This window comes from Streptomyces sp. NPDC057963, from assembly GCF_042887155.1.
In the GTDB taxonomy this organism is placed as follows: Bacteria; Actinomycetota; Actinomycetes; order Streptomycetales; family Streptomycetaceae; genus Streptomyces.
Genome location: NZ_JBHVPX010000005.1, coordinates 110,907 through 167,791 on the forward strand (window position 1 = coordinate 110,907; position 56,885 = coordinate 167,791).

General features: G+C 70.5%; 47 protein-coding genes, 1 tRNA gene and 4 pseudogenes (1 of these 52 only partly in view). 19 read left to right on the top strand and 33 right to left on the bottom strand.

Annotated elements, in window-relative coordinates:
- Positions 1-70: 70 nt before the first annotated feature.
- Positions 71-1,384 (bottom strand): MFS transporter, encoded by a 1,314-nt coding sequence (locus ACFVT1_RS13620; RefSeq protein WP_389794801.1) that lies wholly within the window; start codon positions 1,382-1,384, stop codon positions 71-73.
- 369 nt (positions 1,385-1,753) lie between these two features.
- Between ACFVT1_RS13620 and ACFVT1_RS13625 the strand changes: the two genes are divergently transcribed.
- Positions 1,754-1,894, top strand: coding sequence for a hypothetical protein (locus tag ACFVT1_RS13625; RefSeq protein ID WP_389794803.1), 141 nt, complete (start codon positions 1,754-1,756; stop codon positions 1,892-1,894).
- Between the two features lie 29 nt (positions 1,895-1,923).
- Complete coding sequence (locus tag ACFVT1_RS13630) at positions 1,924-2,721, top strand: SDR family NAD(P)-dependent oxidoreductase (protein ID WP_389794805.1); 798 nt, start codon at positions 1,924-1,926, stop codon at positions 2,719-2,721.
- 90 nt (positions 2,722-2,811) lie between these two features.
- Here the strand turns inward: ACFVT1_RS13630 and ACFVT1_RS13635 are convergent, their stop codons facing one another.
- Together ACFVT1_RS13635 and ACFVT1_RS13640 are read right to left on the bottom strand one after the other, a co-directional pair.
- Entirely contained in the window at positions 2,812-3,348 is a 537-nt protein-coding gene (locus ACFVT1_RS13635; protein ID WP_389794807.1) for a hypothetical protein, read from the bottom strand.
- A gap of 244 nt (positions 3,349-3,592) precedes the next feature.
- Positions 3,593-4,573, bottom strand: a complete 981-nt coding sequence (locus tag ACFVT1_RS13640) for an ArsR/SmtB family transcription factor (RefSeq protein WP_389794808.1) — start codon at positions 4,571-4,573, stop codon at positions 3,593-3,595.
- Between the two features lie 58 nt (positions 4,574-4,631).
- Between ACFVT1_RS13640 and ACFVT1_RS13645 the strand changes: the two genes are divergently transcribed.
- Positions 4,632-5,885: an MFS transporter gene (locus tag ACFVT1_RS13645; protein WP_389794810.1), complete on the top strand. Its 1,254-nt coding sequence runs from the start codon at positions 4,632-4,634 to the stop codon at positions 5,883-5,885.
- Positions 5,886-5,952: 67 nt separating this feature from the next.
- On the opposite strand, the gene ACFVT1_RS13650 is transcribed toward ACFVT1_RS13645, so the two are convergent.
- A complete protein-coding gene (locus ACFVT1_RS13650) occupies positions 5,953-7,047 on the bottom strand; it encodes a CU044_5270 family protein (protein ID WP_389794812.1) in 1,095 nt (364 codons plus the stop codon).
- Complete coding sequence (locus ACFVT1_RS13655; RefSeq protein WP_389794814.1) at positions 7,044-7,715, bottom strand: RNA polymerase sigma factor; 672 nt, start codon at positions 7,713-7,715, stop codon at positions 7,044-7,046. Before ACFVT1_RS13655 ends, ACFVT1_RS13650 begins: the two co-directional genes overlap by 4 nt.
- A gap of 142 nt (positions 7,716-7,857) precedes the next feature.
- Between ACFVT1_RS13655 and ACFVT1_RS13660 the strand changes: the two genes are divergently transcribed.
- The 4 genes from ACFVT1_RS13660 (at position 7,858) to ACFVT1_RS13675 (ending at position 11,913) form a co-directional block, all read left to right on the top strand.
- Positions 7,858-9,423, top strand: a complete 1,566-nt coding sequence (locus ACFVT1_RS13660) for a serine protease (RefSeq protein ID WP_389794816.1) — start codon at positions 7,858-7,860, stop codon at positions 9,421-9,423.
- 293 nt (positions 9,424-9,716) lie between these two features.
- Positions 9,717-10,118, top strand: a complete 402-nt coding sequence (locus ACFVT1_RS13665; protein WP_389794818.1) for a hypothetical protein — start codon at positions 9,717-9,719, stop codon at positions 10,116-10,118.
- Positions 10,119-10,456: 338 nt separating this feature from the next.
- Positions 10,457-10,529, top strand: a tRNA-Ala gene (locus ACFVT1_RS13670).
- 838 nt (positions 10,530-11,367) lie between these two features.
- Entirely contained in the window at positions 11,368-11,913 is a 546-nt protein-coding gene (locus tag ACFVT1_RS13675) for a hypothetical protein (RefSeq protein WP_389794820.1), read from the top strand.
- Positions 11,914-13,409: 1,496 nt separating this feature from the next.
- On the opposite strand, the gene ACFVT1_RS13680 is transcribed toward ACFVT1_RS13675, so the two are convergent.
- The gene (locus ACFVT1_RS13680) at positions 13,410-13,925 is read right to left on the bottom strand and encodes a lytic polysaccharide monooxygenase auxiliary activity family 9 protein (RefSeq protein ID WP_389794822.1); all 516 of its coding nucleotides are present in this window, start codon (positions 13,923-13,925) and stop codon (positions 13,410-13,412) included.
- Between the two features lie 419 nt (positions 13,926-14,344).
- Positions 14,345-14,785: a nuclear transport factor 2 family protein gene (locus ACFVT1_RS13685; protein ID WP_389794824.1), complete on the bottom strand. Its 441-nt coding sequence runs from the start codon at positions 14,783-14,785 to the stop codon at positions 14,345-14,347.
- Between the two features lie 92 nt (positions 14,786-14,877).
- Between ACFVT1_RS13685 and ACFVT1_RS13690 the strand changes: the two genes are divergently transcribed.
- Together ACFVT1_RS13690 and ACFVT1_RS13695 are read left to right on the top strand one after the other, a co-directional pair.
- Positions 14,878-15,459: a PadR family transcriptional regulator gene (locus tag ACFVT1_RS13690; RefSeq protein WP_389794826.1), complete on the top strand. Its 582-nt coding sequence runs from the start codon at positions 14,878-14,880 to the stop codon at positions 15,457-15,459.
- A 141-nt stretch (positions 15,460-15,600) separates the two neighbouring features.
- Complete coding sequence (locus ACFVT1_RS13695; RefSeq protein WP_389794828.1) at positions 15,601-15,981, top strand: hypothetical protein; 381 nt, start codon at positions 15,601-15,603, stop codon at positions 15,979-15,981.
- 481 nt (positions 15,982-16,462) lie between these two features.
- Here ACFVT1_RS13695 and ACFVT1_RS13700 read toward each other — a convergent pair whose 3' ends face one another.
- Entirely contained in the window at positions 16,463-16,978 is a 516-nt protein-coding gene (locus ACFVT1_RS13700) for a DinB family protein (RefSeq protein WP_389794831.1), read from the bottom strand.
- Between the two features lie 359 nt (positions 16,979-17,337).
- Complete coding sequence (locus ACFVT1_RS13705; RefSeq protein ID WP_389794833.1) at positions 17,338-18,117, bottom strand: tyrosine-protein phosphatase; 780 nt, start codon at positions 18,115-18,117, stop codon at positions 17,338-17,340.
- A gap of 158 nt (positions 18,118-18,275) precedes the next feature.
- On the opposite strand from ACFVT1_RS13705, the gene ACFVT1_RS13710 reads away from it, so the two are divergent.
- A complete protein-coding gene (locus tag ACFVT1_RS13710) occupies positions 18,276-18,956 on the top strand; it encodes a YoaK family protein (protein ID WP_389794835.1) in 681 nt (226 codons plus the stop codon).
- A 449-nt stretch (positions 18,957-19,405) separates the two neighbouring features.
- Here the strand turns inward: ACFVT1_RS13710 and rpmG are convergent, their stop codons facing one another.
- Complete coding sequence (rpmG, locus tag ACFVT1_RS13715; RefSeq protein WP_389794836.1) at positions 19,406-19,570, bottom strand: 50S ribosomal protein L33; 165 nt, start codon at positions 19,568-19,570, stop codon at positions 19,406-19,408.
- A gap of 422 nt (positions 19,571-19,992) precedes the next feature.
- Between rpmG and ACFVT1_RS13720 the strand changes: the two genes are divergently transcribed.
- Positions 19,993-21,438 carry a PP2C family protein-serine/threonine phosphatase gene (locus tag ACFVT1_RS13720; RefSeq protein ID WP_389794838.1) on the top strand — a complete coding sequence of 482 codons (1,446 nt, stop codon included), beginning with the start codon at positions 19,993-19,995 and terminating at the stop codon, positions 21,436-21,438.
- Between the two features lie 135 nt (positions 21,439-21,573).
- Here ACFVT1_RS13720 and ACFVT1_RS13725 read toward each other — a convergent pair whose 3' ends face one another.
- Positions 21,574-23,073, bottom strand: coding sequence for a hypothetical protein (locus ACFVT1_RS13725; RefSeq protein ID WP_389794840.1), 1,500 nt, complete (start codon positions 23,071-23,073; stop codon positions 21,574-21,576).
- A 231-nt stretch (positions 23,074-23,304) separates the two neighbouring features.
- Between ACFVT1_RS13725 and ACFVT1_RS13730 the strand changes: the two genes are divergently transcribed.
- The gene (locus ACFVT1_RS13730) at positions 23,305-24,441 is read left to right on the top strand and encodes an aminoglycoside phosphotransferase family protein (protein ID WP_389794842.1); all 1,137 of its coding nucleotides are present in this window, start codon (positions 23,305-23,307) and stop codon (positions 24,439-24,441) included.
- A 69-nt stretch (positions 24,442-24,510) separates the two neighbouring features.
- On the opposite strand, the pseudogene ACFVT1_RS13735 reads toward ACFVT1_RS13730, so the two are convergent.
- The 5 genes and pseudogenes from ACFVT1_RS13735 to ACFVT1_RS13755 all read right to left on the bottom strand — a co-directional run.
- Positions 24,511-26,470 (bottom strand): annotated as a pseudogene (locus tag ACFVT1_RS13735) (carbohydrate-binding protein); the annotation flags it as partial.
- 160 nt (positions 26,471-26,630) lie between these two features.
- Positions 26,631-27,506: a sugar phosphate isomerase/epimerase family protein gene (locus tag ACFVT1_RS13740; RefSeq protein ID WP_389794844.1), complete on the bottom strand. Its 876-nt coding sequence runs from the start codon at positions 27,504-27,506 to the stop codon at positions 26,631-26,633.
- Positions 27,503-28,108: pseudogene (locus ACFVT1_RS13745) on the bottom strand (substrate-binding domain-containing protein); the annotation flags it as partial. The pseudogene ACFVT1_RS13745 and the gene ACFVT1_RS13740, both read right to left, overlap by 4 nt.
- A gap of 276 nt (positions 28,109-28,384) precedes the next feature.
- Positions 28,385-28,777: pseudogene (locus ACFVT1_RS13750) on the bottom strand (ABC transporter permease); the annotation flags it as partial.
- Positions 28,772-29,794, bottom strand: a pseudogene (locus ACFVT1_RS13755) (sugar ABC transporter ATP-binding protein); the annotation flags it as partial. The pseudogenes ACFVT1_RS13750 and ACFVT1_RS13755, both read right to left, overlap by 6 nt.
- Before the next feature lie 166 nt (positions 29,795-29,960).
- On the opposite strand from ACFVT1_RS13755, the gene ACFVT1_RS13760 reads away from it, so the two are divergent.
- Positions 29,961-31,148 (top strand): ROK family protein, encoded by a 1,188-nt coding sequence (locus tag ACFVT1_RS13760; RefSeq protein WP_389794846.1) that lies wholly within the window; start codon positions 29,961-29,963, stop codon positions 31,146-31,148.
- 126 nt (positions 31,149-31,274) lie between these two features.
- On the opposite strand, the gene ACFVT1_RS13765 is transcribed toward ACFVT1_RS13760, so the two are convergent.
- Positions 31,275-32,606: an N-acetylmuramoyl-L-alanine amidase gene (locus tag ACFVT1_RS13765; protein ID WP_389794848.1), complete on the bottom strand. Its 1,332-nt coding sequence runs from the start codon at positions 32,604-32,606 to the stop codon at positions 31,275-31,277.
- 369 nt (positions 32,607-32,975) lie between these two features.
- On the opposite strand from ACFVT1_RS13765, the gene ACFVT1_RS13770 reads away from it, so the two are divergent.
- Complete coding sequence (locus ACFVT1_RS13770) at positions 32,976-35,189, top strand: germacradienol/geosmin synthase (protein WP_389794850.1); 2,214 nt, start codon at positions 32,976-32,978, stop codon at positions 35,187-35,189.
- Here the strand turns inward: ACFVT1_RS13770 and ACFVT1_RS13775 are convergent.
- The 8 genes from ACFVT1_RS13775 to ACFVT1_RS13810 all read right to left on the bottom strand — a co-directional run bounded on the left by ACFVT1_RS13775 (position 35,165) and on the right by ACFVT1_RS13810 (position 43,472).
- Complete coding sequence (locus ACFVT1_RS13775) at positions 35,165-37,567, bottom strand: glycoside hydrolase N-terminal domain-containing protein (protein ID WP_389794852.1); 2,403 nt, start codon at positions 37,565-37,567, stop codon at positions 35,165-35,167. The two genes, ACFVT1_RS13770 and ACFVT1_RS13775, sit on opposite strands and share 25 nt — an antisense overlap.
- Positions 37,568-37,713: 146 nt before the next feature.
- A complete protein-coding gene (locus ACFVT1_RS13780) occupies positions 37,714-38,214 on the bottom strand; it encodes a hypothetical protein (RefSeq protein WP_018550733.1) in 501 nt (166 codons plus the stop codon).
- Between the two features lie 130 nt (positions 38,215-38,344).
- Positions 38,345-38,761: an ACT domain-containing protein gene (locus tag ACFVT1_RS13785; RefSeq protein ID WP_389794854.1), complete on the bottom strand. Its 417-nt coding sequence runs from the start codon at positions 38,759-38,761 to the stop codon at positions 38,345-38,347.
- A gap of 10 nt (positions 38,762-38,771) precedes the next feature.
- Positions 38,772-39,398 (bottom strand): ABATE domain-containing protein, encoded by a 627-nt coding sequence (locus ACFVT1_RS13790; protein ID WP_389794856.1) that lies wholly within the window; start codon positions 39,396-39,398, stop codon positions 38,772-38,774.
- Positions 39,399-39,499: 101 nt separating this feature from the next.
- Entirely contained in the window at positions 39,500-40,666 is a 1,167-nt protein-coding gene (locus ACFVT1_RS13795; RefSeq protein WP_389794857.1) for a thiolase domain-containing protein, read from the bottom strand.
- Complete coding sequence (locus tag ACFVT1_RS13800) at positions 40,659-41,711, bottom strand: thiolase domain-containing protein (RefSeq protein ID WP_389794859.1); 1,053 nt, start codon at positions 41,709-41,711, stop codon at positions 40,659-40,661. The genes ACFVT1_RS13795 and ACFVT1_RS13800 overlap by 8 nt, the downstream gene beginning before the upstream one ends.
- The gene (locus tag ACFVT1_RS13805) at positions 41,712-42,656 is read right to left on the bottom strand and encodes a Zn-ribbon domain-containing OB-fold protein (protein ID WP_389794860.1); all 945 of its coding nucleotides are present in this window, start codon (positions 42,654-42,656) and stop codon (positions 41,712-41,714) included.
- Positions 42,657-42,671: 15 nt separating this feature from the next.
- Positions 42,672-43,472, bottom strand: a complete 801-nt coding sequence (locus ACFVT1_RS13810; protein ID WP_389794862.1) for a crotonase/enoyl-CoA hydratase family protein — start codon at positions 43,470-43,472, stop codon at positions 42,672-42,674.
- A 167-nt stretch (positions 43,473-43,639) separates the two neighbouring features.
- On the opposite strand from ACFVT1_RS13810, the gene ACFVT1_RS13815 reads away from it, so the two are divergent.
- The 3 genes from ACFVT1_RS13815 (at position 43,640) to ACFVT1_RS13825 (ending at position 47,780) form a co-directional block, all read left to right on the top strand.
- On the top strand, positions 43,640-45,268 hold the full coding sequence (locus ACFVT1_RS13815; protein ID WP_389794863.1) for an acyl-CoA synthetase: 1,629 nt from the start codon (positions 43,640-43,642) through the stop codon (positions 45,266-45,268).
- A 323-nt stretch (positions 45,269-45,591) separates the two neighbouring features.
- A complete protein-coding gene (locus ACFVT1_RS13820; RefSeq protein WP_389794865.1) occupies positions 45,592-46,659 on the top strand; it encodes a nitrous oxide reductase family maturation protein NosD in 1,068 nt (355 codons plus the stop codon).
- A gap of 35 nt (positions 46,660-46,694) precedes the next feature.
- Complete coding sequence (locus ACFVT1_RS13825; protein WP_389794867.1) at positions 46,695-47,780, top strand: methyltransferase; 1,086 nt, start codon at positions 46,695-46,697, stop codon at positions 47,778-47,780.
- Positions 47,781-47,856: 76 nt separating this feature from the next.
- Here ACFVT1_RS13825 and ACFVT1_RS13830 read toward each other — a convergent pair whose 3' ends face one another.
- From ACFVT1_RS13830 to ACFVT1_RS13860, 7 genes are all read right to left on the bottom strand, one after another.
- Positions 47,857-48,189 (bottom strand): TcmI family type II polyketide cyclase, encoded by a 333-nt coding sequence (locus tag ACFVT1_RS13830; protein ID WP_389794869.1) that lies wholly within the window; start codon positions 48,187-48,189, stop codon positions 47,857-47,859.
- A gap of 76 nt (positions 48,190-48,265) precedes the next feature.
- Positions 48,266-48,745: an SRPBCC family protein gene (locus tag ACFVT1_RS13835; RefSeq protein WP_389794871.1), complete on the bottom strand. Its 480-nt coding sequence runs from the start codon at positions 48,743-48,745 to the stop codon at positions 48,266-48,268.
- Between the two features lies 1 nt (position 48,746).
- Entirely contained in the window at positions 48,747-49,004 is a 258-nt protein-coding gene (locus tag ACFVT1_RS13840) for an acyl carrier protein (RefSeq protein WP_362198871.1), read from the bottom strand.
- Positions 49,005-49,019: 15 nt separating this feature from the next.
- Entirely contained in the window at positions 49,020-50,270 is a 1,251-nt protein-coding gene (locus ACFVT1_RS13845; protein WP_389794873.1) for a ketosynthase chain-length factor, read from the bottom strand.
- Positions 50,267-51,535 (bottom strand): beta-ketoacyl-[acyl-carrier-protein] synthase family protein, encoded by a 1,269-nt coding sequence (locus ACFVT1_RS13850; protein ID WP_389794874.1) that lies wholly within the window; start codon positions 51,533-51,535, stop codon positions 50,267-50,269. Before ACFVT1_RS13850 ends, ACFVT1_RS13845 begins: the two co-directional genes overlap by 4 nt.
- Positions 51,532-51,984: a cupin domain-containing protein gene (locus ACFVT1_RS13855; RefSeq protein WP_389794876.1), complete on the bottom strand. Its 453-nt coding sequence runs from the start codon at positions 51,982-51,984 to the stop codon at positions 51,532-51,534. Before ACFVT1_RS13855 ends, ACFVT1_RS13850 begins: the two co-directional genes overlap by 4 nt.
- A 76-nt stretch (positions 51,985-52,060) precedes the next feature.
- On the bottom strand, positions 52,061-53,182 hold the full coding sequence (locus ACFVT1_RS13860; RefSeq protein WP_389794878.1) for a SchA/CurD-like domain-containing protein: 1,122 nt from the start codon (positions 53,180-53,182) through the stop codon (positions 52,061-52,063).
- A 266-nt stretch (positions 53,183-53,448) separates the two neighbouring features.
- Here ACFVT1_RS13860 and ACFVT1_RS13865 point away from each other — a divergent pair, with 266 nt between their 5' ends.
- Entirely contained in the window at positions 53,449-55,077 is a 1,629-nt protein-coding gene (locus ACFVT1_RS13865; protein ID WP_389795464.1) for an FAD-dependent oxidoreductase, read from the top strand.
- A 26-nt stretch (positions 55,078-55,103) separates the two neighbouring features.
- Here the strand turns inward: ACFVT1_RS13865 and ACFVT1_RS13870 are convergent, their stop codons facing one another.
- On the bottom strand, positions 55,104-56,636 hold the full coding sequence (locus ACFVT1_RS13870; RefSeq protein WP_389794880.1) for an alpha/beta fold hydrolase: 1,533 nt from the start codon (positions 56,634-56,636) through the stop codon (positions 55,104-55,106).
- Between the two features lie 189 nt (positions 56,637-56,825).
- Between ACFVT1_RS13870 and paaK the strand changes: the two genes are divergently transcribed.
- On the top strand, positions 56,826-56,885 hold the 5' end (the start) of the coding sequence (paaK, locus tag ACFVT1_RS13875) for a phenylacetate--CoA ligase PaaK (protein ID WP_389794881.1). It continues 1,230 nt past the right edge of the window; the window shows 60 of its 1,290 coding nt (coding positions 1-60); the start codon lies at positions 56,826-56,828; its stop codon lies off the right edge, out of view.

Here is a 56,885-nt window from a genome sequence, read left to right on the forward strand (position 1 = left end):
CCCCCGCCGCTCTGCGCCGTCGGCGGCCGGCCGGGCTCCACCGGCCACCGGCGGCCCGCCCGCACCCCGCCTAGGACACACCCATGCGCCCCGCGTCACGCGCCGGGCGGATGCAGCAGAGGGCCACTGTCCCGGAAACGACCATGACGGCCGCCGCCAGGACGAACGACAGGGTGTAGCCCGCACTCTCCGAGGACGCCGTATCCAGCAGACGACCGGTGAGCGAGGGGGCGAGCAGTCCCGGAAGCGTCCCTGTCGCGGCGACGATCCCGAAGAGCGCGCCGCGCTGGGAGGCGGGCACGACCGCCGCGGCCGTCATGTAGTGCAACGGGAATGCGATGGAGTGCACCCCGAAGGCGACCGCGATCAGAGCGAGCCTCACCGGGAGCGAGCCGACGAAGGGAAACACCGCCATGGCCGCCCCCGCGCACATCACCGCCAGGCCCTGCGGCACGCCGCTCGACCAGCGCAGCGACACCCCTCGCCGGGTCAGCCGGTCGACCACCGGCGACAGCGCCAGCAGCAGCACAAAGCTGAAGGCGGACACGGCACTGATGACCGACGCCGCCGCACCCGGGCTCATGTCCAGCTCGGACCTGAGATACGAGGGCAGCCATGCCTGGCTGACCCCCATCGCCCACGACGCTCCGAACGCGCTGGCCACACTCCCCGCCACCGTGCCGCACAACAGGAGCCGGCGGTAGGGGACGCGTGCGGGCCCGCCGGTCTTGGCCACCGCGCGAGCAGGCGGCTGGTCGTGGGGACCGTCGTGTCCGGCGAACCACCACACCCCACTCCACACAAAGCTCGTCACGGCCAGCACGGCAAAGGCCGAACGCCAACCGAACTGCGTGATGAGCCAGGTCACCACGGGCGCCGCGATGAGCGTGCCGAGCGCGGCACCACTGATCTGCAGTGCCGACGGGAGGCCGCGGCGCCCGGCCGGGAACCATTTGTAGAGGGCGTGCATGGACATCGGTGTTGCCGGACCCTCGGCCGCGCCGAGCAGGATCCGGCCGGCGACCAGCGTCGGCACAGCCGCCACGATCAGCACCGGGAGCTGGGCCAAACCCCAGACCAGGCACATCGTGAACAGCAGGACGCGGCTGGAGACGCGCGAGGAGAAGAAACCGACGGCCAGCCCGGAGAGGCTGAAAAGTACCGAGTAGGCACTGGAGATCAGGCCGTAGGTGCTGTGGCTGATGTCCAGTTCATCCATGATCGGGCCGGCTGCCAGTCCGAGCACCGACTTGTCCGCGAAATTGACGACCATGAACGTGACGATCAACGCGGTGACGAGCCAGGCACGGCGCCGGTCGAACACCGGCGCCTCAAGGCCGCCGGACGCGTCGAGGGGCAGCGGCGGAGATGACTGTGAGGGCACGGAGGAACTCCCGCGGTTCGAGAGAAGCAGGGGCGAACTGCTCTGCCGCGGAAGGACGGGCACCGGGCGGCCGCAGGCGACGAACGTCGCTCCCGCCCGGGGGTGACCCTCGGATATGCGACGCCACAGAGCATCTGAACATGGTGTCTGGTAACGAGCTATTAGTTCGGCAACTTAACGTTGCGGGCGCTTCCGGTCAATGGTTCTGGAACAAGCCATGAACCAAGTCGCCGAAGGTGCCGCCGCCGATCCCGCGGCACGGCCGCTCCGGCCGGGACGGCGGCGGTGCCACCACCTTTGCCGTCCGGGTGCGGGCACGCTTCGTAGGCGCACGAGAGCCTCAGGCGGCCCTGCCCGTCTTCATTCCGCATGACCTACGTCGTCGCGATGCTCGCCGCAGCCGTCGGCCTCCTTCTCACCCTCGCCATCCCGCGCATCCGCCACTCCCCCGCGGAGCAGGACGCCGGGACGGTCCCGGCACGCCCCCGGGCCACCGCCGGAAAGCACTGAACCCACAGGTACGACGAAAGGACATGGCCATGGAACGTCTCAAGGACAAGGTCGCGGTCATCACCGGTGCGGGCAGCGGGATCGGAAGGTCCGCCGCCGAACTGATGAGCCGGCAAGGCGCCCGAGTCGTGGTCGCCGACCACCACACCCGAGGTGCCGAGGAGACTGCCGGGATCATCGAGGCCGCAGGCGGCCGGGTGCTGCCCGTCACCGTGGACGTCACCGACGAGGGCTCGGTCGCCGACATGGTCGCCGCGACCATCGACGAGTTCGGCGACCTGCACGTGCTCTGCAACCATGTCGGCGGGACCAACCCCCGCAAGGACCTGGACCTGCTGCGCATGGACATGGACGAATTCGACCGGGCCGTCGCCCTCAACATGCGCAGCACTCTCCTGGGCGCCCGGCACGCGGTGGCCCACATGATCCGCGCCGGCGGCGGATCCATCATCAACACGGCCTCCGTGGCCGCACTCGTCGGCGACGTACTGCAAACCTCCTACGGCGCCGTCAAGGCCGCGGTGGTCAGCATCACGAAGTCGATCGCGGCCCAGTACGGGCCGCAGCAGGTGCGTTGCAATGCCGTTGCCCCGGGCGCGGTCATGGCCCCCGCCCTGGAGAACAACCTGCCCGAAGACGTCGTCGAAGCGCTGAAGAAGGGCAATGCTCTGCCGTACCTGGGCTCTCCCGAGGACATCGGCCACACCATGGTCTTCCTCGCCTCCGACGAGTCCCGCTACCTCACCGGCCAACTCCTCGTCGTCGACGGCGGCATGAGCATGCAGTCCTCCGCGGCCCCCGGGCGGCGTGCCATGCTCCCCGCATAGCCCCGCCCCCGAGGGCGATGCGCTCGTCGGCCGGGGGCACAGGAGACTGCGTGGCGCGGCACCCGTACGTCCATCGCCCCGGGCCGGCCCTCAAGCCCCCACCCGCCGTACATCCGGTACCGCTCCCCTCGGGTGGGCCGGGTCTTCGGTGATCTTCACGTTCTGGGGCACGTTTCGCGGGAAGGTCCATATACGGCCCGCGGTGCTGACAGCGGTCACCGTCGTCTCGTCCAGGATGACCTCGCAGAACGGGTTGGACCAGTTGGAGATCGCGATCCACTCCAGGGTGTCTTCGCCGTCGTCCCGGGTCAGCGCGACCCAGCCGACACTCCCGTGGTCGGCCGACTCTCCTGCCCAGGCACGGCTGCCGCCACAAGTGTGTGTGGAGAGCGCGGAGTCGACTTCCACCCAGTTTCCGGCGCTCCACTCGGTGGCCCGCAGGAGCTCGGTCCAGTGCCACTCCTCCGTCCCTGGGACGCCGTGCTCATCGGGACCGGAGAGACACAGGAGGTTCATCACCGACAGAGAGCCGTCGGCGAACACGACGAAATCTCCGTCGGGTGCCTGTCGGGCCCGCCACCGGTGGTTCACCTGGTGCGCGGTGGTTGTCACGTCGGAAGCATCCATGCCCAGCACGGTGGCATGCGGCGCGCGGGTCGATCACACTCCCATCGATGGCCGGGCAGCCACGGTTGCCCGGCGCAGGGCAGGGGCAGTCGGCTTCTGTCGGCGCCGGAGGGCAGCCCGGCGAACGGAGCTGATCGAGGCGTTCCTGCAGTCGGCCGATCAGGGCGTCGACGTTCTCGGGCAGCGGCACGGACACTGCCGCCGGCCGCCGGCCGTGCAGGACCTCCGCCTTCCCTGCCGTGGGTCAGGTCTCGCTCCGTCCGGCAAGGAGATCGCCGGTATCCGTACGCCGGTAGACGACGCGTCGGCCGACTCGCGTGCCCGCGATCAGCTCGGCATTGCGCAGGACGGCCAGATGACCTCCGACGGTGCCCAGTGACTGACCGAGTTGCGCGGCGAGTTCGCTGCTGGTGGCGGGGCGTTCGAGCTCGTGCAGCAGGGCGGCACGGCCGGCGCCGATCAGCCGCTCCAAGGCGTGGGCCGGTCTGGGCTGCTCGGTCGTCGCGGCCGATCCCCGGGCCGGGTAGACCAGGGCGTACCGTGCGGGCGGCGCCTCGCACAACCAGGTGCCCCTCGTCATGCAGACCGGGACGAACAGCATGCCTTCCTCGCCGACCACATGGTCCGGTCCGGGCTGGTTGCTGAAGCGGATCGCGTCGGTGCCGACCCATGCGCTGCGGCGGTTCATCTGCTCCAGGGCACGCGGCCAGCCGTAGGCGGCCAGCAGACCGGCGCGGTAGGTGACGTCCCGTTCCAGCAGCGCCCGGCGGCGCGGCCAGTCCTGGGAGATGCAGGTGTTCCATGTGTACCGGAACAGGTCGGCTGTTCGGGCTCCCCACCCGCGCCCGGTCAGCCACTTCAGGTCGTGCCGCTTCCAGCTGTGCGCGACCGCTGCTTCGAGGTCGGCGCGTACGTCCTCGTCGCGCGCACCCGAGACAGCCTCCAATTCGTCCGCGAGGGTCGTCCGCATGCCGCCGGACGGCGGGAGCGTGACGAAGCCCGGCAGGTACTTGGTCGAACCGATCAACTCGACCAGCCCCTTGGCGAAGGGGTCGGCGTCAAGGACCGCGCCGAACTCGTCGTGGTGGCGGGTGTACCAGGGGGTGAGCCACGAATCGGAGCAGGGTCGGGTCAACACGATCATCGACCCCAGCGTCTCGGCAATCGGCGACAGCGCGAACCGGGATTGCGACAGGGCCATCGAGTTCAGCCGTAGCAGCACCATCTTTCGCCTCCTGCCGAAACGTTAGCGTGCGCCGTGGCGCCGTCGCAGACTGCGGCCGGTGTATTCTCCTCTCTTCAGGCAGACTGAATTCCGCTCGTTCTTCGCCGGACGTCTGGTGTCGTTGCTCGGCAGTTCGATGGCTCCGGTGGCGCTGGCGTTCGCGGTGCTGGACTCCTCGGGCAGCTCCCACGACCTCGGTATCGTCCTGTCCGCCCATATGCTGCCGCTGCTGGCGCTCCTTCTGGTGGGCGGGGCCACGGCCGACCGGTTCTCACGCCGGACCGTCCTGACGGCGGCCCATCTCGGCTCGGCACTCACGCAGGGCGGCGTCGCGGCGCTCCTGCTGTCCGGCCACTACTCACTGGTCCTGGTGGCCGTACTGGAGTTCCTCAACGGCGCACTCGCCGCGTTCATCACTCCGGCCCTGCGCGGGATCGTGCCCCAACTCGTCGACAAGACCCTTCTCCGGCAGGCGAACTCGGTGCTGGGATCGGCACGCAACGCCTGCAAGATCCTTGGACCGAGCCTGTCGGGCGTGCTCGTCGTGGCAGTCGGCAGCGGTCCCGCCATCGCTTTCGACGCGTTCACCTATCTGCTCGCGGCAGGTCTCCTCGCACGACTCACCCTGGCCACCGGCACGACCGCACCCCGGCGGGCCACCGTCCTGACCGACATCCGCGTCGGGTGGACCGAGTTCCGCCGGATCCCCTGGGTCTGGGCCGGCACGATGTCCTTCTGCCTGATGAACCTGGTCCAGACCGGCACCTGGCAGATCCTGGGCCCCCAGCTCACCCGGCAGATCAGTGGCGAGGCGACCTGGGGATTCGTGCTCAGCGCCCGTGGCGCCGGCCTGTTGGTGTCAAGCCTGCTGATGTACCGGATCGTGATCAGGCACCTACTGCGGCTGGGGCAGTTGACGAGCGCGCTCGCCGCGCTGCCGCTGCTCGTGCTCGGCGCGCACCTGCATGCCCCGTGGCTGGTCGCGGGCGCGTTCATCGCCGGGCTCGGCTCCTCCGTCACCGCCGTCGCCTGGGACACCTCGCTACAGGAACACGTCCCCGCGCAGGTGCTGTCGCGTGTCACGTCCTACGACGATCTGCTGTCGTACATCGCGATCCCCGTCGGGCAGCTGGCGGTCGGACCGCTGGCCCAGACGTTCGGCGGCTTCCGGGTGGCCGCGGCCGCCGGCGTCCTCTCCGCCGCCGCGGCCGTGATCCCGCTGGCTTCCACCGCCGTGCGCCGACTGCCCCATGCCCGAAGCGGCCACGTCGGCCCCGTCCCACCCGTGCCAGGGCCCGCGCGGCCGACGTGAACCCCCGGGGAGCACCGACCGGCCCCGGTGAAACGCCGCGGGGCCGCCGGTGCGTCCGGCCGCCGCGCTACGCCGTCCTGTTCGCCGGGGTCTCGCCGGGGCGGTCGACTGCGGCCCTGGTGAGGATCGCGGAGGTGCCGAGAACGGTCCCGGCCGGGCCGGCGTCGCCCGCTTCGGTGAGGACGGTGCGTTCACCGAGGAACTCGTACGTGGTCCGGTCGAAGACCCACTGCGTCTGCCGTCCATGTGCCGTACGGGCCACAGAGACGCCCTCGCGTCCCGCGGCGTCGGCCGCCCCGCGGACCACCGTGACCCCGGGGATCTCCGCGGCGGCCCGGTAGAGCGCGGCACCGACCCGCGGCGGCGCCCAGGTCTCGGCGAGCAGATCACCGATCGCGGTGAATGCACGCTGGTCCGGGTCCTGGCCCTCGCCGTGGGTCTCGTCCCGGATCAGCTCCAGCAGGGCGTCCGGGTCGGTGGGCAGTGACGCGACATATGCGTGGGTCGGGTTGCCGATCGACGGATCCGACCCGTGCAGGGTGCTCGGCCGGGGCGTCGCCCCCGGGCCGTCCAGGTGGTACACCGGTGCATCGTCGCCGAGCCGGGAGTCGGGCTCGCCGGCCTCGCGCAGCAGGCCAAAGCGGCTGCCGTCGGCAGACAGCCACACCTGCCGCGTGTGCGCGGGAGCCACGGTCACCGGGCCTCCCCCAGCGCTCTGCCCGGCGTAGGCGACCTTGCTCTCGATGTACACGAACTGGTCGGCGCGGACCGCCGGTTGCTTGGCTCCGGCGGCGGCGAGAGCGATGCGGTCGAGGAGTTGTGTCACCGCGGGGCCACTGGTGGCACCGTGCTTCGTGACCGCGGTGGTGGCGCGCCCGGGTGTGTCCGCAAGGTTCACCGCCACGATGCCGCCGACCACCAGGGTGCAGGCCGCAGCCGGTGCCACGACGCGGACCAGACGTCGCCTCGGGTGGGAGGCCCGGACGGTGGGGCGACCGGGCGTTTCGGCGAGCGCGGCCCTGCCCAGGAGTTCTCGCTTCAGCAGCAGTTCGCGGTCGGGGTCCAGACCGGGGACCGGCGGCGGGGGCAGCAGGCCGGTGAGGCCGAGGCGTTCGTTCTCCTCGGAGCGGTGGTGCGTACGGCGCCACGGGGCGGTGTTCATCCGTTGTTCTCCTGGGTCGACAACCGGGCCGCGGGAATGCGGCCCGGTACTGGCGTGCCGGGGATGGCGGAGGGTTTCCTGCTTTCCTCCTCCGAGGGCCGTTCGGCTCCGGCCCGCGTGGGCTCCGCGCGTGCGGCGCGGGCTCCGGCGTCGGTGAGCTCGCGCAGTCGGCCACGGGCGCGGGACAGCCGTGACCGGACGGTGCCGACCGGCACACCGAGCGCCTCGGCGGCAGCCGCGTAGTCCAGACCGGCCCACACCACGAGGGTGAAGACCTCCCGGTCACGGTGGCGCAGACGGGCGAGCGCGGTGTGTGCGGCACGCAGTTGCTCGGCATCCGCGAGGTGGGTGACGAGATCGTCGACGAAGTCCGGGATCGTGCCGCGTTCCGGGACGCGGGCGAGCGCGATCTCGCGGCACCGGCGTGCGCGTGCGTTGCGACGCATGACGTTGGTGGCGATTCCCAGCAGCCACGGGCGCAGGCTGTCGCCGTCGGGACGCAGTTTCTCCCGGCTGCGCCATGCTTCCAGGAAGGTCGCCGATACGACGTCCTCGGCTTCCGCCCAGTCGCCCGTCACCCGCAGGGCGTATCGGTACAGCACCTGGGCGTGCTCGTCGTACAGCTCTCCCAGGGCGTCGCGGTCTCCGCGGCGGAAGCGATTCCTCATGAGTGTTTCCACACTCTGCTCTGCCACGTCCGTTGCACCGGTTCCGGTGACGTGGGCCACACGGACCGCCGTCGGCCGCGGTCCCGTTCCCCGTGTGACACAGCTCACGGGAACGCCGGTGCCCGGCAGCGCAGTGCAGGTCATGAACAGTTCTTCCGTAACCCGCCGGAGCGTCCTGCGGACCCTGACCGTCGCTCTGGCCCTCGTCGGCAGCGCGACGCCCGCATGGGACACCACCGCCGTCGCCGCAGAGCCGGAGACGTACGCCCTCACCATCACTCACCTGGACCGCGCCGGTCGTAAGACAGCGGACTACGTCACCAACGTCACCGGAATCTCCGGCCCGGGTGCCGACGAGGCCGTCCATCCGTACGACGCTTCCGGCACGACGACCGTGCGTCTGCCCAAGGGCCGGTACCTGCTGGACAGTTCTCTGACCGCCGGCGCCGGAGCGAGCGGCACGGACTGGATCGTCCAGCCGCGCCTCGACCTCGATCGCGACACCACCATCACCGTCGACGCACGGACCACCAGCCCCGTCGACGTACGGCCGCCCGACAAGTCCGCGGGTTTCCTGTACAGCGCGATGGTCGTCGAGGTGACGCACGGCGGCACCACACGACTCGCCAACCTGATGAACTCCCAACCGAATCTGCGCGTCGCGCACCTGGGTCCGGACGCCGAAGCCGGATCGGTGAAGCAGTGGTTCGACGCGTACTGGACGACCGAGAACCTCGGCTACGGGCTCGGCTACATCTTCACCGGCAACCGCGCCCTGGCCGGGCTCACCCGACACCCCTCCCGGGAGGATCTGGCCACCCTGCAGGTCCGCGGCGCGGCCCGGCCGGGCGCCGAAGGGACCGCGACCGTCGACCTTCAGCCGAGTGCCGGGCTGACCGTCGGCTTCTCCCAGAAGCTGCCGAAACCCGGCACCGCGACGTACCTCGTGACGCCCGAACGCGGCACCTGGGACGTCACTTACCACACCCCCAGCGCGCCCGGTGCGCCGACCAACCGCTACGCCGCGGACGGCATCGCCGTGCGGGCCGGGCGCACCACGACACACACCTTCGACAACGCCGTCTTCGGTCCCGACCTCACCGGCCGTCCCGGCGTCGTACGTGACGGCGACAGAGTCGGCGTCGATGTCCCACTGCTCGCCGACGGCGATGGTCACGTGCCCTCGTCACCGCCGTACGACGCGGCCTCGACCACTCTCCACCGCAACGGCGTGCTCATCGGAACGCAGTCCGGCACCCCCGGGCGGGCCGAGTTCACCGTGCCGCGGGGGCGCGCGACGTACCGGATCACCAGCACGGCGAAGCGCGGCGGTGCGCCCGGCACCGCTACGCGTGTCACCGCATCGTGGACCTTCACCTCGGACACAACGACCTCTCCGACCCCGGCGCCGGTGAGCGTCGTGCGATTCTCGCCCGCGCTCAGCCCGACCGGTACCGCAGCGGCGGACGCGAGCATCCGCGTTCCCGTCACCGTGCTGGGCGCCGCCGCGGGCGGACGCACCCGCTCGCTGGCGGTCTCGGTGTCCGAGGACGGCGGTGCCTCGTGGACCCAGGTTCCGGTCGAACGCGGCGCCGTCACGATCCGCAACCCGCACGCGGGCGCCGGCGTCTCCCTGCGTGCGGAGCTGACCGACATCGGCGGGAACACCCTCACCCAGACCGTTGTCGACGCCTACCGCACGCAGTGACCCCCACCCCTGCCCGAAGCCGGCGTCGGGTCGCGTTCACCATGGCGTGATGCTGGCGGATCGTCATCCGGCTCCAGTCCGCTGCGGACGAGGGGGCCGGCAGCGAGGTGATTGCGCCCGGTCCGGGCCGTCCCGGAGCGTCCAGGCTCCCGGGCCGTGCCAGGAGTCACCGTCGGCGATGAGGCAACGGTGCTGGTCGCAGCCCCAACAAGGGAACTGTGACCAGCACCCGGCCACCCTCATGCCAGACTGCGGGGACAGCCTTTTCCGCACGGCATTCACTGGGGCCCACCATGGATCGATTCGTCCTCGGCAGCACGGACTTCGCCGTCGACCGATCGGCGTCGTCGGTCCAGGTGGCCCCGGACGGCCTCGTGACGGTCGTCGTGTGCGGAACCGACGAGGCCGTGGACGCGCAGCGGGACACAGACCCGTTCAGTTGGGCGATCCATCCGCCGACGCTCTACGTCACGGCGGTTCCCGCCACCTGGACCGGCGACGTGGCCACCGTGCGGATCGACGACGCCGTGTCCGATCTGTACGATGTCGGCCTCTACCTCCATGAGCACGGCGACGTCGCCGTCGATCTCACACTCGATCGGGCACGGGCCCTGCACATCAGCGGCTCTGCCCAGGTCAGCGGCCACGCGGAACCCATCGATATCAAGGTGGGCCTCCCCCTGCCCCCGTCGTAGGCGAAGGCCGTCCGGCCGCGGGCGCCGTTGTGACTCGACAGGCCCGGACAACCTGGGAGCCGTGGCCCTTGTCTCCGCGCGCGGTGAGCCGAATGCGGCTGGGCTCTTCGCCGCTGAAGTGCGTACGAAGCCGAGCGGGCGGTCGGAGGTCTCACGGGCGGGGCGAAGGTCTCGCGGGCGGGACGGAGTTCAAGGCTCCCGCCCCAGGAGCATTCGAGCGCCGAACTGCGGAGCCCCCTTCTTCGGACCCCGTCCGTCGCGACGTAGCACCGGTCGCATTCGACTGCTCCACGTCGTTTGACGACATCCCGTGGGCAGATATTAGGATCGCGGAGAATGGAGCTGTAGCGCAGAGGTCGTCGCGCCTTCACGGCATGTAGGAGGACGCCGGTTCGAATCCGGTCGGCTCCACCTCATCGACAGACATCTCCGGGACCGCACACGGAGATGTCTGTCCGGACGGACAGCATCAGTCCCGGTGGTTCGGTCGGTTCTGGACTCGATCGGGAGTCCCAGCGGTCGGCACGCATCCGTCGGACCCACCACCGACCACGGCCTCCGTCTCGCCGTTGGTCACCGTGCCGAGTGTGCGTACGGTCCCGTTCGAACGACCGACCGCCGCAGAGCACACGTCGGGATCCTCGTCGGCATGCTCCGCAACGCGCGCGATCGCGCCCTCGCGTGAGAATCGGCATGTCGCCGCGATCGATCTGGCCCGCTCCCAGGTCCGCGTCCAGGGCCGCGCCCACGGGATCTGCCGTCCAGCGGTGGCATCACCGGCTCCGAGGGTTGGGGTTCCACCGCCCATGGGACGTGTCCGCTCACGCAACTCGGTGCACCGTGGACACGGGACCACACGGTGGACCTCGACGGAAGCGGAAACCCGTCCGTGCCTGCACAGCCCGTCTGAGCAGGCAAAAGAGGGCGTGGAGTGATGGTTGACAGGTGCTCAGGGCGGTGGTGCTGGGCGGCTGCTCGGGGCGTGTCAACGAAAGACACGCGGTTGCCGGGGTGAGCGGGTTTCGGGAAGTCGCCTGGACGGGCTAACCCGATTTCAATTCGCCCGATTTTGGAGCCAGTTGACTTTAAGTACGATTATATGGAAATAGCATATGGCGTACCCTATGTACCTCGATCGGCGCTCCGCCACGGGTGCCCAATACGTCCGATATGACAGGTATAGGGACCGTCAGTACGTTCAATCACGGGTCGGCTGCTCAGCCGGCCTCTCTGAGACAGGAGAAGTGACATGACTACCCGTACCACCGTTGTTACGGCCGCTGTCGCGGCCGCCGCGGCCCTGGCCGCCACTGGCATCACCTACGCCTCGGCCGCCACCTACGAGCCGGCCCAGGCTGCCCCCGTCGTCCAGCAGGCTGCCGCCCCCATCTCGGCCCTCAACGGCGGCGACGCCGGCAAGGGTAACGAGGGCAAGGGCAACGAGGGCGGGGGCTACGAGGGCAAGGGCAACGACAGGGGCCGCGAGAGGGAGCGCGGACACCACGAGGAGGGCCGCATCCACATCAACGAGCGGACCTACTCCGACGAGCGCGGCGGCTGCATCACCGTCGTCAGCGGACTGGGCTCCCGGAGCCTCAACATCCGCAACGACAGCCGCCGTACCGTCGAGGTCTTCCGCGGTGCCACCTGCGACAACGGCGCCCCCATCGCCACCGTCGGCCCGCACAGCTCCAGCGACGGCGTCTTCCCCGGCCACGTCCGGGGCGGCGTCCACGTCCGCGACGGAGTCGTGGGCAGCTTCCGCGTGATCGAGCGCCACCACGAAGGCCGGTGACCCGACCTTCACCACCCGCCTGACACGGAACCCCGGCCCGCCGGAATCGGGCCGGGGTTCCACCCCGAACCCCCACACCCCGGGCGAAGCACACCGACCCGCACACACGGTCCCCGGCCCACGGCCCTCATCCCTCGGCGAAAACCCGGCCACCCGGACGGCACAACGTGGCACCGGCGCGGCAGACGCCACCCCACGTCCGGGCCGACGGCGAGCCCGGCTGAGGGCCTCTCGGGCCGGCCCGCGGTACCGCCCAGACGGTTACCGGACAACGACCGGCCCCCGGATTCGAGGGCCGGTTCCGCTTGTCGGCGCCTTGCTTCCTGTGAGGGAAGGCGAGGAATTCCTGCCGGGGTGACGAGGACTTCCCGTTGGGGGTGACGAGGAGGAGAGCGGCCCGGTACCGCCGACATGGTCCTCGAACGGACCGGTACCGACCCGGATTCGGAAGACATCGGCCACTGGACGGCGCCTCACGTCCGGGCCCCGGTCCGGCCCTTCACGCCCTGGAGGCACTCCAGTTGGGCTTTCGACGCCGTTCCCCACTCTCACGTCGCGACGTGGTCGGCGGCGTCCCCGCTCATCCTCCGGGCCGGTCACCAGTCGCCAGTCACCGATCGCCAGTCACCGATCGCCGGTCCGGGCATGGAGCTGCTGAATCCGCCGGACTGCGCATCCTCCGCATCGAGTGGATCCGCCGCCGCACTCCTTGCTCGGCGACCACTCCGGCCCACCCTCGGCACCGGCTGCCGACGCCCGGCACAGTCCGGCGATCACTGTTCGTACGCATCCGAGGTCAACCAGCACCGGCAGGCAACGGGGCGCGGAACCGGTAGGCCGCCCTGCTGAACGGTCACGGTCCCCATCCGACCGCCGTCTGCGGTCCGCGAGAGCTCCGTCAGGTCGCCCGCCCCACCTCTCCGATGCCGTTTCCACCGCGGCGTGCACATCTCCACTCGACGAAGCATCCGGGAGGACCCGTGTCGGCAGGCGTCAGGTTCCCGTCACAGGAGACTGGTTCGGATCGCGCAGTAATGCGCGATTGGGCCCTGCAGGCGGCCGATACCGGTTTCTCCTACATCGTGGTGAACGACCACGTAGTGGGTGTGGACCCGGATTCGCGGCCCGACTACGGCGCCGGATTCCCGGACGGCGCACAAAAAGACATGCCTCATCCGGGCGCAGCCCCATCAGCGCATCGACTTCCCGCTTGCGCGAAACCGTCGCCGCGTTTCCCGAAGAGGTCCGTGACGAGGGCCTGCTCCCCCAGGGCACTCCGAGTTCGAGCACCTTCGCCAGTACTTCGGTGCGGCCCTCGGCCCCGGGGCACACCATGACCGTCGGGAGGCACTGGCCGGTCCCGTGTCGCGGGGCAGCGGGTGTGCTCCGAAGGCCTCACCGGGTGTGGTGAGGCCTTCGGTACATCGCCGGGCGAGCCGTGGCCCCGGGGCGGCCCGGGATGCCCCGGGAGAGCGGTGCCGGCCCGGACTCGCCGATCAGCCGACGTTCACATCGATGCAGGCGTAGAACGCATTGGCGGTGTCCGCGATGTTCCACACCGCGAGGACCTTCTGCTTGCCCGTCAGGCCGCCGAAACTCACCTGGTGGGTGACGGTCGAACCGGGCTGCGCACCGTTGTCGTTGAACTCGGCGATCTTCTGCCCGCCGGCGAAGTACTGCCAGGTACTGGTGGCATGCCGGGCCGTCAGAACCCATTGGAAGGACGTGGTCCGGCTCACCGGGGTGGCCTTCCACCCCTTGGAGTCGTCGTCGAGTTCGGCGAACCGGCTGTTGCCACCGCTACAGCTGGTCAGCCCCTTGGGGCCTTCCACGCTCTGCGGCTCGTACTTGATGTCTCCGCAGCTCACGGTTCCCGCAGCACACTGAGCCTGACGGCTCGGAGGCGACGAGATGTATCCGTGTGCGCTTGCGGAACCGGTCGGAAGGCTCAGGGCCAGTACGGGTGCGAGCAGGGCACCGATGGCTGCGGCCGTCTTCCTTTTCGCGTGCATGCTTCTCCTTCACATGAGGCGTCGCTGCACACGAACGGGCTGTGGGGGCCCGGCGGCGGCAGGCCGGCCTCTCCAGTGTGGGGGTCAAGAGGCGCGAAGGGCACGGCAAGGAACCACCACCGCGTACGCCATGAAGTCGCAGGCGTCCGGACGGCGGCCTTGCACCTGGACTAGACCATAGCCACCGAACCGCCCGCGTCAAGAGCCTCGACCCAGCGGGAGTTGACGACAGGAGCGACTTCCGGACACCTCTCGGCGACCGCCGGCCGGACGGCGACCCGGGACCGAGCGACCTCTCCCTCCGCCGCGCCGATCGGGTGAGGAGGACAAAATGAGTTGCGGAGGCCGCAAGGAGCGACCTCGTCGAGGTGCGCACGCCCACCTCACCCGAGCACCTCTTCCCGCTGGAGCGGCGCGCCTCAGCCGGCGTCCGGAGCCGGGACGAGGCCGTCCGCGACCAGCCCCTCCAGGACCGCGGCACCCAGAGCCTGCACCGCGGACTGCGGACGGACCATCACGGTGAACTCCTTGATCAGACCTGCCTCGTCGAACTGCAGCAGATCGATGCCGTGGATCTGCCTACCGTTCACGTTCGCCCGGAAAAGCAGAATCTCGGACGGAGCCTGCGTCCCGTCCGTGCTCGTTTCGGCCGATCCGTCGAACTGGCCGACGTAGCGGAAGTCTTCGAACGTGCGCAGGAGGACTCCGAACAGTCCCAGCACCATGGGGAGCCCCTCGAACGGGGTGAACTTCACCGGACTGTAGAGACGGATGTCCTCGGTGAACAGGCCGTCCAGAGCGGCGAGATCGCGCTTCTCGACGGCGTCCCGGAATCGGCCGGCGGTCTCGGCAGACATCATTGCCCTCCCCTTCATATTCAAGAATCTGACTAGTCACTTTTATGAGTATCATGAGGGAGCGGACGGCGAAAAGGGAAGAGGGGGGCCGAGCCATGGCCTTGCGGCATGCGGTGCTGGCAGCGCTGCTGGACGGTGAGTACAGCGGGTATCAGCTGGCGAAGGCCTTCGACATCGGCGTGGCGAACTTCTGGCACGCGTTGCCGCAACAGCTGTACGCCGAACTGGCCAAGCTGGAGAAAGACGGCCTGGTCACCGGCCGGCAGGTGATTCAGGAGACCCGACCCAACAAACGGCTGTTCCGTGTCACCGACGCCGGGCTCACCGAGCTGGAGCGTTTCGCCGCATCCAGTGCGAAACCGGGGGTCATCCGCGATGACCTGGTCGTCAAGGTCCAGGCCGTCGATCACATCGGCACCGGTCCGGTCATCGACGAGCTGGACCAGCGGGCGGCCGCCGCCTCGGCCAAGGCTGAGCTCTTCGGCAAGCTGCTCCGGCAGCTGCGCGGCGAGCTGGACGAGGACGAGTTCCTGCTCAGGGGCGAGCGGGTCGGACCGTACCTGACCTGTCTGCGGGGACTCGCCTTCGAGGAGGAGAACAGGGACTGGTGCCTCAGGATCGCTGCCCTTCTGCGCCGACGCCGGCTCGTTGCGATGAACGTCGACGATGAGCGCTAGGTGTATTGCCCTGTGGGGTTGACGCGGCTGGCGGGTGGATTGCCTGCGAGTGCGGTGTGGCAGCGGCGGTGGTAAATGTGCGGGAAGCCGGCCGGTTGCGGTGCCCGGCGGGTTGTCGTACCCCATCAGTACGCTCAGGCCATGAGCGTCTCTCTTTACTACTGTGCGAGCCGGGCGGTGCCGTTGACAGAGGCCGAGATGGCCGCTGTCGAGCGCATTGTCGCCGCCCGCATGTCGTCCTTCCCGTACCAGGACGAGGAAAGTCTCCACCTGTACGACAATGGTGGCAGCGAGCGGGACGAGATCGTGGCCGGGTCCACCAAAATGCCCTTCGACCCTGGCCGAGTACTGCCGGTCATCGCCCATACGCTGGACTCAGTGACCTCTTTGCGCCGTGCACTGCCAGGAGCGGAGTGGCGCGTGCACATGGACGATCTCGATGTCCCGTGGGACGAGGACGAGGGCTATGTCCTGCCGGGCATGCGCGATGCGGACCTCATGGCCGAACTGGGAGGCCTCTGAGGGTTCCAGTCGCGGACGTACTTCGGTCAGGGCCCTCAAGGGCGGCTATCCGACCCTGATCGCAGCCGGACGAGGGACCGGAACCGCTGGTGCGCTCGGCGGTGAACGGTCCCCCGGTGCCGAAGGCGAGGGCGGCGAAGAGTCCGCCGATGCGGCGATCGGTGCCGGCGTCCGGCCGTCGGCAAGCAGGTCGTACCCGCCGTCGGGGCGGGGTGGGGCGCCCTGGCAGCCCGGCCGCAAGCCCCCGTTGCACGCCCGGCTCCACCAGATCCGTGCGGATGCACTCGACGGCGACACCGCGCAGACGGGCGGCAGAACCCGGCACCGACCGGCCCACCCCCGTCGCGCGCGCCCTGCCGTCCGCCGCCCTGCGTCACCGGGTGGCGGCGGAGGCCCGGAGCCGGTACGCGTCGTTCGCCGCGCTCACGGCCGGCATCGTCCGGGCGGCCCGGCGCCAGGGCCCTCCCCCCTCAGTAGCGCGTCACCAGCCCGTCGCACCGTCGATGCGTTCGCGCAACAGGCCGGCGTGACCGCTGTGGCGGGCGTACTCCGCGATCATGTGGACGTGGACCAAGCGAAGCGAGTACACCTCGCCGGCGTGGGTGAACGTGTCGTCCATCGAGGCATCTGCGACGATCTCGTCCGCCAGTCGGCATTCCTCGACCAGGCTCGCGTAGGCCTCGGCGGCTCGGGCCGGGTCCAGGTCCTCGAAGTCCGCGTCCTTGCCCTTCTCGGGGTCGTACATCGGGTCGAGCGTCTGACCGGCGAACCGCTGCCGGAACCAGACGCGTTCTACCTTTGCCATATGGCGGATCAAGCCGAGGAGTGTGAGATTCGACGGGGCCACCGTCTCCTCGGCGAGCTGCTCTCCGGTCAGTCCGGCGCACTTGTGCAACAGGGTGCTGCGGAACCAGGCGAGATAGCCCATGAGCATCTCGCGCTCCCCGGCCACGAGCGAACCGGGCGTGCGCTCTATATCGGGTGCTGTCCATGTCATCCCATGATCTTGCCTGCTGCCCGCCGGACAGGAGCAGGATTTTCGTGTACACCGGCTCTCGGCGGAGCGGACGGGCATCCGCCCCTGGCCCGGCCCCGGTCCCGGTTTGCACAGGGCGTCAGCCATGCCGTTGCCCGTCAGCAAGTGATCCGTACGCCCTCTGCATGCCCGACGTCACTCCACGTCGGACCGAGGCTGACGAGGGCGCACACGCCGGGCACACGGGCGGGCACTTCCGCGCCGTCTCCACGGACCGACACGGGCCGGCGCGGACCAGCTCGGGCCGGCGCAGACCAGCTCGGGCCGGCGCAGACCAGCTCGGATCGGCGCAGACCCTTGCAGACCGGAACCGTGACGGCTCAGGCGCTCCGGGCAGTCGTGGAGCGCTCGGCCGGCTGGCCTCCGCCCGCGGGTTCGAGGAGGTTCTCGCGCAGTGCGGCCACCAATTCGTCGTCGACTCGCAGGAGTTCGGCCGCGTACTGGCGGACGGAGCCATGGGTGGTGGCAAGGTCCGCCAGGAAGAACCGCATGACGTCGGCGGGCGCCCGGCCGTACCCGGGCCACGCCGGTTCCTGGCCGGCATGGTCCGCCCGCCAGTCGGCCAGAAGCCGTTCGGTGGCGAGTTCGGTGAGGGTGAAATCGGCGATGATGTCGGACTCGGCCACGCCGAGCAGGGACAGGACGAGTGCGGCGAGCAGTCCGGTGCGGTCCTTGCCCGATGCACAGTGGAAGACGACGGGGGCGCTGTCCCCTGCCACAAGGACGTCCAGGGCGCGGCGGAGCTCGGCGACCCCGTCGTGCGCGACCTCCGCATACCGGTCGGCCAGGTAGCGTCCGGTCTCCACGTCGGGGCCGAGCGCCGCCTGGTCATAGGGCCGGTGCTCGATGCTCAGGTGGTGGTACCGCAGCCCCGGGGCATCGGGTACCCGCCCCTTGGCCGCGATCTCCCAGTCGTAGCGCAGGTCGATGACGGTGCGGACACCGAGGTCCAGGAACCGCTCCCAGTCCTCGCCCCGGAGCTTGCCCAGCGAGTCGGACCGGTAGAGCCGTCCCCAGCGGACCGGGCGGCCGTCGTCTCCTCGATATCCGCCCATGTCACGGAAGTTGTGCAGTCGATCGAACGCTATGTGTCTGTTCACGCGGCAGAACTCTAGAACACCGCCCGCGCGCCCCGTCGGCGCGGGACCAGTGCTCGGCCTCGCCGGCCCACGCCCTGTCCGTGCCCGGTTGGGGCACTCGCCGCGCCGGGCAGACGACGAGCCTGCGCCTTCGGCGGGGCTCGGCCGAGAATGCAGACGTGTCTACTTCTCCCCTCCCCGTCGGGCGCGATCCACGGGGCGCATGGTCCCTGCTGCTTCTGTCAGCGGCTTCCGGCGCGGCCGACGCGTTCGCCTTCCTCTGCGTCGGTCAGGTCTTCGCCGGGGTGATGACCGGGAATCTGGTACTGCTGGGCGCTTCCGCCGCCGGTGTGGGGGAGCACGGAATGGCTCTGCACGTGATCACCGCGCTTGTTTCGTACGCCGTCGGTGTCGCATGCGGTGCGCGGATGAGCGAACGACTGCGGTGGCCGCTGCCGGTAATGCTGCTGATCGAGGTGGCGCTGCTCGCGGCGGGGGCCGTGCTGTGGGCGCTGGGTGTGATCACCTCGGACGGGGACCGGATGGGGCTGCTGGTGCTCATCGCCATGGCCATGGGGATTCAGGGCCGCATCCTCGCCACGCCCACCAACTACTTCACCGGCACTCTGACCTCTCTGGTCGGGCGCATGACGCTGCGGACGTGGAGCAAGGCGGACGCCAGGGTGGCCGGCCGGTTGATCGCGGTCGTGGCGGGCGCGGCCGCAACGGCGCTGGTGCTACGGCTCTGGCCGGGCGCCGCTGCCGTGGTGACCGTGGTTCCGGCGGCGGGCGCGCTGTTGACCGAGACGGGGCCCGAGAGGCTGTTCCGGGGCCGACCGCACCGTTCCGGGGGTCCTTGACCGGTACGGACCGCAGGACGGGCACCCGCGTCGCGCCGGGTCGAGGGCGCCGGAGAGGAGTCGGCCGCCACACACACGGGCAAGCCGCCACCCGCACGGGCAAGGAGAAGCCCCGGCCGGATCGGGGGAATCCAGCCGGGGCAGCCTGGGTGTGGACGTCGTGCGCGACATCCACATATAGGTGAACGATAAACCATTGCGTCTCGTTCCCGGACCCCGCGCCCCCCACTGTGATTCATGGCACGGAATCGGACCTTTCGGCCGCACGGACAAGCATCCGTCCGGCGGACGCCCGACCGCCGCCCCGGCCGACGACCGAATCGCCCGCCACTACCGGCCGCGCCCCGCACCCACCCGGCCGCACGCGCAGCCGAACGGGCCGGGAAGGCCACCCCCGCGGCACCGCCGCGGAGGACCGCCGAGCGCGATCGCCCCCTCCGGGCCGTGGGTCAGCGTTCCTCGCGGAAGAGGACGTGCCGCCCCGCGACCGCGTCGAACTTGCGCAGGACCAGCCGGTCGGGGTCGTTCCGGCGGCTCTTGCGCGTCACATAACTCTGCCCCGTACCGGCCGTCGACCGAAGCGTCACGACGGGACGGGTCTCACTGCGGGCCATGGGCACCTCCGGACTTCCTTTTCGACCCCACACCCAAGATGGGAACGGGTATCGTTTTCACTCTGGATGCTGTAACGCGAGGGGCCCCCGCCTCATTCCCGCCCGCCGGACACGCGCCGACGCGTACGCCGGAGCACCCACATGCGGCAACCCCTTTGCATATGCGCCCTCCGGTCAGATGCGCCGCGCAGGAACGGCGCGCGGGCGCGCGACCATCCGCACACGCCGGATGACTTGCCTCAACGTCCGCCGACAGCAAGGCTGTTCGACGGATCGGCGCTCCGTGCAGCCGGTGGCATATGCCAGAAGCAACAACGCATCGAGTGTTGCCAAATCCCTTACGGCCCCCCGCAGCCTGTGCAACAGTCGTCTACGGTCCGCCTTTCAGACCTGGTCGTGCCGCGCCTGTATCGGAGTACGAGATGCCGTCCCCTCTGTCTGCGGACCGCCCCGCCCCTCAGCCACCTGAACGCGATGCCGTCGACGCCTTGATCAACCGGACCCTCCGGCTGCGTGGCGATGTGGACGCCGTTCGGCGGGACGCGGTGCTGATCGACGAGGAAGACGCGCAGATGCGCTGGCAGCGCGCGCTCTGCGAACTGGCCGTCCATCACCTCGACGATCTCGGCGCACAGCTGGGGCAGCTGAAGGAGGGCCTTCCGCCACAAACGCCGGAACGGTCCGCGGAGGCTTCGGCGCAGGGCGAATCGGACGAGACCTCCGACCAGCCGGAGCCCGGTTCGCTCATCGGCAGGGTGGGCAGCGCCGATTGGAATCTGCTGACCGACGAGGTCACCTGGTCCGAGGAGCTGTTCCAGATCTTCGGCAGGTCCCCCGACGCGGGGCCCCTCTCACTGGACGAACTCCCGTCCGTGCTCCTTCCCGAGGACCAGCCCCTGCTCACCGCTCTGGTGACGGACTGCCTGGTCGACGGAAGGCCGATAGACGGCGAATTCCGCATCCTGAGGACCGACGGCCGCACGCGCACACTCCACATGATGGGCGAGCCCGTCCTCGACACGGACGGGTGCACCGCCTCCATGTGGGCGGTCCTGCGCGACGTCAGCGAGCTCCGGCGCAGCCAGCAAGTGGTGCGCCGGAGCCATGACTCCCTCCGGCGCCGCCGGCACATGGCACGGACCGAGCACCGGATGGCCGTCGAGCTCCAGGAGGCCGTGCTCCCCCCGTGGCGGGGATCGCTGCGACTGCCTTCGAGGGGAGCGGGCGCACTGGACATCGCGGCCCACTATCTTCCGTCGGAGTCGAGCTCCCTGATCGGCGGCGACTGGTACGACGCGCTGGAGCTGCCGGACGGGAGGACCGTGCTCACGGTCGGTGATCTGACCGGCCACGGCATCCAGGCCACTTCGGCCATGGCGATGCTGCTGGGCGCACTGCGCGGGATGGCCGTGGCCGGCATCGAGCCGGGAGCTCTGATGGGACATCTCAATCAGTTATTGGAATCCTCCGTCCAGCCCGCCCTCGGCAGCGCGGTGTGCTGCCGATTCGATCCGTCCGCCAGAACCCTCACCTGGGCGCAGGCGGGGCACCCCGCGCCGCTGTTGTTCCGCGGCGCGGAGGGGCGCCCGCTGCTGCCACCGGACGGGGTCCTGCTCGGCGCGGCCTCCGGTGTCGCGTACGAGCAGGACGAGGTGCACCTGCTACCCGGTGATGTGCTCGTGCTGCACACCGACGGACTGAACCGCCGCAGTGACCGAGGTGCGGGCCCGGACGCACTGCTCGCTCTCGCACCGCACTTCGCGCGGGCCCGTACGGCACAGGAGTGCGTACGGACGGTCGTCACGGAGTTCGGCGGCACCGAGCGCCTGGACGACGCGTGCGTGCTGATCGCCCGCATCGGGGCGTAGAGCACAGCGAACACGCGTGCGAAGGCGCGGTACGCAGGAGGGCGAACCCCTGCGGTGCTCCGGCAACCGGTACTCCGACAGCATTCGACGGTCGGGCAGTTGTTGATCGGCGCCCCTCGTCGCGGCGCCCTCGTGTCAGATCTCCGACGAGCGCCGGCGCTGCTTGATGAGGGAGCTCTGCGGCAGGGAGAACTGGATCTCCTCGCGCAGGTCCTTGATCTTCGCGTAGCCCGCGAACTGCCCCGTCAGCCGGTACATCTCGCGCAATCGGTCCCAGGTGCGGTGCGAAGAGGTCTCCCCCATCGTCACCAGCGCGAGCCGCGCATAGCGGTCGGCCTGCTCGGGATCGTCGGCGATGAAGCACGCCGAGGCGAGCGAGATGTAGTCGAAAATCTTGGACCGCTGACGTCCATTGGCCCGGAGTTCCAGAGCCTGCTTGGCATGGCGCTGAGCCACGATCGCCGCCGACGGCTCGTGCTCGGCGAGCGTACGGAACGCCAGGGCCTGCATGCCGTGCAGATCCGCCTCGTCGAACATCTGCATCCAACTGGGCGGCGGTACATCGCTCTTGTCCGAGACGAAGAGTTCCTCGGCCTTGCCGAGCGTGCGACGCATCGCCTGGCCCCGGCCCATGGACGCCTGTGCCCACGCCTCGATGGTGTGCAGCATCGCCTGGGTGCGCGGCAGAACCATGTCGCCGGAACCCGACCGGGCGAGCTTCATCAGGTCCAGGGCGTCGTCGGGACGGCCCAGGTGGACCATCTGGCGGGCCGCCCTGGAGAGCGCCTCGCCCGCGCGTGGGCGGTCGCCGCCCTCGCGCGCCGCGTGGGCCGCGATGACGAAGTACTTCTGGGCGGTGGGTTCGAGGCCGATGTCGTGGGACATCCATCCCGCGAGGACTGCCAGGTTGGCGGCGACACCCCAGAGGCGGCGCTGCAGATGCTCGGGGTGGCGGTAGGCGAGCATGCCGCCCACCTCGTTGAGCTGGCCCACCACGGCCTTGCGCTGCAGTCCACCGCCCCGTGAGGCGTCCCAGGCACGGAACACCTCGACGGAACGTTCGAGCGCCTCGATCTCCTCCGACCCGATGGGCGCGGCCTCGTACCGGTCGAAACCGGCGGGGTCGGCGTGCAGCGGGTCGTCGGTCCTTGGGGCATCGGCCGCCAGCACAGGGTCGGTGTGCAACCAGTCGTGCAAGGGGCCGGTGATGGTCGATCCTGCGGCGAGCGCGGCGCCCGCGCTCACCAAGCCGCGTCGGTTGAGCATGAGGTCCATTCCCGTGAATTCGGTGAGGACCGCTGCCGTCCGTTCGGGCGCCCACGGCAGTCCGTCGGGGTTGTCCTGCGTCCCGACCTCTCGCCGCTTCCCCACACGCCCGCGCCGGCCGAACCCGAGGTCCTCGATGGTCACGACACGACCGAGCCGCTCGGTGAACAGGGCAGCCAGCACCTTGGGCACGGGATCGCGGGGGGACTCCCCCATGTCGATCCAACGCCTCACCCGCGAGGTGTCGGTGGCCAGCTGCGGGTGGCCCATGGCCGCCGCCTGCCGGTTCACCAATCTCGCGAGTTCGCCCTTGGACCAGCCGGCGAGGCCGAACAGGTCGGACAGGCGGGTGTTGGGTTCTCCGGTCACGTCAAGCCCCCAGGTTCTCGGCTGTGTTGACAGTAACCCCCTGTCAGACGCCTTGCGACTATTCGCCAGGGTTCGCCAGGGTCCGCCAGATGGTCTGCCACCCGCGCGCCGGTGTCAGGTAGGAAAGCGCCACCCCGTCCGGCAGCCCTAGGTACTCCCCAGGGTGCCGAACGGCCGCCGGCCGGGGCGGTGCACGCAACTTGTCGGCGCGCGAAGGGATCTGTCTCGCCCATGTACACAGCATCGTCCTCCGTGACCGCCCCGCCCCGGCCGCTCCGTCCCCTGGGGGCGGGCGGCGGACCGTACCTCGCTCCGCATGCCGCTCCCCCGGCTCCCGGTACGGTCCGGCCGCGGCGGCCGGCGGGGCTGGGAGGCCCGCCGCTCAGCGGGCGGCTGGACCTCTCCGGACCGCAGGGCGCTCAGCTGAGGATGGCGATCGCCTCGGTGCACCGGATCTGCCCGGAGTTCAACCCGGTGCAGGTGCTGCGCCGCAGCGGCCGTTCGGTGCTCCTCGTCGGCTCCACCGGACGCGCGACCGCGGTCGCCAAGTGCTTATTGGACCACTCGCCCGCGTGGTCGGAGCGGTTCCGTCACGAAATAGCTGCATACCGTGCGTTCGTCCGGCACCGCCCGCCCGTGCGGGTGCCTCGGCTCATCGCGGCCGACCCGGAGAACTGCACGCTGGTGATCGAGCGGATGCCCGGCCGGGTGGCGGCGCTGACCCGGCATCCGTCGGAGGCGCCGCCCCGTGCCGATGTGCGGGCCGCGCTCGGCGCGATCAGCCGGGTCAATGCCTGGAGACCGGCTCCGGGTCTCTTCGACGCACCGCTGGACTACGCCTCCCGGATCTCCCGGTATCACGAGCTGGGGCTCTTCACCGACCGCGATCTGGGCGATCTGCAGAAGCTGCTGCACGGTCTGGCGCACGCCGGCGGCCGTCAGGGCATGGGGCAGTTCTGTCACGGTGACGCGCTGCTCTCGAACATCCTGCTGTCGCCCACGGGTCCGGTGCTGGTGGACTGGGAGCACGCGGGCTGGTATCTGCCGGGCTACGACCTGGCGACGCTGTGGACGGTCCTGGGTGACGCACCGGCGGCGCGGCGCCAGATCAGCCAGCTGGCCCAGGCCGAGGGGCCCGCGCGGCGGGACGCGTTCCTGGTGAACCTGATGCTGGTGCTGACCCGGGAGATCCGTACGTACGAGACGGCTGTCCAGCGGGCCATGCGTGAGCCGGTGCCCGCGGGCGCCGGCAAGGACCGCCCCGGTGCGCTGTCGTCGAGCGAGGAGCAGCGGTTATTGCTGCGCCGGCTGCACGACGACTGCGCGATGGCCCGCCGGGCCGTACGTGCCGCGGTCGGCACTCGCTGACCCTGCCGGGGGGATGCGCGCTGCGGGGCCGGTGCCGACACACCGGTCCCGCAGCGCGCCGATGTGCTGTCAGGGGCTTACGAAGTCGACCGCGTCCACGTCGAACGAGTTGTCCTGCGGGGACGTGAAGACGAGTTACAGCTTGTGGGTGCCCTTCAGCTCCCGGACGGGCACGGCCGGGGTTGCCCGGTAGTTGTCCCAGCCCCCCGTGTCGGGAACCGGGGTGGTGGCGAGCAGGGGGCCGTCGGGGGCGTCCGCGCGCAGTTCGATCGCGCCGACCCCGTACGGTGAGGACAGCCGGTAGCCGACCGTGCCGATGCCTTCGACGCTCATCGGGTCGAAGGCGACCCAGTCGCCGTGGGAGACGTCTCCGATCCGCTTGCCGTTCTCGGCTCCTTCCTGGGCGACGACCCGGGTGCCGGACTGGGCGTCGTAGTACTCCGCCTGCTTGTGCTTCGGCTGGAGCACGGCGCGGCCGTATCCGGTGAGGGCCGAGACGCCGTCGCCGCCCCGGTCGGTGTATTTGGCGCTGAGTACGTATGTCAGGCCCCCCTTCGGGGTGGCCGCCGAGGTCACCGGTGTCCACGATGCCTTCGCAGCCGGGGATGTCGGTGGTGGGATGTTCGAGGTCGTCGTGCCCCAGCGCCGGGTTGACGGTCACCTTGGAGCAGTCGACCGGACCGTCCTCGGAGTCGGTGACCGTGACCTTGTACGGGATCTTGTCGCCGAACTCGATGAGCTTGCCGCTGACCGGGAAGTCGATGGTCACCTCGGGTGCGGTGTTCCCGGCGGTGAGGGGGATGTTGGCATAGCCGGACTTGCCGGTGGAGTCGGTGACCTTGAGCTGGGCGGCGAAGTCGCCCTTGACCGTGGAGGAGTGGCTGGGGTTCGCGTCGGTGGAGTCGTATGTGCCGTCGCCGTCGAAGTCCCAGGCGTAGCTGAGTGTGTCGCCGTCGGGGTCGTTGCTGCCCTCGCTGGAGAAGTCGACCTTCAGTGGTACGGGTCCGTCGGTGGCGGAGGCTGCGGCCTTGGCGACCGGTGCGCGCTGCCCCTGTGCGTAGTCGATGCGGTAGAGCCCCGAGTCGTTGTTGCCGCCGCCGAAGGAGCTGCCCCATGAGAGGACGTAGAGCGAGCCGTCGGGGCCGAACGCCATGTCCATCGGCTTGTTGAACTTCTGGGAGGAGAGGAAGTCATTGATCTTCAGGACCTTCCGGTCCCTGTCGAAGCGGACCTCCTTCACGAAGTTGCGCGACCACTCGTAGAAGAAGCTCGCGCCCTCGAAGCAGGCGGGTAACTTCGTGGCGGACGGGTTCTTCGCGTCGTAGTGGTAGACGGGGCCGCTCATCGGGGCCGAGCCTCCACTGCCGACCTCGGAAAACTCCTTCGACTCCCCGTAGCCGTAACAGATCTCCGGCTGCTCGACCCGCGGGAGTTCGGTCGGTCCGGTGTTGTTGGGCGGGGGGTTGACGGGGCGGGCGCAGTCGAACCTGGGGCCGACTTCCTTGGTGTCGGGGTTGTACGGGGCGTAGGCCTGGTTGTCGCCGTGGCAGAACGGCCGGCCGAAGTTGCCGGGCTTCTTGATGACGTTGTACTCGACGAGGCCTTCCGGCCCGCGGTCTGTGGTGGGCAGTCCGCGGTCGGGGCCGTAGTCGGAGGCGTGGACGTGCCCGGTCTTCGGGTCGACGGTGAAGCGGAACGGGTTGCGGAAGCCCATCGCGTAGATCTCGGGGCGGGTCCTGGCGGTCCCCGGGGCGAAGAGGTTGCCCTGGGGAATGGTGTAGTCGCCGGAATCCTTCGGTCTGATGCGCAGGATCTTGCCGCGCAGGTCGTTGGTGTTGCCCGCGGTGCGGGCGGCGTCCAGCATCTGCTTGCCCTCGCGCCAGTCGAGCGGGGCGTATCCCTGCCAGTTCGGGTCGAGGCCGGGCGGGGTGTCGTCGCCGACGCCGAAGTAGAGCGTGCGGCCGGAGCCGAACTCGACGGCGCCGCCGGTGTGTCCGGGCTCGGGGAAGGTGCGGTCGCGGTAGGCGGGGGCCTTGCCGGTGGTGGCCGCGGTCGCGGGCAGCGCGGTCAGCGCGAGCAGAAGGGCGCCGACCAGCGCGGCGAACATGTGCCGCATGCCGCGAGCATGACAGCGTCATCGTCGACGGCTCCGTGCGGGTCTCCTCTCTGTGGGGCGTGGACGAGCGGGGTCAGGGGGTGGTGCCGAGAGCGCGGCGCAGAAAGGCCAGGCCGTCGGTCGCAAGGGCGTCCTGGGTGCCGGCGGGCGGCCGCCAGACCGAGGCCGCGACCGCGATGGCGTCGTTGTGCGCGGTGAACGATTCGATGCACAGCGGTCCGCGGTAGCCGCCCGTGGTGAGTGCGGTGAGGAAGCCGGGCCAGTCGAGGGCGTCGGCACCGGGGGTGCCCCGGTCGTTGGCGCACACCTGGACGTGGACGATGCGGCCCGCGGCGCGGCGTACGGCGTCGGGCAGCGAGCGTTCCTCGATGTTCTGGTGGTACACGTCGAGCGCGAGGCCGATGGTGTCCTCGGGGAGTCCGGTCAGCGCTTCGAGGGTCTGGTCGACGGTGTTGAGCAGACTCGTCTCGTACCGGTTGAGGGGTTCCACGGCGATGCGCACTCCGTCGGCGTGTGCGTGGTCGAGGACCGGGGCGAGGTTCTCCCGCAACTCCTCGTAGGCCGCGGTGCGTTCGGCGCGGGTCATCCGCCAGGTGCGGCCGACCGCGGTGTACACGGGTCCGGCGACGGTGGGGGCGTTCAGGACCCTGGCCGCGTCGATGCAGCGGTGCAGGTAGTCCTGGGTGACCCGGACGGTCCGCGGGTCGGTGCGGATCAGGTTGCGGTCGGGCGGCATGACGGCGATCACCGCGGCGGGGGCCAGCCCGGACGCGTGGAGGAGCCTGGCGACGGACGCGGGGGCCCAGTCCCCTTCGTTCTCCAGTGGGATCTCAACGCAGTCGAAGCCCCACGCGGACAGGCGCGGCAGGATGTCACCGAGTGCTTCGTACGTCACCGGCGAGTGCCAGATCCAGGGATTCGCGCCGAGCGGGAGTGCGGGGGCGGTCACTTCTCGCCTCCCCACTTCTCCGGGAAGCCGGGGAGATCCTCGCACCCGCACATCGCGTAGTGCAGGGGCGGCATGCCGGGTTCGAGGTACCGGTCGAGGTTGTCCTGGGTGACGGTGGGCTGCGGAAGCTTCCACTCCTTCGGGACCTGCGCGCCCTTCAGGATCTTCAGCGCGGCGACGACGGGCGTTCGCCACTGGGAGGTGGGGTACGACGGGGCGCTCGCGGTGAGCTTCTTCTCCTTCCCTGCCTGGAGGAAGTCCTGCCGGTCCTCGCCGGTGATGGGCGGTACGTCCTGGCCTGCGTCCTCGAAGGCTTCGACAGTGGCGACGGAGGTCGCTCCGGAGTCCGTCCAGACGCCGTCGATGCCGCCGTTGCGGGTGATCGCGTCGGTGACGACTGCCTTCGTCCTGGCCGGATCGCCGTCGGTGAACTTCACGTCCACGACGTCGAGTCCGCACTTGTCGAACGCGACCTTCGCCGCCGCCCAGCGGGTCTCCAGCACATCGACGCCGGGTGAGATCCGCAGGGCGAGGACCTTCCCTCCGGGTTTCACCTTCTCGACGAGGAAGTCGGCGGCGACCGCCCCGTATCCGTAGCCGCCGCGCCGAGGACCCGGCGGCCGGCGGATGCCTGTGCGGTGGTCGTGCGGTCCTCTCCTGCGAGGTGCGGCGGCCTCGCGGGTAGAGGGCGACGGCCTCGATGATGACGACGCCCCGGACGACGTTCTTGAAGAACGGGTCGACGGCGAGCTGGTTGAAGATGCTGTCGAGCACGGCGAGGACGAGGACGCCACTCCCCCGCGGCCCCCGCCGAGTGCGGTGCCCCCTAGTACGACGGCGGCGATGGACTCCAGGTCGTACCGGGCCTCGGTGCCGGCCCAGGGCGCTCCGGCGCCGAGCCGGGCTGCGAGGAAGAGGGCCGCGGCGCCGGCGCAGAGTGAGCACAGGATGTGGGCGGTGACGACGGTGCGCCGGGTACGGACTCCGGAGAGCCGGGCGGCGTGCTCGTCGCCGCCGGTCGCGTACATGTGATGGCCGAGCCGGGTGCGGCGGGTGATCAGCCAGAGGGCGGCGGCGACCGCGAGGAGCAGGAAGAGGGAGACGGGGACGGGCCCGATCCGGTCGTAGCCGAGGCGCTGGAAGGAGGCGGGGGCCTTTCCCGCCGGGCCGGTGTAGGTGTCCTCGATCCAGCCGCGCAGGATGAAGGCCGTGCCGGGGGGCGCGATGAACGCGTTGACCCCGAGGCCGGTGATGATCGGCCCGTTGGCCAGGCCCTCGGCCTGGCGGTCCTCGGTGACCAGGGCGATTCCGGCCCGGACGGCGTCGCGGGGGCGGGCCGGGCGCAGGGGCGTTCCGTCGACGGTCATGGTGCCCCTGGTGAAGGGGTCGGCGCCGAAGAGGGCGCGGGCCAGGGAGGTGCGCCCCGAGCCCTGGAGACCGGCGAGACCGATGACCTCGCCGCCCCGCAGGGTCAGGTCGATGCCGGAGAGCCGGGCGTTGCCGCCGCCGCTCATGGTGAGCCGCACCGGGCCCGCCTCGCCGGGACGGGCCCTGGGCGGGTAGTGGGCGTCGAGTTCCCGTCCGACCATGGCGCGTACGACCGTGTCGGCGTCGGTGTCCGGGGTGGTGAGCGTGGCGACGCGGCGGCCGTCCTTGAGGACCGTGATGCGCCGCGAGAGCGCGAAGACCTCGCGGAGCCGGTGCGAGATGTAGAGGATGCCGAGCCTGCGGGCGGTCAGGCGGCGTACCAGGGAGGCGAGTTGGCGATCCTCGTGGTCGGCGAGGGCGGCGGCTGGTTCGCCCATGACGAGGATCCGGACGTCGGAGGCGAGGGCCTTGACGGTCTCCACGGTCTGCCGGCGAGCGACCGACAGTTCGCGGACGGGGGTCCGAGGGGTGATACCGGTCTCGTCCGTCTCGGCGAGCGGGCCGGCGGTGCGCCGTTCCATGACGCGCCGGTCGACGAGTCCGTACCGGGTCGGTTCGCGGCCGAGGAAGACGTTCTCGGCGACGGTGCGGTGCGGGAGCAGCGCGAACTCCTGGTGCATGATGCCGATCCCGGCGGCCTGGGCCTGCGCCGGATGGCTGAAGGAGTACGGAGTGCCGTCGATGGCGAGGGTCCCGGCGTCGGGTGCGTGCTCGCCCGCGAGGATCTTCATCAGTGTTGATCTTCCCGCGCCGCTCTCCTCCACCAGGGCATGCGCTTCTCCGGCTTCGAGATCGAGCCCCACCTCGTGGAGCACACGCACCTCGGGAAAGCTCTTGGACACACCGCGCATCGTCAGCATCGAGTGGCTCCTCGCTCAGCGGCCTGCAGAGCAGAGTCGTGACACGCCTTAGGACTGTCAAGAGCTCAAACTCCCTTGTTATTAGGCGACTTGGCAAGGAGTTACGCCCGATGGCCGAACAGTGCATGCCTTGTGAGCAGCAGAAGTCGTCCCTAGGGTGACTGCCATGTCTTCGCCGTCGGATCGCACGTCCGCTGCCGCCTCGCACTCACCCGGCGAGGTGCTCGCGTTGATCAGCTCGGAGGCGGTGGCAACCCGTGCCGACATCGCCCGGATCACCGGGATGGCCCGTTCGACGGTCTCCCAGCGGGTGGACGCGCTGATCGCGCACGGCCTCGTCGACGAGGACGCCGACGGCGGTTCCACCGGCGGCCGCCCGCCGCGTCGGCTGGCGCTGCGCACCCGCGAACACGCGGTGGCCGGGGTGGATCTGGGGGCCTCGCACTGCAGGGTGGCGCTGATGGACATCGGCGGCGCCACCCTGGCGGTGCAGGAGGAGCCGCTGTCGATCGGTGACGGTCCGGACGCCGTGCTGCGGCATGTGGAGCGGACGGTGCGCACCCTGCTCAAGGAGGCGCGCCGGGAGCCCGAAACACTGCGGTCCATCGGCGTGGGGGTGCCGGGCCCGGTGGAGTTCTCCACCGGGCGTCCTGTCGATCCGCCGATCATGCCGGGCTGGCACCAGTACCCGATCCCGGAGTTCTTCGCCGCGCGGTTCGGGGTGCGGGCACTCGTCGACAACGATGTGAACGTGATGGCACTGGCCGAGCAGCGCCGCGCCTTCCCGGACTGCCGCTACCTGTTGTACATCAAGGTCGGCACGGGGATCGGCTGCGGGATCGTCGCCGACGGACAGCTGCACCGGGGTGCGCAGGGATGCGCGGGCGACATCGGCCACATCCGGGTCGCGGATCTCGACGATCCGTGCCGGTGCGGCAATTCGGGCTGTCTGGAGGCGGTCGCGGGCGGTGCGTCACTGGCCGCGAAGCTGGTCGGTCTGGGTCTGGACGCGGCATCGGGCAGTGATGTGGTGCGGCTGGTGCGGTCCGGGAACCGGGACGCCGTACGGATGGTTCGCGAGGCGGGCCGGGCGGTCGGAGAGGTGCTCGCCGGGCTGGTGAACTTCTTCAACCCGGACACGGTGGTGACAGGGGGCGCGCTGGCCGCCGTCCACGATCAACTCCTCGCGGGGGTGCGGGAGGCGGTCTATCGGCGCTCGCACCCGCTGGCCACCCAGCTGTTGCGGATCGAGCCGAGCCGTACGGGTGAGAACGCGGCAGCGGTGGGGGCGGGCATCCTCGCGATCGAGCACGCGCTCTCTCCCGCGCAGGTGAACCGGCAGGTGGCGGGCTGATCCCACGTGCCCCTCCGCCCACGGATACCGCTGGCGGAGGGGCACGGGTCGGGCGTGCACACCGTCACGCGTTCACGCCGGGGTCCATCAGGTCCCACCGTGTGCCACGACGGCGCCGGTGCGGTCTCAGCGCGTGCGCACGATGTCCACGTCGGATGCCTTCACGAAGGCGACCCGGTGGCCGATCTGCACCGTCACGTACTTCTCCTTGCCGCGGAAGTAGGCGTGGTCGAACGGGTACGAGGAGTCGATCGTCGGGGCGTAGAAGTAGCCCGTGGGCGCCTCACCGCCACCGGGGTAGGACTGGCCGGCCTTGATCGTGTACTGCAGCGGCGAGCCCACCCGCTGGTCCGTGAAGTCCGCGGGGTACTCGGACTTCTCCGGGTATGCCACCCCGTACACCGGCACGTCCGTACGGCCGGCCTTCGGCCTGACCACGTAGCCGGAGGTGGGCGTGGTGGTCCGGGTGTGGGCCGGGGTCCTGAACCATGCCTTCTGGCCGTACCACCAGATCGCCGTCCAGCCGGGGGCGTGGTCCGCGACGACGGCCTGCTGGGTGGCGCTGATCTTGCTTCCCCAGTCGGCGGCGCAGTTCGTGCCGGGCGAGCCGTCGGTGTGGAGGCCGGGGTCGGAGAAGAGCGGTGCGTCGGCGGAGGGTGCAGTGTGGAGCGGGACGGCGCTGGACCCCTGGACCGGCAGGTCGACGCCCTTCTCGCAGTCGCGGAACCCCTGCTTGTTCTTCTTGAAGTCCGGGCTGACGGTGATGAGTTCGCTGTTCTTCGGGGCGCTGGGCACGGTGGGCTTGCCGAGCAGCGCCATGAAGCGGTTCCAGTCCCAGTAGGTGCCCGGGTCCCAGTGCATGTTCTTCGTGCCGGCGGCGCTGGTGGGCGGCACCCCGTCGTGGCCGATGATGTGCTGGCGGTCGAGCGGTATGTCGTACTTGGCGGCGAGATAGCGCACCAGCTTGGCGGTGGAGCGGTACATCTCGGGGGTGTACCACTTGGCGCCCTCGACGGCGACACCCTCCTGCTCGATGCCTATGGAGTGGCTGTTGACGTACCAGTTGCCCGCCTGCCAGGCGACGTCCTTGCCCTTGACCATCTGGGTGACGTGACCGTCGCCCGAGCGCACCACGTAGTGGGCGGAGGTCTGCTTCAGCGGGTTCTGGAAGATCTTCAGGGTGGTGTCGAAGTCCTCCTCGGTGTCGTGCAGAACGATGAATCTGATCTTGTTGGTGTGCGGCCGGTCCGAGGTGTCGTAGTTCCCGTACGTCTCCTTGTCGGCCGGGTCGCCCGTCTGCTGGTAGGCCGCCGGTACCCAGTCGCAGGCGAGGCCGCGCGGGCATTCCGGCCGCACCCCGTCCGCACCGGCCTGCGCCGCGGGACTGAGCAGTGCCATGCTCAGTGCACCGACGGTGGTCAACGCGAGTGCGAGTCCGGTCTTCTGCTTGGACGTCATGACAACCCTTCTTGGAGCCGTGCGTGATCCGATCCCACTGTTCCGCTGTGCGCGCACACTCTCTGACCTGAGGTGATGGCGCGTCAAGGGTTCAGTGGGGGGCGCGGGCCGAGCCAGTGGACCAGACCATTGGCAGGGTGTCTGACCTGCGGCCGGAAAGTGGCAACCGGTCGTCGGCAGCGCCTGGCCACCCACGTCCTGCGAGCGGTCGGCCGACCGGGGGCATGCGCTCGCGTGCCACGAACCAGCACACCATTCATGTGACTAATCCGGGATGTGCGTGCCCCGCAGGGCCGAAGGGTAGTGCTCGCGCGGACACCACCGGTCCGTGCGGCGTTCGCACGGAAATCTCGGAAAGGCCGGACGCACATGGCTCAGCCCTTCACCCTGCCGGACTTCTACGTTCCATATCCGGCGCGGCTCAATACCCACCTTGAGGAGGCACGACAGCACACCAAGAAGTGGGCGCGCAGCATGGGGATGCTGGAGGGTTCGGGCATCTGGGAGGAGAAGGACCTCGACTCCCACGACTACGCGCTGCTGTGCGCGTACACCCACCCCGACTGCTCGTCCGAGGCGCTCTCGCTGGTCACCGACTGGTACGTGTGGGTCTTCTTCTTCGACGACCACTTCCTGGAGCTGTTCAAGCGCACCCCGGACCGCGAGGGCGGGAAGCGGTATCTGGACCGGCTGCCGGCGTTCATGCCGATGGACCGCGGGGCTCCGATGCCGGAGCCGACGAACCCGGTCGAGGCGGGACTGGCCGATCTCTGGACGCGTACGGTGCCGAGCATGTCCGACGCCTGGCGGGCCAGGTTCGCCGTGGCGACGGAGAACCTGCTCAACGAGTCGCTGTGGGAACTCGCCAACATCAACGAGGGACGCATCGCGAACCCCGTCGAGTACATCGAGATGCGCCGCAAGGTGGGCGGGGCCCCCTGGTCCGCCGGGCTCGTCGAGTACGCGGCGGACGCGGAGGTCCCCGCGTCGATGGCCGACGAGCGTGCGCTGCGCGTGCTGCGGGACGCCTTCTCCGACGCCGTACATCTGCGCAATGACCTCTTCTCGTACCAGCGGGAGGTCGAGGACGAGGGCGAGAACAGCAATGGTGTGCTGGTTCTCGAACATTTCCTCGGGTGCTCCACGCAGGAGGCCGCCGACGCGGTGAACGATCTGCTGACGTCGCGGTTGCAGCAGTTCGAGAACACGGCGCTCACCGAACTCGGCCCGCTCTGCGCGGAGAAGGGACTCGACCCGGCGGACGCCGCGGCGGTGCTGGCGTACGTCAAGGGGTTGCAGGACTGGCAGTCGGGCGGTCATGAGTGGCACATGCGCTCCAGCCGCTACATGAACGGCGGCGGAGCGGGCGGGACCGAGCCCGGTTTCGGCATGTCCGCGGCGTCGATCCGGCTGACCTCCCGCTCGGAGTCGGCCCGGCTGCGCAGCCACACCCATGTGCCGTACCAGCACGTCGGCCCGTCCCTGCTGCCGGACTTCGAGCTGCCGTTCGGTACGACGCTCAGCCCGCATCTGGACGGGGCGCGGGTACGGATCGTCGACTGGGCGAACCGGATGGGGATCCTGGAGGCGCAGCCGGGCGTGCCGGGATCGCACATCTGGGACGAGACGCGGCTCGTCGCGATCGACCTGCCGCTGTGCGCGGCGGGGCTTCACCCGGATGCGACACCGGACGAACTGGATCTGTCCTCCCAGTGGCTTGCCTGGGGGACGTACGGCGACGACTGGTTCCCGGTGGTGCACGGGCGGTCCCGTGATCTGGCGGGGGCCAAGCTCGCCAATGAGCGGCTGTCGCTGTTCATGCCCCTCGACGGGGCCGGGGCGCCCGAGCCGGTCAACGCCCTGGAGCGCGCTCTGGCCGATCTCTGGGCCAAGACATCGGCCCCGATGGACGCGAGCGGCCGCCGCGCCTTCCGGACGGCGGTCGAGGACATGACCGCGAGCTGGGTGTGGGAGCTGGCGAACCAGGTGCAGAACCGCATCCCCGACCCGGTGGACTACATCGAGATGCGGCGCAAGACCTTCGGTTCCGATCTCACGATGAGCCTGTGCCGTCTTGGGCACGGCAGGAAGGTGCCGCCGGAGATCTACCACAGCGGGCCGCTGCGCTCGCTGGAGAACGCGGCGGCGGACTACGCGTGTCTGCTCAACGACCTGTTCTCGTACCAGAAGGAGATCGAGTACGAGGGCGAGGTGCACAACGGCGTCCTGGTCGTGCAGAACTTCTTCGGGGTGGACTATCCCACCGGAGTGGCGATCGTGCACGACCTGATGAAGTCGCGGCTGCGGCAGTTCCTGCACGTTGCCGAGCAGGAACTGCCGGTGGTGTACGACGACTTCGGGCTGGACGCGGAGGCGAGGGAGATCCTGGCCGGTTACGTGCAGGAGCTCAAGCACTGGCTCGCGGGCATCCTGATCTGGCACCGGGACTGCCGGCGCTACCGCGAGGAGGACCTGCGGCGGGGCACCGGCACCCCGTGGCACCTCAGCGGTCCCACGGGGCTCGGTGTCTCGGCGGCGCGGGTGACCGCGCTGTTCGCTCAGCCTTCGGCCGTCAGCGTGTAGCGCCCGCCGGCACGCGCCTTGAAGACCTTCTCGCCGCTCGCGAACAGCGAGCTGCGGACGGTCACTTCGCGGCTGCGGCTCGCCGTGATCACCACACGGCGGGCCTGCCCCGAGGCCCATGCGATGTCGACGGTGAAGCCGCCCCGGGCACGCAGCCCGCGTACCGATCCGTCCGGCCAGTTCGCCGGGAGGGCCGGGAGGATCTCGACGGCACCGTGCTGGCTCTGCAGCAGCATCTCGGCGATGCCCGAGGTGGCGCCGAAGTTCCCGTCGATCTGGAACGGCGGGTGGGTGTCCCAGAGGTTGGGCAGGGTGGAGTTCTTCAGTTGTTCGGCGAGCATCCTGTGGGCGTGGTCGCCGTCGCGCAGCCGCGCCCAGAAATTGATCTTCCATGCCTTGGACCAGCCAGTGCCGCCGTCGCCGCGCGCACCGAGGGAGACCTTGGCCGCTTCGGCCCATTTGCTGCCGGGTTCGATCTGCCGCCCGGGGTGCAGGGCGAAGAGGTGCGAGACATGGCGGTGGTCGTCGGCCGGGTCGTCGCGGTCGGTCTTCCACTCCTGGAGCTGGCCCCAGGAGCCGATCCTCAGCCCCGGGTCGAGCCGGTCGAGGGCGGTCTCCAGGCGGCTGCGGAAGGCGGGTGCGTCACCGAGGGTGCGGGCGGCCTCCAGGGTGTTGGTGAGGAGGTCGTGGACGATCTGCTGGGACATCGCGGCACCGGCGGTGAAGTCGCCGTGCTCGGGAGAGTAGCTGGGGGTGACGACGAGCAGTCCGTCGCGCGGGTCGGTGCGCAGGTTGGCCAGCCAGAATTCGGCGGCCTCCTTCATCGCGGGGTAGGCGGTGGAGCGCAGATAGCCGGTGGAACCGCCGAACCGGTAGTGCTCGTACATCTGCTGGGTCAGCCAGGCGGCAGCCTCGGGGAACCAGAAGGCGGTGGACCAGTCGTGGACGCCGGTGAAGCCGTACGGGTTGGTCTCGTTGTGCACGACCCAGCCGGCGGTCCCGAACATCTCCTTCGCCGTTCTGCGGCCCGGGGCGCGCATCGCCTCGACGCAGCGGTCGTAGGGTGCGGTGGTCTCGGCGAGGTTGGTGACCTCGGCGAGCCAGTAGTTCATCTGCAGGTTGATGTTGGTGTGGTAGTCGGCGGACCACGGCGGGGTGGTGGAGTTGTTCCAGACGCCCTGGAGGTTGGCGGGCAGCGAGCCGGCCCGCGAGGAGGCGATCAGCAGGTAGCGGCCGTACTGGAAGAACAGCGCCTCCAGGGCCCGGTCGGCGGGGCTCGTACCGCCCGTGTACCCGGCGAGCAGCTGATCGGTGGGCAGGTCCGGCAGTTGCTGGCCGATGTCGAGGGCGACCCGGTCGAAGAGGGACCGGTGGTCGCGTACGTGGGTGTCGCGGATCTTCTCGTACGAGGTGCGGACGGCCGCGTCCACGGCGGCGGTGACCGCTCCGTGCGGGTCGTCGCCGCGGTAGGAGGGGTAGCGGTCGGCGTAGTCGGTGGCCGCGGCGAGGACGAACCAGGCGCTGTCGGCTCCGGTGACGGTGAGAGTGCCGTCCGCACCGTCGGTGACGGTGCCGCCGCTGGCCCGGACGCGGATCTGGGCCTCGAAGCGCAGACCGTTGTCCTTCAGCGCGCCGCGCACGGTGAGCCGGTCCTTGTCGGCGATGGCGGTGCAGTCGCCGCGGGGTGAGGTGTGGCGCAGGGTGAACGACACCTGTCCCGGACGGTCGGCGGCGAGGCGCCCCGCGATGACCCTGTCCGGGTGGGAGACGAAGAACTCCCTTGTGTGGACGGCGCCCTGGTGGGAGTAGGTGACGGCGGCGAGGGCGTTTCGCAGATCGAGGGTACGCCGGTAGGAGGCGTCGGGGGCGGCCGGGGCGTTCGGCAGATCCAGCCACAGGTCGCCGAAGACCTGGTAGGCGCCGTAGCCGCGACGCGCCTGGCCGAGCTCGGCGGCGACCGCGTCCGGATCGAGAGCGCCCTGGCTGTCGAGGCGTTGCTGTACGCCGGCGAGGGCACCGGGTCTGGGGGTGGTCCAGTTCCCGAAGTCGTAGCCCTCGGCGGAACCGGGGCCGCCGGTCCACAGCGTCTTCTCGTTGAAGGTGAGCCGCTCGGAGGCAAGGGCCCCGTACACGCTCGCACCGAGCGCACCGCCGCCGATGGGCAGCGACTCACGCTCCCAGCTCGCGGCCGGTGTGTCGTACCGGAGGGTCGGCGCCGCCGCTTCCTTCGCGTGCGCGGGGTCTGCCACCTCCTTCGATTCATCGGAGGTGCCGGTGGCCGCCGCCGTGCCGGAGAGGGCAGGAACCCCCCATGCCAGAGCGCTGGTTGCGCCAATCGCTGTCTTCACTGTGGTGCGTCGCGTCATCCCGGATGTCATGTGGCCGACGGTAAAGGTCCGACGACTGACCCGACAAGGCACATGACAAAGCGGCCTCTTGGACAGAGGCCGCGAGCACTTGGACAGTTGGTTGTGCGCGCCCCGCAGCCGCCCGACGCATACGGGCGGCCGACGAAGGAACGTTTCTAGCCCTGCTGGAACAGCTCGGCGGGCAGCGGCTTCAGCAGGGTGTACAGATCATCGGTGATCGGCCGGTCCCAGCTGGCGATGGTGACGAGCACGCCGTCGCTGCGGTCGAACTGGACACAGGAGATCCGGCTCTCGGAGAGCTTGACGCGGCGGACGATCAGCAGGTTGTCGCCCTGCATCACGGGCATGTCCTCGGTGCCCGTGACCTCGACCGGTTCGTCGTTCTCCAGCGCGAGCAGCAGCTGGGCGACCTCGAACGGGACCTGGCCCTCCTCGGTCTCGCGGGCCGGCGACCCCTCCGGAAGATTGCCGATAATCATCGCGGGGCCGCGGCCGCCGAACAGGTCGTAGCGGAGAAAGACGCCCTGACAGCTCCCGTCGGGCGCGGGCAGCAGACCGGCACCGAGGTTTCCGGGCCAGTCCCCCGGGTCCATGGCCAGGACGTCGAAGTCGGGGCCCGCGGGTGTGGCGGCGCTACGGCGGCGGAGGAAGGACATGCAGACATGTTACGTGTCCCGGCTCACGTTGCGGAGCCGGGTCCGCGCAGGCCGGGGCTCGATCGGGGCCGCGGGCCGGGCTTGCAGGCTCCGTGGCCCGACCGCCGACCGGATGGCGCGGCCGGGGCCGCTACGGCCGGGGCCGCTGGCCGGACTCCGCGGCCAGCGTCTCCAGCACGCCGACCGCCTCGGCGGCACGGTCGTACGGAACGAACAGGTGGTCGTGATGGAAGCCCGCCACCACGTTGCAGCTCAGCCCGGCGTCGGTGAGCGCCAGGGACACGGCCGCGGTGAGCCCCACCGCGTCCAGTGCGGAGTGGACACGGAGCGTGATCCATCCCGCCACGTAGTCGTATCGCAGGCCCACCGAGACGGCTTGCGCCTCCGGCAGCACCAGGGTGAGCCCTTCGGGCTCGGCGACGGTCACGACCGGGTCGACGCCCTCGGGTGCCGCGCCGCGGGGCGTGGTGGTGAAGACGTAGCGGCCCGGGTTCAGCTCGGGCCGCATGCCGCTCAGCAGGGTTCGAAGATCTCTCTCGCCTGTCACGGTCACCACGCTACGTGGCACGCCGGCGCTCGTGGTGGCGGACCACCGGGGCACGATTGCCACAGGACGGCTTGCACCACTCCTGGCGGGGGTGCTCCCTGACGAAGTACCGCGCACAGCGCGGGGCATGGCAGGCGCGCAGCGCCGCGCGGTCCGGCCCGGCGAGGAATCCGACGGCCGCGCGGGTGAGGGCGGCGGGCAGCGCGTCCCGTTCCGCCGTTGCGCCGACCGGGTGGTCGCGGACGGCGGGAGCGCGGTCCGGTGCCCGGTCCAGACGCGGCACGGTCGGGACCGCGGCGGCGGCAGCATCGAGGCGGCGGAGCGCCTCCTCGAAGGGCGGCAGGCGTCCGGCGTCGGCGGGGCTCGGGCCGCCGGGGCGGACTGCGTGGGCGAAGAGCGCCCGGACGGCGGCGCGCAGCGACCGCACGGCTTCGGGAAAGTGTCCGTCGGCCGCCCACGCTTCGCCGCCGACCGCGTCGCCGAGCAGCGCGCGCCGCTCGCGCACCCGGCGGATCAGCCCGTCCGGGGTGGCGAGGTCGTCGGCGGCACCGCCCCGCCCTTCGTGGCGGACGGTGAGGGCGAGGTCCGGCTCGTCCCAGCCCGCGCAGGGCTGCCGGGTGGTGGCGCTCTCCGCCACGTCGGCTCCTCCCGCTTGCCGTCCCGGCCAGAGCCCAGCCACCGCGAGCGGCCCGGGACAGGCCGCGTGGCGGGCTTCCTCCGGTCCGGGACCGCCCGTGGTCAGCCGGTGGGGGGTTCGGCTCCGACCAGCCACATGGCGAAGAACTGCGCCCCGCCGCCGTAGGCGTGGCCGAGCGCCTTTCGCGCCCCCGCCACCTGGTGCTCGCCCGCCTGTCCCCGTACCTGAAGCGCGGCTTCGGCGAAGCGGATCATGCCGGAGGCGCCGATGGGGTTGGTGGAGAGCACCCCGCCCGAGGGATTCACGGGCAGGTCGCCGTCGAGTTCGGTGACGCCGGATTCGGTGAGTTTCCAGCCCTCGCCCTCCTCGGCAAAGCCGAGGTTCTCCAGCCACATGGGCTCGTACCAGGAGAACGGCACATACATCTCGACGGCGTCGATCTCCCGACGCGGGTCGCTGATCCCCGCCTGCCGGTACACGTCGGCGGCGCAGTCCTTGCCCGCCCTCGGCGAGACGAAGTCCTTTCCGGCGAAGAGGGTCGGTTCGCTGCGCATCGCGCCGCCGTGCACCCAGGCGGGCGGGTGCGGCGCGCGGTCCGCTCCGGCACGGTCGGTGAGGATCATCGCGCAGGCCCCGTCGGAGGACGGGCAGGTCTCCGAGTAGCGGATCGGGTCCCAGAGCATCGGTGCGGACTGGACCTTCTCCAGGGTGATGTCGGGGTCCTGGATGTGCGCGTACGGGTTCTTGAGCGCGTTGCGCCGGTCCTTGTAGGCGACGAGTGAGCCGATCGTGCCGGGTGCCCCGGTGCGGCGCATGTAGGCCCGGACGTGCGGGGCGAAGAAGCCGCCCGCTCCGGCCAGCAGCGGTTGCTGGAACGGGATGGGCAGCGAGAGGCCCCACATGGCGTTGGACTCGGACTGCTTCTCGAAGGCGAGCGTGAGAACGGTGCGGTGCACCCGCGCGGAGACCAGATTGGCGGCGACGAGTGCGGTGGAGCCGCCGACCGAGCCCGCGGTGTGCACCCGGAGCATCGGCTTGCCGACCGCGCCGAGAGCGTCGGCGAGATAGAGCTCCGGCATCATCAGGCCCTCGAAGAAGTCCGGTGCCTTGCCGATGACGACGGCGTCGATGTCCGCCCAGGTCAGCCCGGCGTCCTCCAGCGCGCGGACGGCGGCCTCGCGGACGAGTCCGGCGAGGGAGACGTCCCGGCGGGCGGAGACGTGCTTCGTCTGGCCGACGCCGACGACGGCCACGGGCTCCTCAGGCATGAGCGCTCTCCCCTTCGAGTACGGCGACCAGGTTCTGTTGCAGGCAGGGACCGGAGGTGGCGTGGGCGAGCGCCCGGTCGGACTCGCCTCGGTGGATGCGGGCCGCGGCCTCGCCGAGGCGGATCAGCCCGGCGGCCATGACCGGGTTGGCGGCGAGCGCACCGCCGGACGGGTTGACGGTGACGTCGGCGCCGAGCCGGAGCGCCTTGCGCAGCACCACCTCCTGGGAGGTGAACGGGGCGTGCAACTCCGCGGTGTCCACGGGACGTTCGAAGGCGCCGGCACGGGTCGCGGCCAGCCGGGTGGACGGTGACTCGGTCAGCTCGCGGACGCCGAGGGCGTGAGCCTCGATGCGGTGGTCGATCCCGCGGATCCATGCGGGGCGGGCGCACAGGGCCCGTGCGGTTTCACCGGCGGCGAGGACCACGGCTGCGGCGCCGTCGCCGACCGGCGGGCAGTCGCCGGTGCGCAGCGGCTGCACGACGTACTCACCGGCCGGGACCGGGCCGGTGAGCTGGGCATGCGGGTTGTCCGCGGCGGCGGTGCGGCTGCGGGTGGCGATCGCGGCGAGGGCGGCCTCGTCGGTGTCGCCCGCGTCGATCAGCGCCTGCGCCTGGAGCGCGGCGAGGGCGACGGAGTCCGGCCAGAGCGGGCCGACGTAGTACGGGTCGAGCTGCCGGGTGAGGACGTCACGCACCTCACCGGGCGAGGACTTTCCGTAGGCGTAGACGAGCGCGGTGTCGGCCTGGCCCGTCTGGATCTTCACCCAGGCCTCGTACAGTGCCCAGGCGCCGTCCATCTCCACATGGGACTCGGATATCGGCGGGTACGCGCCGACACCGTCGAGCGCCATCGTGAAGGAGAAGGCGCGGCCCGCGAGGTAGTCGCTGGAGCCGGAGCAGGTGAAGCCGATGTCGCTCGCCCGGAGACCGGTCGCGTCGAGGACCCGGTGGAGGACGGGCATCAGCATCTCGACTTCGGAGAGTTCGTCGGTGCGCCTCAGGTGGTCGGTCTGCGCGAAGGCGACGATCGCCACGTCTCGCATCTACAGCAACTCCTTGTACGCGTCGTAGTCGGCGTCCGGCTCGCCGGTCGGCCGGTAGTGATCGGGGTGGCGTCCGCCCTCCGTCCAGACGGGTTCGACCCGCAGGCCCATGCGCACCTGGTCGTACGGGATGCCGCCGATCCGCGCGTGCAGGGCGAGGCCGGCGCCGTCGAGGGCGATGTGCGCGTAGACGTAGGGCACTTCGATGTCGAGGTTCTTGGCCTTGATGTTGACGATGCAGTACGTGGTCACGGTGCCGCGCGGGCCGACCTCCACCTGCTCCGCGGTGGCGACCCCGCAGGTGGGGCAGGCGCCGCGGGGCGGCACGTACACCTTGGCGCAGGACGGGCAGCGCTCCCCGACGACGCGCTGCTCGGAGAGTGCGGCGAGGTACGCGCCCTGGGCGCGGCCGGGGGTGTACCGGTAGTCGAGGCGGGCGGGGGTGACGATGCCGGTGACGGGGTCGCCGCACTCGCAGCCGTGCGGGGCGGACCGGCCGGTCTCGCCGCCGTCGGACGGTTCGAAACAGGCGATGTCCGTGATGGCGCCGGTCCGCTCGGGGGCCCAGCGGATCCGTACCCGCAGGCCGGTGCGGACGGCTTCCGGTCCGGGCGCGTCCAGAGCGTGCAGCAGGGCGGTGTCGGCCCCGTCGAGCCGGACGAGGACCCATGCGAAGGGGGTGCCGAGGGGCTGGCCGCGGCGCGGGGCGGGGTTCCATGCCCAGGTGGTGACCGTGCCGGTGGCGGCGACCTCGGTCAGTTCGCGGATCTCTTCGGCGGTGACGGGGTCGTACTCGACGGGTGGGACGAGGATGCTTCCCCCGGCGGTCCGGACGCCCAGCACGGTGCGTGCGCGCAGTCCGGTGAGGAAGGCGCTCTGGACCGGGCCGAGGGAGCGGGTGAAGGGGAATTCGAGCACCAGCGGTGCGCTGAGGATGTCGGGCACGGTTGCCTCCTTGGCTCAGGCGCGCCGGTAGACGGGCGGGCGCTTCTCGGCGAAGGCGCGGGCGCCTTCCTTGGCGTCGTCGGTGGCGAAGACCGGCCAGCCGCGCTTCAGTTCGGCGGCGAGGCCCTCGGTCTCGGTCAGCTCGGCGCTCTCGTACACGGATGCCTTGACGGCCTCGACGGCGAGCGGTCCGCAGGCGTTGATCCGCTCGGCGACTTCGAGGGCCTGTGCCAGTGCGGTGCCGTCGGGGACGACCCGGCCGATCAGCCCGATGCCGGCCGCCTCCTCGGCGCTGTAGGGACGCCCGGTGAGGAGCATTTCGAGCGCGTGAGTGCGGGCGATCTGGCGCGGCAGCCGCACCGTCGACCCTCCGATGGGGAAGAGGCCGCGGGCGACCTCGAAGAGCCCGAAGGTGGCGCTCGCCCCGGCGATGCGGATGTCGGTGCCCTGCAGGATCTCGGTGCCGCCCGCCACGCAGTGGCCCTCGACGGCGGCGATGACCGGTTTGCGGGGGCGGTGGTGGCGCAGCATCGCCTTCCAGTGCAGATCGGGATCGGCGGTCATCCGGTCGCGGTACCGCTCGCCCTCCATCCCCTTGCCGGCCAGGGCTTTGAGGTCCATGCCGGCGCAGAAGCAGCCGCCCGCGCCGGTGAGGACGACGGAGCGGACCGCATCGTCCTCGTCCGCCGCCAGCCAGCCGTCGTACAGCCCGACCAGCATCGGCAGCGAGAGAGCGTTCTTCGCCTCCGGCCTGTTCAAGGTGAGCACCAGCGTGGCGCCCTCGCGCCGCACGGTGAGGTGTTCCGTACCACCCATTGCCTGCCTCCCGTCTCAAGACCTAGAACAGGTTGCAGTAGGCGGGGGTCCAGTTCAATAGTTTTCTGACAGGTAGTCAGATTTCTTCGGCGGCCCCTCTTCCCACTTATGCCTCCCGGCGCTCTAATGACCGCCGAGCCAGTCAGCATCCGGGGTCAGGAGGAACGGTGGAGTACAACCTTGCCGACCTGTTCGAGTCGGTCGTCGACGCGGTCCCGGAACGCGAGGCGCTCGTCTACCTCGACCACCCCGGTACGGGTGCGGAGCGCCGGCTGACGTACGCGGAGCTGGACGCGGCCGCCAACCGCGTCGCCCACCATCTGATCGAGGCGGGCATCGCCCCCGGCGAGCACCTGGGGCTGCACCTCTACAACGGGGTCGAGTACCTCCAGACGGTACTGGCCTGCCTCAAGGCCCGCATCGTCCCCGTCAATGTCAACTACCGCTACGTGGAGGAGGAGTTGGCCTACCTCTACCGGGATGCGGATCTGGCGGCGCTGGTCTTCGACGCCGAGTTCGACGAGCGGGTCTCGGCCGCCGCACCGAAGGCGCCGACGCTCCGCCACCTGGTCCGGGTCGGGGCGTCGGCGGCGGGTGCCCCCGGTCCGGACGCCGTGGCGTTCACGGACGCCGAAGCCGCCGGGAGCCCGGAGCGCGGCTTTCCCCCGCGTTCGGCCGACGACCAGTTCATCATCTACACCGGCGGCACCACCGGAATGCCCAAGGGCGTGATGTGGCGTCAGGAGGACCTCTTCTTCTCCGGCCTCGGCGGCGGTGCGCCGACCGGTGAGCCCGTGAAGTCACCGCAGGAGCTGGCCGAGCGGGTGGCCGCCGGCGGTGACGGGATCACCTTCTTCCCCGCTCCCCCGCTGATGCACGGCACGTCGACGCTCACGGCGTTCATCGGGTTCAACTTCGGGCAACGGGTGGTGGTCCACCGCAAGTTCGTACCCCAGGAGGTGCTCCGCACGATCGAGAAGGAGAAGGTCACCAGCGTGTCCCTGGTGGGCGACGCGATGCTGCGGCCGCTGGTCGACGCGCTGAGGGGACCGCTGAAGGGCACCGACTGCTCGTCGATGTTCTCCATCTCCAGCTCGGGCGCCATCATGTCGGACTCGGTGCGTGCGGAGTTCCAGGAACTGGTGCCGACGGTGATGCTGCTGAACAACTTCGGCTCGTCGGAGTCCGGATTCAACGGCACGGCGACGGCCGACTCCGGACCGGAGAAGGGCTTCCGACTGCGGGTCAACTCCCGTACCGCGGTGGTCGATCCGGTGACCCACGACCCGGTGGCTCCGGGCGAGCCGGGGCGGATCGCGCAGCGCGGCCATGTGCCGCTCGGGTACTACAACGACCCGCACAAGACGGCGGAGACGTTCTTCCACAGGGACGGTGAGCGCTGGGTCCTGCTCGGCGACATGGCGACCGTCGACGCGGACGGCATCGTCACGGTCCTCGGCCGGGGCTCGCAGTGCATCAACACCGGGGGCGAGAAGGTCTATCCGGAGGAGGTCGAGCAGGCGCTGAAGGCCCACCCGGATGTGTACGACGCGCTGGTCGCCGGGGTGCCCGACGAACGGTGGGGGAACCATGTCGCGGCGGTGGTGCAGCTGCGCGAAGGTGCGGTCGCGCCCTCGCTGGACGACGTCCAGGCGCACTGCCGGACGCGCCTGGCCGGCTACAAGATCCCCCGCAGGCTGGTGATCGCCGGGCAGATCCGGCGTTCGCCGAGCGGCAAGGCCGACTACCGATGGGCCCGCTCGGTCGTCGCGCCCCGGCGCGGGCCCGAGGACTGAGACCGGGCCCCCGGCACCGGGGGCCGGGAGCCGGTGCCGGGGGCCGGGAGCCGGTGTCGGGGACCGGGAGCCGGTGTCGGGGACCGGTTCCGGGGGCCGGTGAGACACCCGAATGGCGGCGGGCCGGCTTCCCCGAGGAACACCCGAACGGCGGCCTGAGCGGTACACCCGCGGCAGTGCCGTTCCGGATCACCCGGGTGCGACATTGCACGTCCACCCCCGGCCCCGGATGGCTCACCCCGGCGTAAGCCATTCGGGCACGCCGGGTACCCGTCCGCTCACCTTATGTGGCAATGGGGGGAAATCGCCCATAGCTTCGGCTCATGAGGAAACGACACATCAAGAGTCTTGTCCCGGTCGCGGTCGTCTCCGCCGCTGGACTCGGCGCGGCGATCCCCGCCGCATCAGCCACGAGCGCCCATGTGGTGCGGCCCGGCCAGTCGATCCAGAAGGCGGTGGACGCCGCTCGGCCCGGTGACACCGTCGTCGTCATGCCCGGCACGTACCGGGAGACCGTCCTGATCACCAAACCGAACCTCACCCTGCGCGGCTTCGGAGACCGGACCGTCGTCCGGCCGGCGGCGAAGGCCCCGCGGTCCCCCGACGCCTGTGCGAAGACCGGCAGCGGAGTCTGCGTCCTGGGCCGGGCCGGCCGGACCGTCGACGGCGTGAGCATCGACTCGCTGACCGTCTCCGGATTCAAGAAGAACGGCGTCTGGGCCTCCTGGACCGACCGGCTGTCCGTGCGGCGGGTGACCGCCGAACACAACGGCGTCTGGGGCATCGCCCAGGAGCGCTCGACCCGCGGCGCGTTCATGGGCAACACCGCCCGCGCCAACGGCGACGCGGGCATCTTCGTCGCGAACAGCGTCGACCAGGAGGGCGGCGCCACCGACACCCGGGGCACGGAGCTCCAGGACAACACGCTGTCGGACAACCGGATCGGCTTCACGGCCAGGCGCGTCAGGAACCTCTCCATCCACGACAACACCTTCACCGCCAACTGCAGCGGTGTGTTCGTCGTGGGCGACGAGGGCAGGCCGCAGGCCGGAGCCATGACGATCCGGTCCAACCAGATCACCGACAACAACAAGTTCTGTGCCAAGACCGAACGCCTGCCCGCCATCCAGGGCTCCGGCATCGTGCTCACCGGCGCCGCGGACACCCAGGTCCGCGCGAACACCATCAGCAACAACGTGGGCGCCACGCCGCTCTCCGGCGGCGTCGTGCTGTTCAAGAGCTTCGTGGGCACGAAGAACACCGGCCACACCATCAGCGGCAATGTCGTGCTCGGCAACAAGCCGGCCGACCTGGCCAATGGGGACACCGGCAAGGGCAACACCTTCGTCGGCAACGTCTGCACGAAGTCCACACCGGCCGGGATGTGCTGATCGGCGCACCCCCGCACGAGGAGAAGCGAAACAGCATGACCACTGTGAGTCCCACCCCCGCCACCACCCCATCGACGCCCGTCCACGCCGCCGTCCCCCACCCCGTCACGCCCCCTCAGCCGGCCATGCGACTGCGCGAGATCGTCTTCGGGGCGGCCCGCGCGGCCGCCGTGCGCGCGGCGGCCCGGCTGGGCGTCGCCGACGCGCTGGGCGAGACGCCCGCGACCGCAGAGGAACTCGCGGCGCTGGTGAAGACCGAGCCGGTGCCCCTGCGCCGGCTGCTGCGCGCGCTGTCCTGCTACGGGATCTTCACCGAGACCCCGGACGGGGACTTCGCCCACACCGAGATGTCCCGCCTGCTGCGCGAGGACGACCCGAACAGCCTGCGCAACATCTCCCTGTGGTGCACCGAGCCCTGGACCTGGGACGTCTGGCCGCGCCTCGACGAGGCGGTGCGCACCGGCAAGAGCGTCTTCGCGGACGTGCACGGCAAGGGGTTCTTCGACTACCTCCACCAGGACGCCCACGAGTCGGCCCAGATCTTCAACCGGGCCATGACCACCTCCAGCATGCAGTCCGCGCTGGAGGTCGCCGAACTCCTCGACCTCACCGGGGTGTCCGCGGTCGCCGACATCGGCGGCGGCCAGGGGCACGTACTGGCCAGTCTGCTCGAGAAGCACCCGTCGGTCCGCGGCACCCTGATGGACCTGCCCGGCGTGGTGGCGCGCGCCGACGCCCGGCTGCGGGACGAGGGGCCGCTCGTCGACCGGACCCATATCGTGGCCGGGGACTGCCGCGAGGCCATCCCCGTCGAGGCCGATCTCTACATCATCAAGAACATCCTGGAGTGGGACGACGACAGCACGCGCAGGACCTTGCGCAATGTCGTCGCCGCGGCCCGCCCGGGAGCCAGGGTCGTCGTCATCGAGAACCTCGTCGACGACAGCCCCTCGATGCGGTTCACCACCGCGATGGACCTGCTGCTGCTCCTCAATGTCGGCGGCGCGAAGCACACGCGGGAGAGCCTGGTCGGCCGGATCTCGGACGCCGGGCTGCTGATCGGCAAGGTCGTACCGGTCAACGCCTACCTCCACGCCTTCGAATGCGTGGTCCCGGACTGACTCCACTCCCCCGGGAGCGACGACGGAGACCGCCCCGGGTCCGGCCGACTGGCCGGACCCGGGGCGGTCTCCCGTCTCAAGCGGTGGCGCCGCGTTCCCACCGGTAGAACTCGTGGGCCATGGCGTCCTTGGGGCCGCGCCAGGTCTTCGGGTCGTACGCGCTCACATACGCGGTGAGCTTGTCGCTGATGTCCTTGAACTCCGGGTGCTCCGTCACCTTGGCGATCTCGGGGCCCGGCGGGCGCTCCGATTCGATCAGGTGCAGGTAGACGTCGCCGAACTGGAACAGCTTGCGCCTGGTGACGCCGACGAGGTGCGGCAGTTCGGTGCTGTCGGAGGCCGCGAACAGGTCGGCGATGTCCGGCGCCGAACCGGGCGCCATCCGGGCGACGATCAGAGCGTGGTGCATCGTGGGATGCCTTTCTGGTTCCCGGCCCGGCACCCGGCCGGACGGCGGGGTGCCGGGCCGCGGGGCGGTCGGCGGGTCAGCGGGCCGAAGCCGAGGCGGTACGGCGCTCCCGGTCGCGCTGTTCGATCTTGTCCCGGATGAGCTCCATCTGGACCTTGGAATTGCGGTTGATGTTGTCGGTCATCCACGCGTCGTCGACGGGCGCGTCGGGGCGCATCGCGAACTCCTGGGTCCAGCGCATCTTCGTACCGCCGGGCGCCTCCGAGTACTCCCAGTGGATGTTCATGTGCTGGAACGGGCCCGGCTCGACCCGGCGGGCGCGGACCGTACGGCCGACGCGGTCGACGGTCCGCTCGGAGACCCAGCTCCATACCTTGTCGTTCTCGTCGGGGTGCATGGTCAGGCGGAACTTCGTCCTGTCGCCGTCCCGTTCGATGACCTCGACCGCGGCGTACTCGCTGAACAGCCGCGGCCAGTTCTCCAGATCGTTCGTCACGTCCCAGACGAGATCAAGGGGGGCGGCGATGGTGATCTCGTTCTCGGTGCGTCCAGGCACGTCAGGCTCCTTGCATGAGGGTGTTGTTGACGAGGTCCAGGAATTCCTGGGGGGTCTTGCAGCGGTCGGCGTCGGTCGGCAGCGCCCTGCCGTGCCGGTTCTCCAGCACGCCCACGATGCCGAGCAGGCCCAGCGAGTCGAGGCCGAACTCGTCGAAGGCGGATCCGGGGCGCTTCTCCATTTCGTGCGGGTCCACGGTGAGCCCGGCGCCCTTCTTCATCAGGACGGCGAGTTCCGCGTAGGTCAGTCGATCGGTCATGAGGACTTCTCCTTCTCACATGTGGGTGTCGGTGGAGCGCCGCAGCACCATCGCCGCGTTCGAGCCCATGAGCCCGCGGCTGAGCACCAGTGCCGTCCGCAGGTCGGCGGGGCGGGCACTGCCGGTGACGACGTCGAGGTCGTGGCACACCTCGAAGACGTTCGGCGTCGGCGGTATCAGCGCGTTCTCCATGGAGAGCACGGCGGCGGCCGCGTCCAGCACGGGTGCCCCGCAGTAGGCGCGCCCGATGCCTGTCTTGGGCGCCGTCACCGGTACCTGCCGGCCGTGCGCACCGAGTGCGTCCGCGATCGCGAGCGCCTCGGCACGGTCGGCCGCCGGCACGCCGAGGGCGTCCGCGAAGACGACGTCGATCTCGTCCGGAGCGCAATCGGCCTCGCGCAGGGCGCCGATGATCGCCTGGGCGAGTCCCTCCCGGGACTCCTCCCACCGCGACGCTCCGGTGAACGTGGCGGCGTGCCCGGCGACTTCGGCCCGGACATGGGCCCCGCGCCGGCGGGCCGACTGCTCCTCCTCGACCACCAGCATGGCGCCGCCCTCGGCCGGCACGAAGCCGCAGGCGTCCGAGGTGAACGGCCGGTAGGCGCGGGCGGGGTCGTCGCGGGTGCTCAGGTCCCCGTACCCGAGCTGGCAGACCACCGAGTAGGGGGCCAGCGGGGCCTCGGCCGCACCGACCACCACCGCTTCGGTTCCGCTACGGATCGACCGGGCGGCATGCGCCAGCGCGTCCAGGCCGCCGGCCTCGTCGCTGGCCACGACCGCGCACGGCCCCTTGAAACCACCGCGGATCGAGATCTGGCCGGTGCTGGCGGCGTAGAACCAGGCGATGGACTGGTACGGACCCACATAGGTGGATCCCTGCCCCCACAGCCGTTGGAGTTCACGCTGGCCGAATTCACCGCCGCCGGACCCGGCCGCGGTCACCACGCCGACGTCGAACGGTGAGTTCTCGTAGTCGGCCCGGCCGAGCCGGGCGTCGTCCAGTGCGATGTCCGCGGCGGCCATCGCGAAATGTGTGAACCGGTCGGTCTGGACGATGAAGCGTTCTTCGATCAGCTCGACCGCCTCGAAGCCCCGCACCTCGCCCGCGACCCGCAGCGGAAGGTGCTCACACCCCTCGCGGGTGATCCGGTCGAGGACGCTGACGCCTTCGTGCGTCCTCTTCCAGAAGGCCTCCGTATTGGTTCCGTTGGGAGCGACGACACCGATGCCGGTGACGACGGCGCGCCGGGCTCTACGGGTTCTCATGGTGTCCTCCCACCTGTTCGTGTCAGGGCCACCGCGGACTGGAAGCCGCCGAATCCACTGCCGACCGAGAGGACGCTGCGCAGCTTCAGGGGGCGAGCGGTCCGCGGCACGTAGTCGAGGTCGCACTCCGGGTCCGGGCTCTCGTAGTTCGCCGTCGGCGGCACCGTCTGATGGACCAGGGCGAGTACGCAGGCCGCGATCTCTATGGCCCCGATCGCCCCCAGCGAGTGGCCGATCATGGACTTGATGGAACTCATCGGTACGTTGTAGGCGTGCGCGCCCAGCGCCCGTTTCACGGCGGCCGTCTCGTGCCGGTCGTTCTGCTTGGTGCCCGAGCCGTGCGCGTTGACGTAGTCGATCTGCGCACCGTCCATCCGGGCGTGGTCGAGGGCCCGGTTGATCGCCTCGGCCATCTCCAGTCCTTCGGAGGTCAGCCCGGTCATGTGGTACGCGTTGCCGAAGGTCGCGTAGCCCGCGATCTCGCAGTAGACGGTCGCGCCGCGGGCGCGGGCGTGCTCCAGCTCCTCCAGGACGAGCACCGCTCCGCCCTCGCCCATGACGAAGCCGTCGCGGCGGGAGTCGAACGGCCGGGAGGCGTGCTCCGGGTCGTCGTTGTTCGCCGAGGTGGCCTTGATCGCGTCGAAGCACGCCACCGTGATCGGGGTGATCGGCGAGTCGGAGGCCCCGGCGATGCAGACGTCGACGCGGCCCTCCTCGATGGACTGGAAGGCGTACCCGATCGCGTCCAGGCCGGAGGTGCAGCCCGTGGAGACGGTCTGCACCGGGCCGTGCGCGCCTACCTGTTCGGCCACGGCCGAGGCGAGGGAGCTGGGTGAGAAGGCCCGCTCCAGATGCGGGCCGGCCGGCCGGTGGTCGACGTCCCAGCGGGCGCCGCTGCCGCTGACGGCGACGTAGTCGTGCTCCAGTCGGGTGGTGCCGCCGACCGCGGTGCCCAGCGACACCCCCATGCGCCAGGGGTCCGCCTTCCCCGGGTCGAGGCCCGCGTCCGCGAGGGCCTCCCTGGCGGCCACCAGCGCGAACTGGACGTACCGGTCCGACCTGGCCACCTGGTCCGCGTCCAGTCCGTGTGCCGCCGGGTCGAAGTCGCACTCGGCGGCGATACGGGAGCGGAAGCCGGCCGGGTCGAAGAGGGTGATGCCCCGGGTCGCTGTGCGGCCGTTCGCGAGGAGGTCCCAGAAGGCCGGTGCGCCGATGCCGCCAGGGGCGACGACACCGACGCCGGTGACCCCCACGCGGCGGGTCATGAGACGGCCTCGGTTCGTTCCGGCGGCGCGACGCGTCCGGCGGGCTGCGTGTGCTCGGCGGACTCCGTGTGCTCGGTGTCGACGTGGCCGAGTTCCGGGCGCGGGGCGAGCGGACCGAGGTGGAAGACCATGCGTGCCTCGACGTCGCCGACGTTCCGGAACCGGTGGCGTACATGGGGAGGGATCAGCAGGCCCTGGTCGGGCTGCATCCGGTGCGTTTCACCATCCAGATCCACCTCCAGGAGGCCGTTCACCACGTACACGAACTCCTCGGAGTAGGGGTGGTAGTGCTCGCCGATGCGGTCGCCGGGCTGAACGATGGCCAGCCCCATGAAACCGCTGGTGGCTCCCACCGCTGTGGGCGTGAGCATGGCGCGAAGGTCGCCTCCGCGCCTGCGGTTGGGCTGCGTCTCGCTGAGGTCCACGATGCGTGGCCGGTGCATGGTCATGACTGGTTTCCTCCTGGCGCGTTGCGCGTTGTATTGACGGGTTGAGCGAGAACCCCCCAGGGTGCGGGTGCGCGGTTCAGGACTCCGTGGACCGCCGATCGGTGATCAGGGTCATCTCGGACTGCGCGAGGAACTGCGCGATCCCCCGGTCGTCCGTGGGCACGGCGTTCGCGCCGCTGTCGAGGAGGCGTCCGAGCCTGGCCACCTTGCCGGGGCCGTCGATGCCGACCGCCTGAGTCGCCTGGGCGCCGATGGGTTCGACCGCTTCGAGGAGGCGGACGACGACGTCGTCGCGCTGGAAGATGGTGCTGCTGTCGATGATGCTCGCGGGATCGTCGGCCGCCTCCTCGTCGTGGCCGGCGAGCAGCCGGGCGAGTGCCATGCCGCACCCCTCCTTGGCCTGGTAGAAGAGCGCGTGGCGGCGGATGTCCTCGGCCTTGTGCCGGCCCGCGGTCACGTGGTGGACGGTGGGGAGCGCCGCTCGGGTGAAGAACATCCGGGCGGAGTCCGGGTCGCTGAGGTCCCGGTCCTGCTCCAGGTAGGGGTTGATGGCCTCTTCGACGGCCCTGACCTCGGGCTGCCGGGCGACGTGGCGCAGGGCCGCGAGGAGGTCGCCCTCGACCTCGACCGCCCGCACGACGCGGTTGCCGTGCATGAAGAGCGAGGTGCGGCGCAAACGGGTGTCTTCGTCGACACGGGCCTTCGGTGAGTCGTAGTCGGCCAGGATCTTCGCCACGATGTCCTCGGTCCCGGGCTTGACCGTGAAGGTCAGCGCGTGGCGCACCACTCCGTCGCCGAGACGGGGTGACGTCTGGAGCCTGCCCTTGGCCGCCTCGACCGCCGACTCGAAGGCCTTGCCGGTCTCCCGCAGGACGCTGAACCGGAGCGAACGGGTGTCGCGCACGCAGTTGTGCAGCGGCTGCACCGTCGCGACGTGCTCCTCGCTGTTCACCCAGGCGAGGAACGGAGGTGCGCTCTCCCATTCGCTCGTGATCAGCCACTGCGAGGGGTTCTCGATGGACTGGCACAGCTGGTCGCTGATGTGCCCGGGAACGGATGCCACCTGATTGCGCAGGTGCTCATACGCCTCCAGGAACTCCTTCTGGGCACCGTCGTACAGGTCCAGCAGCAGGACGACCCGCAGCCTGGAGCCGTCGAAGGCGGACTGGGAGATCCGTTCCGAGAGGGTGGTGGTCATCTTTCGGTCTCCTTCGAGACGGTGTCGTGGACAGGCCGGATGGCATGCCGTCAACCGTCGGTTGGCGAGTGGTTCGGAGCGGGGACTCTTCCGGCGGGTGCGAGCGGTCCGCCCCCGTTACCGCGGGCATCGTCTCCGTGACCGATCGTGAAACGCTGGTCCGGGCGGCGCGAGATTTATGAACCGTTCAGGTGAGCGGCCGTCCGAACCTCTCCGACAAGGGCATGGAACAAGGCAACAGAACAGCGTCCGAGCTGGAGCAACTGATGAACGAGAACGTCGACATTCGCGTACCGGTCCTCATCGTGGGCGGCTCCTTGGTGGGCCTGTCCACCTCACTTTTCCTCGGCCGGCTCGGCATCGAGCACCTGCTGGTCGAGAAGCACCGTTCCACCTCGACGCATCCGCGCGGGCGCGGCAACAACGTGCGCACGATGGAGGTCTTCCGCACGGCGGGTGCCGAGCCGGGCATCCGGGAGGCGGCTTCGGTACTCGCCGACAATCACGGCATCCTGCAAGCCGGCTCCCTCACGGGGGAGGACCAGGAGTGGCTGTTCAAAGAGATCGATCCGGGTGGCGGGCTCGCCCGTTTCAGCCCGACCGGCTGGTGCCTGTGCAGCCAGAACGACCTGGAACCCGTACTGGTGAAGCTGGCCCGCGAGCAGGGCGGTGACCTGCGGTTCTCCACCGAGATGCAGAGCTTCGACCAGGACCGGTCAGGGGTGGAGGCGACGCTCAAGAACCGCGAGACCGGAGAGCACATCGGTGTGCGCGCGGACTACCTCGTCGCGGCCGACGGGCCGCGCAGCCCCATCCGCGAGCAGCTGCGCATCGACCGGACGGGGCCCGGTGACCTCTTCCACAACGTGAGCATCACCTTCCGTTCCCATCAGCTCGCCGATGTGCTGGGCGACCGGCGCTTCATCGTCTGCTATCTGACCAACCCCGCAGCGGACGGTGCCCTGTTGCCGGTGGACAACAAGAAGGAGTGGGTGTTCCACGCACCGTGGCAGCCCCAACTCGGCGAAACCCTGGAGGACTTCACCGACGAGCGGTGCGCGGAGCATATCCGCGCGGCGGTCGGCGCTCCGCACATCGACGTCGAGATCACCGGCAAGGCCCCGTGGCACGCCGCGGAGCGGGTCGCGCAACGGTACTCGTCCGGCAGGGTCTTCCTCGCCGGGGACTCGGCCCACGAGATGTCCCCCACCGGGGCGTTCGGTTCCAACACCGGCATTCAGGACGCGCACAACCTGGCCTGGAAGCTCGCCGCCGTGCTGCGGGGCGAGGCGGGTCCGGGGCTGCTGGACACCTATGGGGAGGAGCGGCTGCCGGTGGCGCAGGCGACGAGTGCGCGGGCTTCGGCGCGTTCCAGCGAGCACAGCCACCCGGGATACGCCGCGGCGCCGGGTGCGGGCCGCGGGAAGCGGGGCGGCATGCTCACCGTGGCCCTGGGCTACCGCTATGTCCGCGGCGCCGTGCTGGGCACCGACCCGGAGCAGCCGGTGGTGCCGGAGGGAATGCAGCTGAGCGGTCAACCAGGCAGCAGGGCACCGCATCTGTGGGTCCGTCAGTCCGGTGATCGCAAGTCCACCCTGGATCTCTACGAGCGTACCTTCGTACTGCTCACGGACGGTGAGGACGTGGTGTGGCGGCAGGCGGCGGCACAGGTTGCCGGCCGGCTGTCGGTACGGCTCCCGGCGTACGGCATCGGCCCGGGGGCCGATCTGGAGCCGGAGGACGGGGCCGACTGGGCCGAGCTCCACGGCACGACACCCGAAGGGGCCGTCCTGGTGCGACCCGACGGATTCGTGGCCTGGCGGTCGACGGGGTCCGTGGCCGATGCGGAGGCCACTCTTCAGGAGGTCCTGACCTCGCTGCTGCATCGGTCCTGACCTCGCCGCCGACGTCCGAGGGGTGTTCAAACCAGGCCGAAAGCCCGTAGTTCCGCGAGGAATTCGTCCGGTCGCTCGGTGTGCACGAGGTGTCCGGCGTCGATGGTGACGAAGCGGCCACGGGGTATCCGTTCCGCCATCCGGGCAAGCCCCTGCTGGGCGATCCGGCTGGCGGGACCGCCGCCGATGACGAGGGTCGGGGCCGTGATCGAACCGATCCTCCCCCACCACTCCGGGTCCGGTTCGTTCAGCTGGGCGTCGGTGGACGGCACCACCGGCCAGTCGAAGTCCAGCTCCTCGTCGGGGCGTTCCACGGGGCCGCGCGGCGAATCGAGCGGAAACGGCGGCGGGGGCTCCTCCAGGACGAGCCGGCCGATCAGTCCGGGTTCGCGCTCGGCGAGCAGACAGGCGGCAGCGGCACCCATGGAGTGTCCGACCACAGTGGCGCCGGCCAGATTGCGGGCCTCCAGAAAGGCATGCAGATCGTCCCGGAACAGCTCGAAGGAGTAGCGGCCGGGCCAGTCGCTGAGGCCGTGCCCGCGGAAGTCGAACGCGTACACCCGGTGCGCGTCGGCGAGGTGTTCGGCGATCCGTCTCCAGGTCCTGCTGTCGCCGCAGCGGCCGTGGACGAGCACGACGGGCGGCGCGGACGGATCGCCCCACTCCCGGTGTGCGAGCCGGATGCCGCCGGCCTGCACGCTGAGCACGTCCGGGTCGAGGAAGGCCTCGACCGTCCGGACGAAGGCGCCCGGGTCGTCGAGCCACGGGTGGTGCGCGGCGCCGCGCACCACGGCGAACTCGGCGTTCGGAAAGAGCGCGGCCAGTTCGGCGACCCGGTCGGGGGCCGGTCCTCCGTCGTACTCCCCCGCGAGGACGAGGACCGGCGCGGTCACAGCCCTCAGCACGGCGGCGGTGGGGGCGGTGGGGGTGGGGTCGAACGCGCCGTCCCGGCAGTGGACCCGCGCCGCTTCGGAGTCCGTCTGCCCGGATGCGGTGGCGGCGTGGGGGCGGGCGAGGGCGTCCCGGCTCCCGAGGGTGAACGGCTCGGCGGCGGAGGGGACTTCAGCTGCGTCGCGCCCCGGCCGGATGGCTTCCGGGGCGCCCCGTCCGGCCCCGCACCACGGTTCGTCGCGGCGCGGTTCACCGGCGTCGCGCCGGTCCTGGTCGGTGGCCTCGGCGCCGACGGCCCGGATGCCGGGTGCGACGAGCACGAGCGAACGCAGCCGCTGCGGGTGGCGGACCGCGTACAGCGCGGCCAGATCGGTGGACGCGGAGTGGGCGAGCAGGTCGACACGCTCCTGGCCGAGGTGCTCGCGCAGCGCCTCGACGTCGTCCACCAGCCGGTCGCGGCGGTACGTCCACGGGTCGCCCGGCACCGCGGACTCCCCGGTGCCGCGCAGATCGAGGACCACGAGCTGCCGGCGGGCAGAGAGGCCGCCGAGATCACCGAGGTACCCGCCGGCCCGCATCGGCCCGCCGGGCAGACAGATCAGCGGTACGCCCTCCCCGAGGAGGCGGTAGGTGAGTTCGGTCCCGTCGTATGCATGGAAGATCGGCATGCAGGTCATCCGAACAGGGCGGGCCCGGCGGCGCAGCGCTGTTCGGTGTGGGCGTATCCGCGCGATGCGGGACGCTCGCGAGGGTGTGGTGTGCGTCACCCCTCTTGCCAGGAGGCGGAACATCCTGAATTACTGCTACCGAAAGATCGACCGAATGATCGGTCGCCTGCTCGTAAGAGGGAGATCCGGATGGCGGCTCTGCTGGACGCGGCGGAACAACTGGGCCGGGACGAGCTGGAGGCACTCCAG

Excerpts from the sequence above, each read along its gene's own strand:
- ACFVT1_RS13770 (WP_389794850.1), top strand. The coding sequence starts at position 32,976 with ATGGCTCAGCCCTTCACCCTGCCGGACTTCTACGTTCCATATCCGGCG.
- rpmG (WP_389794836.1), bottom strand. The coding sequence starts at position 19,570 with ATGGCCCGCAGTGAGACCCGTCCCGTCGTGACGCTTCGGTCGACGGCC.
- ACFVT1_RS13800 (WP_389794859.1), bottom strand. The coding sequence starts at position 41,711 with ATGCGAGACGTGGCGATCGTCGCCTTCGCGCAGACCGACCACCTGAGG.
- ACFVT1_RS13655 (WP_389794814.1), bottom strand. The coding sequence starts at position 7,715 with ATGAGGAATCGCTTCCGCCGCGGAGACCGCGACGCCCTGGGAGAGCTG.
- ACFVT1_RS13865 (WP_389795464.1), top strand. The coding sequence starts at position 53,449 with ATGAACGAGAACGTCGACATTCGCGTACCGGTCCTCATCGTGGGCGGC.
- ACFVT1_RS13630 (WP_389794805.1), top strand. The coding sequence starts at position 1,924 with ATGGAACGTCTCAAGGACAAGGTCGCGGTCATCACCGGTGCGGGCAGC.
- ACFVT1_RS13840 (WP_362198871.1), bottom strand. The coding sequence starts at position 49,004 with ATGACCGATCGACTGACCTACGCGGAACTCGCCGTCCTGATGAAGAAG.
- ACFVT1_RS13640 (WP_389794808.1), bottom strand. The coding sequence starts at position 4,573 with ATGGTGCTGCTACGGCTGAACTCGATGGCCCTGTCGCAATCCCGGTTC.
- ACFVT1_RS13870 (WP_389794880.1), bottom strand. The coding sequence starts at position 56,636 with ATGCCGATCTTCCATGCATACGACGGGACCGAACTCACCTACCGCCTC.
- ACFVT1_RS13695 (WP_389794828.1), top strand. The coding sequence starts at position 15,601 with ATGAGCGTCTCTCTTTACTACTGTGCGAGCCGGGCGGTGCCGTTGACA.
- ACFVT1_RS13650 (WP_389794812.1), bottom strand. The coding sequence starts at position 7,047 with ATGAACACCGCCCCGTGGCGCCGTACGCACCACCGCTCCGAGGAGAAC.
- ACFVT1_RS13625 (WP_389794803.1), top strand. The coding sequence starts at position 1,754 with ATGACCTACGTCGTCGCGATGCTCGCCGCAGCCGTCGGCCTCCTTCTC.
- ACFVT1_RS13775 (WP_389794852.1), bottom strand. The coding sequence starts at position 37,567 with ATGACATCCGGGATGACGCGACGCACCACAGTGAAGACAGCGATTGGC.
- ACFVT1_RS13685 (WP_389794824.1), bottom strand. The coding sequence starts at position 14,785 with ATGATGTCTGCCGAGACCGCCGGCCGATTCCGGGACGCCGTCGAGAAG.
- ACFVT1_RS13660 (WP_389794816.1), top strand. The coding sequence starts at position 7,858 with ATGAACAGTTCTTCCGTAACCCGCCGGAGCGTCCTGCGGACCCTGACC.
- ACFVT1_RS13855 (WP_389794876.1), bottom strand. The coding sequence starts at position 51,984 with ATGACCATGCACCGGCCACGCATCGTGGACCTCAGCGAGACGCAGCCC.
- ACFVT1_RS13665 (WP_389794818.1), top strand. The coding sequence starts at position 9,717 with ATGGATCGATTCGTCCTCGGCAGCACGGACTTCGCCGTCGACCGATCG.
- ACFVT1_RS13635 (WP_389794807.1), bottom strand. The coding sequence starts at position 3,348 with ATGGATGCTTCCGACGTGACAACCACCGCGCACCAGGTGAACCACCGG.
- ACFVT1_RS13680 (WP_389794822.1), bottom strand. The coding sequence starts at position 13,925 with ATGCACGCGAAAAGGAAGACGGCCGCAGCCATCGGTGCCCTGCTCGCA.
- ACFVT1_RS13720 (WP_389794838.1), top strand. The coding sequence starts at position 19,993 with ATGCCGTCCCCTCTGTCTGCGGACCGCCCCGCCCCTCAGCCACCTGAA.
- ACFVT1_RS13825 (WP_389794867.1), top strand. The coding sequence starts at position 46,695 with ATGACCACTGTGAGTCCCACCCCCGCCACCACCCCATCGACGCCCGTC.
- ACFVT1_RS13795 (WP_389794857.1), bottom strand. The coding sequence starts at position 40,666 with ATGCCTGAGGAGCCCGTGGCCGTCGTCGGCGTCGGCCAGACGAAGCAC.
- ACFVT1_RS13730 (WP_389794842.1), top strand. The coding sequence starts at position 23,305 with ATGTACACAGCATCGTCCTCCGTGACCGCCCCGCCCCGGCCGCTCCGT.
- ACFVT1_RS13765 (WP_389794848.1), bottom strand. The coding sequence starts at position 32,606 with ATGACGTCCAAGCAGAAGACCGGACTCGCACTCGCGTTGACCACCGTC.
- ACFVT1_RS13780 (WP_018550733.1), bottom strand. The coding sequence starts at position 38,214 with ATGTCCTTCCTCCGCCGCCGTAGCGCCGCCACACCCGCGGGCCCCGAC.
- ACFVT1_RS13860 (WP_389794878.1), bottom strand. The coding sequence starts at position 53,182 with ATGACCACCACCCTCTCGGAACGGATCTCCCAGTCCGCCTTCGACGGC.
- ACFVT1_RS13845 (WP_389794873.1), bottom strand. The coding sequence starts at position 50,270 with ATGAGAACCCGTAGAGCCCGGCGCGCCGTCGTCACCGGCATCGGTGTC.
- ACFVT1_RS13820 (WP_389794865.1), top strand. The coding sequence starts at position 45,592 with ATGAGGAAACGACACATCAAGAGTCTTGTCCCGGTCGCGGTCGTCTCC.
- ACFVT1_RS13760 (WP_389794846.1), top strand. The coding sequence starts at position 29,961 with ATGTCTTCGCCGTCGGATCGCACGTCCGCTGCCGCCTCGCACTCACCC.
- ACFVT1_RS13690 (WP_389794826.1), top strand. The coding sequence starts at position 14,878 with ATGGCCTTGCGGCATGCGGTGCTGGCAGCGCTGCTGGACGGTGAGTAC.
- ACFVT1_RS13675 (WP_389794820.1), top strand. The coding sequence starts at position 11,368 with ATGACTACCCGTACCACCGTTGTTACGGCCGCTGTCGCGGCCGCCGCG.
- ACFVT1_RS13830 (WP_389794869.1), bottom strand. The coding sequence starts at position 48,189 with ATGCACCACGCTCTGATCGTCGCCCGGATGGCGCCCGGTTCGGCGCCG.
- ACFVT1_RS13700 (WP_389794831.1), bottom strand. The coding sequence starts at position 16,978 with ATGACATGGACAGCACCCGATATAGAGCGCACGCCCGGTTCGCTCGTG.
- ACFVT1_RS13810 (WP_389794862.1), bottom strand. The coding sequence starts at position 43,472 with ATGGGTGGTACGGAACACCTCACCGTGCGGCGCGAGGGCGCCACGCTG.
- ACFVT1_RS13850 (WP_389794874.1), bottom strand. The coding sequence starts at position 51,535 with ATGACCCGCCGCGTGGGGGTCACCGGCGTCGGTGTCGTCGCCCCTGGC.